General features: G+C 35.7%; 63 protein-coding genes, 3 tRNA genes and 2 pseudogenes (2 of these 68 only partly in view). 30 read left to right on the forward strand and 38 right to left on the reverse strand.

The features are described from left to right. On the forward strand, positions 1 to 506 hold the 3' portion of the coding sequence (locus FGL31_RS05760; protein WP_138090012.1) for a response regulator. Its footprint begins 106 nt before the window's first position; 506 of the gene's 612 nt are visible here — the last part of the coding sequence; its start codon lies beyond the left edge, outside the window; it ends in the stop codon at positions 504 to 506. A gap of 10 nt (positions 507 to 516) precedes the next feature. Here FGL31_RS05760 and FGL31_RS05765 read toward each other — a convergent pair whose 3' ends face one another. From FGL31_RS05765 to FGL31_RS05790, 6 genes are all read right to left on the reverse strand, one after another. Beyond that, positions 517 to 912, reverse strand: coding sequence for an LIC_13387 family protein (locus FGL31_RS05765; protein WP_138090013.1), 396 nt, complete (start codon positions 910 to 912; stop codon positions 517 to 519). 6 nt (positions 913 to 918) lie between these two features. Then, positions 919 to 1707: a class A beta-lactamase gene (gene bla / locus FGL31_RS05770; RefSeq protein ID WP_138090014.1), complete on the reverse strand. Its 789-nt coding sequence runs from the start codon at positions 1705 to 1707 to the stop codon at positions 919 to 921. 214 nt (positions 1708 to 1921) lie between these two features. After that, positions 1922 to 2500 carry a GDP-mannose pyrophosphatase NudK gene (gene nudK / locus FGL31_RS05775; protein ID WP_138090015.1) on the reverse strand — a complete coding sequence of 193 codons (579 nt, stop codon included), beginning with the start codon at positions 2498 to 2500 and terminating at the stop codon, positions 1922 to 1924. A 145-nt stretch (positions 2501 to 2645) separates the two neighbouring features. Beyond that, the gene (locus tag FGL31_RS05780) at positions 2646 to 3014 is read right to left on the reverse strand and encodes an iron chaperone (RefSeq protein WP_138090016.1); all 369 of its coding nucleotides are present in this window, start codon (positions 3012 to 3014) and stop codon (positions 2646 to 2648) included. After that, the gene (locus FGL31_RS05785) at positions 2995 to 3381 is read right to left on the reverse strand and encodes a DoxX family protein (protein WP_138090017.1); all 387 of its coding nucleotides are present in this window, start codon (positions 3379 to 3381) and stop codon (positions 2995 to 2997) included. The genes FGL31_RS05780 and FGL31_RS05785 overlap by 20 nt, the downstream gene beginning before the upstream one ends. A gap of 151 nt (positions 3382 to 3532) precedes the next feature. Further along, entirely contained in the window at positions 3533 to 3943 is a 411-nt protein-coding gene (locus tag FGL31_RS05790; protein ID WP_138090018.1) for a hypothetical protein, read from the reverse strand. A gap of 149 nt (positions 3944 to 4092) precedes the next feature. Between FGL31_RS05790 and FGL31_RS29650 the strand changes: the two genes are divergently transcribed. Further along, positions 4093 to 4203 carry a JAB domain-containing protein gene (locus tag FGL31_RS29650; RefSeq protein ID WP_394366182.1) on the forward strand — a complete coding sequence of 37 codons (111 nt, stop codon included), beginning with the start codon at positions 4093 to 4095 and terminating at the stop codon, positions 4201 to 4203. A gap of 256 nt (positions 4204 to 4459) precedes the next feature. Here the strand turns inward: FGL31_RS29650 and FGL31_RS05800 are convergent, their stop codons facing one another. From FGL31_RS05800 to FGL31_RS24655, 4 genes are all read right to left on the reverse strand, one after another. Further along, on the reverse strand, positions 4460 to 5530 hold the full coding sequence (locus tag FGL31_RS05800) for an acyltransferase family protein (protein ID WP_138090019.1): 1071 nt from the start codon (positions 5528 to 5530) through the stop codon (positions 4460 to 4462). A gap of 579 nt (positions 5531 to 6109) precedes the next feature. Further along, a tRNA-Ser gene (locus tag FGL31_RS05805) sits at positions 6110 to 6196 on the reverse strand. 114 nt (positions 6197 to 6310) lie between these two features. Next, positions 6311 to 7864 (reverse strand): HD family phosphohydrolase, encoded by a 1554-nt coding sequence (locus FGL31_RS05810; protein WP_232046304.1) that lies wholly within the window; start codon positions 7862 to 7864, stop codon positions 6311 to 6313. Further along, positions 7827 to 8444, reverse strand: a complete 618-nt coding sequence (locus FGL31_RS24655) for a hypothetical protein (protein WP_232046305.1) — start codon at positions 8442 to 8444, stop codon at positions 7827 to 7829. The genes FGL31_RS05810 and FGL31_RS24655 overlap by 38 nt, the downstream gene beginning before the upstream one ends. A 418-nt stretch (positions 8445 to 8862) precedes the next feature. Between FGL31_RS24655 and rpe the strand changes: the two genes are divergently transcribed. The 5 genes and pseudogenes from rpe (at position 8863) to FGL31_RS05835 (ending at position 18841) form a co-directional block, all read left to right on the forward strand. Continuing rightward, positions 8863 to 9543 carry a ribulose-phosphate 3-epimerase gene (gene rpe / locus FGL31_RS05815; protein WP_138090020.1) on the forward strand — a complete coding sequence of 227 codons (681 nt, stop codon included), beginning with the start codon at positions 8863 to 8865 and terminating at the stop codon, positions 9541 to 9543. Between the two features lie 303 nt (positions 9544 to 9846). Beyond that, a complete protein-coding gene (locus FGL31_RS05820) occupies positions 9847 to 12609 on the forward strand; it encodes a bifunctional aconitate hydratase 2/2-methylisocitrate dehydratase (protein WP_138090021.1) in 2763 nt (920 codons plus the stop codon). A 210-nt stretch (positions 12610 to 12819) separates the two neighbouring features. Further along, positions 12820 to 15089 (forward strand): annotated as a pseudogene (locus FGL31_RS05825) (aconitate hydratase). Positions 15090 to 16551: 1462 nt separating this feature from the next. After that, a complete protein-coding gene (locus FGL31_RS05830) occupies positions 16552 to 18285 on the forward strand; it encodes a M14 family zinc carboxypeptidase (protein WP_138090022.1) in 1734 nt (577 codons plus the stop codon). Between the two features lie 82 nt (positions 18286 to 18367). Continuing rightward, the gene (locus FGL31_RS05835) at positions 18368 to 18841 is read left to right on the forward strand and encodes a DinB family protein (protein WP_138090023.1); all 474 of its coding nucleotides are present in this window, start codon (positions 18368 to 18370) and stop codon (positions 18839 to 18841) included. Between the two features lie 200 nt (positions 18842 to 19041). On the opposite strand, the pseudogene FGL31_RS05840 reads toward FGL31_RS05835, so the two are convergent. From FGL31_RS05840 to FGL31_RS05905, 14 genes and pseudogenes are all read right to left on the reverse strand, one after another. Next, a pseudogene (locus FGL31_RS05840) lies at positions 19042 to 20562 on the reverse strand (IS1182 family transposase); the annotation flags it as partial. Between the two features lie 137 nt (positions 20563 to 20699). Next, positions 20700 to 21143 carry a nuclear transport factor 2 family protein gene (locus tag FGL31_RS05845; RefSeq protein ID WP_138090024.1) on the reverse strand — a complete coding sequence of 148 codons (444 nt, stop codon included), beginning with the start codon at positions 21141 to 21143 and terminating at the stop codon, positions 20700 to 20702. A gap of 213 nt (positions 21144 to 21356) precedes the next feature. After that, complete coding sequence (locus FGL31_RS05850) at positions 21357 to 21716, reverse strand: winged helix-turn-helix transcriptional regulator (protein WP_138090025.1); 360 nt, start codon at positions 21714 to 21716, stop codon at positions 21357 to 21359. 207 nt (positions 21717 to 21923) lie between these two features. Continuing rightward, entirely contained in the window at positions 21924 to 22265 is a 342-nt protein-coding gene (locus FGL31_RS05855; RefSeq protein ID WP_138090026.1) for a hypothetical protein, read from the reverse strand. Between the two features lie 78 nt (positions 22266 to 22343). After that, positions 22344 to 22709 carry a hypothetical protein gene (locus FGL31_RS05860; protein WP_138090027.1) on the reverse strand — a complete coding sequence of 122 codons (366 nt, stop codon included), beginning with the start codon at positions 22707 to 22709 and terminating at the stop codon, positions 22344 to 22346. A gap of 317 nt (positions 22710 to 23026) precedes the next feature. Continuing rightward, positions 23027 to 23437, reverse strand: a complete 411-nt coding sequence (locus tag FGL31_RS05865; protein WP_099371891.1) for a hypothetical protein — start codon at positions 23435 to 23437, stop codon at positions 23027 to 23029. A gap of 146 nt (positions 23438 to 23583) precedes the next feature. Then, positions 23584 to 23997, reverse strand: coding sequence for a DUF4180 domain-containing protein (locus FGL31_RS05870; protein WP_232046306.1), 414 nt, complete (start codon positions 23995 to 23997; stop codon positions 23584 to 23586). 106 nt (positions 23998 to 24103) lie between these two features. Then, positions 24104 to 24307 (reverse strand): YgaP family membrane protein, encoded by a 204-nt coding sequence (locus tag FGL31_RS05875; protein WP_232046307.1) that lies wholly within the window; start codon positions 24305 to 24307, stop codon positions 24104 to 24106. An 82-nt stretch (positions 24308 to 24389) separates the two neighbouring features. Next, on the reverse strand, positions 24390 to 25016 hold the full coding sequence (locus FGL31_RS05880; protein WP_138090029.1) for a Crp/Fnr family transcriptional regulator: 627 nt from the start codon (positions 25014 to 25016) through the stop codon (positions 24390 to 24392). Positions 25017 to 25258: 242 nt separating this feature from the next. Next, positions 25259 to 25792 (reverse strand): hypothetical protein, encoded by a 534-nt coding sequence (locus tag FGL31_RS05885; RefSeq protein WP_138090030.1) that lies wholly within the window; start codon positions 25790 to 25792, stop codon positions 25259 to 25261. Between the two features lie 60 nt (positions 25793 to 25852). Then, a complete protein-coding gene (locus FGL31_RS05890; protein WP_138090031.1) occupies positions 25853 to 26554 on the reverse strand; it encodes a VIT1/CCC1 transporter family protein in 702 nt (233 codons plus the stop codon). A 20-nt stretch (positions 26555 to 26574) separates the two neighbouring features. Continuing rightward, the gene (locus FGL31_RS05895; RefSeq protein ID WP_138090032.1) at positions 26575 to 27087 is read right to left on the reverse strand and encodes a GNAT family N-acetyltransferase; all 513 of its coding nucleotides are present in this window, start codon (positions 27085 to 27087) and stop codon (positions 26575 to 26577) included. A gap of 41 nt (positions 27088 to 27128) precedes the next feature. After that, complete coding sequence (locus tag FGL31_RS05900) at positions 27129 to 27959, reverse strand: nucleotidyltransferase domain-containing protein (protein WP_171017562.1); 831 nt, start codon at positions 27957 to 27959, stop codon at positions 27129 to 27131. 33 nt (positions 27960 to 27992) lie between these two features. Then, on the reverse strand, positions 27993 to 28670 hold the full coding sequence (locus tag FGL31_RS05905) for a hypothetical protein (RefSeq protein WP_138090034.1): 678 nt from the start codon (positions 28668 to 28670) through the stop codon (positions 27993 to 27995). A 1185-nt stretch (positions 28671 to 29855) separates the two neighbouring features. Between FGL31_RS05905 and FGL31_RS05910 the strand changes: the two genes are divergently transcribed. The 4 genes from FGL31_RS05910 (at position 29856) to FGL31_RS05925 (ending at position 31561) form a co-directional block, all read left to right on the forward strand. Beyond that, a complete protein-coding gene (locus FGL31_RS05910) occupies positions 29856 to 30332 on the forward strand; it encodes a hypothetical protein (protein ID WP_138090035.1) in 477 nt (158 codons plus the stop codon). 201 nt (positions 30333 to 30533) lie between these two features. Then, positions 30534 to 30758, forward strand: a complete 225-nt coding sequence (locus FGL31_RS29655; RefSeq protein ID WP_138090036.1) for a PLDc N-terminal domain-containing protein — start codon at positions 30534 to 30536, stop codon at positions 30756 to 30758. Between the two features lie 111 nt (positions 30759 to 30869). After that, positions 30870 to 31022: a PLDc N-terminal domain-containing protein gene (locus FGL31_RS29660; RefSeq protein ID WP_394366183.1), complete on the forward strand. Its 153-nt coding sequence runs from the start codon at positions 30870 to 30872 to the stop codon at positions 31020 to 31022. Positions 31023 to 31123: 101 nt separating this feature from the next. Further along, the gene (locus FGL31_RS05925) at positions 31124 to 31561 is read left to right on the forward strand and encodes a hypothetical protein (RefSeq protein ID WP_138090038.1); all 438 of its coding nucleotides are present in this window, start codon (positions 31124 to 31126) and stop codon (positions 31559 to 31561) included. 108 nt (positions 31562 to 31669) lie between these two features. On the opposite strand, the gene FGL31_RS05930 is transcribed toward FGL31_RS05925, so the two are convergent. Beyond that, a tRNA-Arg gene (locus tag FGL31_RS05930) sits at positions 31670 to 31743 on the reverse strand. 286 nt (positions 31744 to 32029) lie between these two features. On the opposite strand from FGL31_RS05930, the gene FGL31_RS05935 reads away from it, so the two are divergent. Together FGL31_RS05935 and FGL31_RS05940 are read left to right on the forward strand one after the other, a co-directional pair. Next, positions 32030 to 32117 (forward strand) — tRNA-Ser (locus FGL31_RS05935). 512 nt (positions 32118 to 32629) lie between these two features. After that, positions 32630 to 33259 carry a DNA alkylation repair protein gene (locus FGL31_RS05940; protein WP_138094684.1) on the forward strand — a complete coding sequence of 210 codons (630 nt, stop codon included), beginning with the start codon at positions 32630 to 32632 and terminating at the stop codon, positions 33257 to 33259. Positions 33260 to 33390: 131 nt separating this feature from the next. On the opposite strand, the gene FGL31_RS05945 is transcribed toward FGL31_RS05940, so the two are convergent. The 3 genes from FGL31_RS05945 to FGL31_RS05955 form a co-directional block, all read right to left on the reverse strand. Further along, the gene (locus FGL31_RS05945; protein WP_138090039.1) at positions 33391 to 34155 is read right to left on the reverse strand and encodes a hypothetical protein; all 765 of its coding nucleotides are present in this window, start codon (positions 34153 to 34155) and stop codon (positions 33391 to 33393) included. A gap of 63 nt (positions 34156 to 34218) precedes the next feature. Beyond that, positions 34219 to 34611 carry a VOC family protein gene (locus FGL31_RS05950; protein WP_138090040.1) on the reverse strand — a complete coding sequence of 131 codons (393 nt, stop codon included), beginning with the start codon at positions 34609 to 34611 and terminating at the stop codon, positions 34219 to 34221. 75 nt (positions 34612 to 34686) lie between these two features. After that, positions 34687 to 35088 carry a nuclear transport factor 2 family protein gene (locus tag FGL31_RS05955; protein ID WP_138090041.1) on the reverse strand — a complete coding sequence of 134 codons (402 nt, stop codon included), beginning with the start codon at positions 35086 to 35088 and terminating at the stop codon, positions 34687 to 34689. A gap of 126 nt (positions 35089 to 35214) precedes the next feature. Here FGL31_RS05955 and FGL31_RS05960 point away from each other — a divergent pair, with 126 nt between their 5' ends. From FGL31_RS05960 to FGL31_RS05970, 3 genes are all read left to right on the forward strand, one after another. Beyond that, positions 35215 to 35532, forward strand: a complete 318-nt coding sequence (locus FGL31_RS05960) for a winged helix-turn-helix transcriptional regulator (RefSeq protein WP_099371034.1) — start codon at positions 35215 to 35217, stop codon at positions 35530 to 35532. 3 nt (positions 35533 to 35535) lie between these two features. Beyond that, positions 35536 to 36480, forward strand: coding sequence for an alpha/beta fold hydrolase (locus FGL31_RS05965; protein ID WP_138090042.1), 945 nt, complete (start codon positions 35536 to 35538; stop codon positions 36478 to 36480). Positions 36481 to 36544: 64 nt separating this feature from the next. Further along, the gene (locus FGL31_RS05970; RefSeq protein ID WP_138090043.1) at positions 36545 to 37000 is read left to right on the forward strand and encodes a GyrI-like domain-containing protein; all 456 of its coding nucleotides are present in this window, start codon (positions 36545 to 36547) and stop codon (positions 36998 to 37000) included. Positions 37001 to 37054: 54 nt separating this feature from the next. On the opposite strand, the gene FGL31_RS05975 is transcribed toward FGL31_RS05970, so the two are convergent. Continuing rightward, positions 37055 to 37819 (reverse strand): hypothetical protein, encoded by a 765-nt coding sequence (locus FGL31_RS05975; protein ID WP_138090044.1) that lies wholly within the window; start codon positions 37817 to 37819, stop codon positions 37055 to 37057. A gap of 245 nt (positions 37820 to 38064) precedes the next feature. On the opposite strand from FGL31_RS05975, the gene FGL31_RS05980 reads away from it, so the two are divergent. The 6 genes from FGL31_RS05980 (at position 38065) to FGL31_RS06000 (ending at position 42985) form a co-directional block, all read left to right on the forward strand. Continuing rightward, entirely contained in the window at positions 38065 to 39060 is a 996-nt protein-coding gene (locus FGL31_RS05980; RefSeq protein ID WP_262709049.1) for an NAD(P)H-dependent glycerol-3-phosphate dehydrogenase, read from the forward strand. Further along, positions 39060 to 39956, forward strand: a complete 897-nt coding sequence (gene hemF, locus FGL31_RS05985; RefSeq protein WP_138090045.1) for an oxygen-dependent coproporphyrinogen oxidase — start codon at positions 39060 to 39062, stop codon at positions 39954 to 39956. Before FGL31_RS05980 ends, hemF begins: the two co-directional genes overlap by 1 nt. A 13-nt stretch (positions 39957 to 39969) precedes the next feature. Further along, positions 39970 to 41229, forward strand: coding sequence for a M16 family metallopeptidase (locus FGL31_RS05990; protein WP_138090046.1), 1260 nt, complete (start codon positions 39970 to 39972; stop codon positions 41227 to 41229). Beyond that, positions 41219 to 41509, forward strand: coding sequence for a hypothetical protein (locus FGL31_RS24660; RefSeq protein WP_232046308.1), 291 nt, complete (start codon positions 41219 to 41221; stop codon positions 41507 to 41509). Before FGL31_RS05990 ends, FGL31_RS24660 begins: the two co-directional genes overlap by 11 nt. Further along, complete coding sequence (locus FGL31_RS05995; protein ID WP_232046309.1) at positions 41472 to 42509, forward strand: M16 family metallopeptidase; 1038 nt, start codon at positions 41472 to 41474, stop codon at positions 42507 to 42509. Before FGL31_RS24660 ends, FGL31_RS05995 begins: the two co-directional genes overlap by 38 nt. 188 nt (positions 42510 to 42697) lie before the next feature. Next, positions 42698 to 42985 (forward strand): hypothetical protein, encoded by a 288-nt coding sequence (locus FGL31_RS06000; protein WP_138090047.1) that lies wholly within the window; start codon positions 42698 to 42700, stop codon positions 42983 to 42985. 29 nt (positions 42986 to 43014) lie between these two features. Here FGL31_RS06000 and FGL31_RS06005 read toward each other — a convergent pair whose 3' ends face one another. The 4 genes from FGL31_RS06005 to FGL31_RS22535 form a co-directional block, all read right to left on the reverse strand. Then, positions 43015 to 43734: a tRNA threonylcarbamoyladenosine dehydratase gene (locus FGL31_RS06005; protein WP_138090048.1), complete on the reverse strand. Its 720-nt coding sequence runs from the start codon at positions 43732 to 43734 to the stop codon at positions 43015 to 43017. A gap of 2 nt (positions 43735 to 43736) precedes the next feature. Continuing rightward, the gene (locus FGL31_RS06010; protein WP_138090049.1) at positions 43737 to 44384 is read right to left on the reverse strand and encodes a TatD family hydrolase; all 648 of its coding nucleotides are present in this window, start codon (positions 44382 to 44384) and stop codon (positions 43737 to 43739) included. A gap of 43 nt (positions 44385 to 44427) precedes the next feature. Beyond that, entirely contained in the window at positions 44428 to 44754 is a 327-nt protein-coding gene (locus tag FGL31_RS06015; RefSeq protein ID WP_138090050.1) for a hypothetical protein, read from the reverse strand. A 67-nt stretch (positions 44755 to 44821) separates the two neighbouring features. Next, the gene (locus FGL31_RS22535) at positions 44822 to 44992 is read right to left on the reverse strand and encodes a hypothetical protein (RefSeq protein WP_171017563.1); all 171 of its coding nucleotides are present in this window, start codon (positions 44990 to 44992) and stop codon (positions 44822 to 44824) included. Positions 44993 to 45170: 178 nt separating this feature from the next. On the opposite strand from FGL31_RS22535, the gene FGL31_RS06020 reads away from it, so the two are divergent. The 3 genes from FGL31_RS06020 to FGL31_RS06030 all read left to right on the forward strand — a co-directional run bounded on the left by FGL31_RS06020 (position 45171) and on the right by FGL31_RS06030 (position 48216). Further along, positions 45171 to 45968: a histone deacetylase family protein gene (locus FGL31_RS06020; protein WP_317130969.1), complete on the forward strand. Its 798-nt coding sequence runs from the start codon at positions 45171 to 45173 to the stop codon at positions 45966 to 45968. A 219-nt stretch (positions 45969 to 46187) separates the two neighbouring features. Beyond that, positions 46188 to 47141, forward strand: coding sequence for a nucleoid-associated protein (locus FGL31_RS06025; protein WP_317130970.1), 954 nt, complete (start codon positions 46188 to 46190; stop codon positions 47139 to 47141). A 1-nt stretch (position 47142) separates the two neighbouring features. After that, a complete protein-coding gene (locus tag FGL31_RS06030; protein ID WP_138090051.1) occupies positions 47143 to 48216 on the forward strand; it encodes a DUF3810 domain-containing protein in 1074 nt (357 codons plus the stop codon). Between the two features lie 28 nt (positions 48217 to 48244). Here FGL31_RS06030 and FGL31_RS06035 read toward each other — a convergent pair whose 3' ends face one another. Both FGL31_RS06035 and FGL31_RS06040 read right to left on the reverse strand, forming a co-directional pair. Continuing rightward, entirely contained in the window at positions 48245 to 48571 is a 327-nt protein-coding gene (locus FGL31_RS06035; protein WP_099371021.1) for a HesB/IscA family protein, read from the reverse strand. A 73-nt stretch (positions 48572 to 48644) separates the two neighbouring features. After that, a complete protein-coding gene (locus FGL31_RS06040) occupies positions 48645 to 49814 on the reverse strand; it encodes a cysteine desulfurase family protein (protein WP_138090052.1) in 1170 nt (389 codons plus the stop codon). Between the two features lie 86 nt (positions 49815 to 49900). Between FGL31_RS06040 and FGL31_RS06045 the strand changes: the two genes are divergently transcribed. Next, the gene (locus FGL31_RS06045; protein ID WP_232046310.1) at positions 49901 to 50572 is read left to right on the forward strand and encodes a mechanosensitive ion channel family protein; all 672 of its coding nucleotides are present in this window, start codon (positions 49901 to 49903) and stop codon (positions 50570 to 50572) included. Positions 50573 to 50903: 331 nt separating this feature from the next. Here the strand turns inward: FGL31_RS06045 and FGL31_RS06050 are convergent, their stop codons facing one another. From FGL31_RS06050 to FGL31_RS06060, 3 genes are read right to left on the reverse strand one after another with little or no spacing between them, the layout of a single operon-like run. Further along, positions 50904 to 51629: an MIP/aquaporin family protein gene (locus tag FGL31_RS06050; RefSeq protein ID WP_138090053.1), complete on the reverse strand. Its 726-nt coding sequence runs from the start codon at positions 51627 to 51629 to the stop codon at positions 50904 to 50906. Positions 51630 to 51655: 26 nt separating this feature from the next. After that, the gene (gene glpK / locus FGL31_RS06055) at positions 51656 to 53149 is read right to left on the reverse strand and encodes a glycerol kinase GlpK (RefSeq protein ID WP_138090054.1); all 1494 of its coding nucleotides are present in this window, start codon (positions 53147 to 53149) and stop codon (positions 51656 to 51658) included. Positions 53150 to 53175: 26 nt separating this feature from the next. Continuing rightward, positions 53176 to 54744: a glycerol-3-phosphate dehydrogenase/oxidase gene (locus FGL31_RS06060; protein ID WP_138090055.1), complete on the reverse strand. Its 1569-nt coding sequence runs from the start codon at positions 54742 to 54744 to the stop codon at positions 53176 to 53178. A gap of 509 nt (positions 54745 to 55253) precedes the next feature. On the opposite strand from FGL31_RS06060, the gene FGL31_RS06065 reads away from it, so the two are divergent. The 4 genes in view from FGL31_RS06065 to FGL31_RS24675 are tightly spaced (at most 31 nt apart) and all read left to right on the forward strand, a layout consistent with a single transcriptional unit that may run on beyond the window. Beyond that, positions 55254 to 56522, forward strand: a complete 1269-nt coding sequence (locus tag FGL31_RS06065) for a Gfo/Idh/MocA family oxidoreductase (RefSeq protein ID WP_138090056.1) — start codon at positions 55254 to 55256, stop codon at positions 56520 to 56522. Between the two features lie 11 nt (positions 56523 to 56533). Beyond that, a complete protein-coding gene (locus FGL31_RS24665) occupies positions 56534 to 56785 on the forward strand; it encodes a hypothetical protein (protein ID WP_138090057.1) in 252 nt (83 codons plus the stop codon). A gap of 31 nt (positions 56786 to 56816) precedes the next feature. Beyond that, positions 56817 to 57197 (forward strand): hypothetical protein, encoded by a 381-nt coding sequence (locus FGL31_RS24670; protein ID WP_138090058.1) that lies wholly within the window; start codon positions 56817 to 56819, stop codon positions 57195 to 57197. Between the two features lie 25 nt (positions 57198 to 57222). Beyond that, positions 57223 to 57671: the start of a HEAT repeat domain-containing protein gene (locus tag FGL31_RS24675; RefSeq protein WP_138090059.1), read on the forward strand. 781 nt of this gene lie beyond the right edge of the window; the window shows 449 of its 1230 coding nt (coding positions 1–449); it begins with the start codon at positions 57223 to 57225; the stop codon falls past the right edge of the window.

Below are 57671 nucleotides of genomic sequence, written 5' to 3' on the forward strand. Positions count from 1 at the left end.
CAGCAGACTGCAGAAATTCGATCCGTTTTTGGAATCCTGATGTTCTTCTTCTCGATGTTGGATTGCCGGATATAAGTGGTGTTGATTTCTGTAAAGAATTAAAGGAAAGTTTTCCAGAACTGAGGGTCTTGGCGCTGACTACTCATAATGAATATAGCGTAGTCAGACAAATGTTAGAGCACGGAGCCTCAGGTTATCTTCTAAAAAATGCAATGTGCGAGGAGGTCCTCGCAGGAATCAAGGCTGTGGCTGAAGGTGAAACTTTCCTCTGCCATGAAATTGACCTGCTGATGAAACGACCTAAAGAGACTCAGTTGTGGCTAAGCCAAAGGGAGCGAGAAATGCTGAAATTAGTAGCAGAAGGACTGACTAACACTGAAATCGCAGAACGCATATTCCTTAGCCCCGAAACCATAAAAAGTTACAGAAAGAATCTTCTCCTAAAATTGGATGCAAAAAATACAGCCGTATTGGTCAGAATCGCAATTGAGAAAAAATTGATTTAACCCTTACATATCATTCCACTTTAGGGAATTTCCAATAAGCTAACGAAAAAAACACTGCAGAGATTGTAGAAAATATCTGACCTGGCAATGCAAAGAAGTACCAAATTAATCCACAAATAATAATACTTCCAATGGCCAGCAGGAGGAGGGTTTGTTTCTGTATTTCTTGCAACGTGAGAAGTAGCAATCCTATAAATATGATCAATAACCCCATCATTACACTATAACCAAGATGAAATTGATATAAACTAAAGGTGGAGCCCAATAGTTTAAAATCATATTGGTCTAAATGTTTTTCGATAGAACCATCATTGCTCATCTGAGCCTCTCCAAAAAGATGTCCAATTCCAAGAATTATAAATGAAATAACACCTATTCTGAGGTAGGTTTTATAAGTCCATTTCATTTTCGGTTATTTCTTTAAATTGACGAAATAATCATAGGCTGCTTTGGCTATATCAGCAATCAGCTCTTCATTGGAATCGAAATTTTCCTTTGATTCAGTGATGAAAACACTGATGTAAAAATGCTGATCGTTTGGTAACACGACGATTCCAATATCATTTACTGCAGCCGTAATACCTGTTTCTTTGTTAGTTCCAGACCAACCCGTTTTATGAGCGACGTGAGTTCCTACAGGTAATTTGCCTTTTATGCGCTTTTCACCGGTGGTAGTTTCGAAATTTGTCCTCCAAAAAACAAAATAACTATTTTTCGATATTGGGTTATTCTCTTTTTCATAGAACAACATCATAGTTTTGCTGGCAGCTTTCGGGGTTGTCCAATTTTGAAACATATTCTCCCATTTGGCCTGCATATCGCGCTCATTATAAGTAATCTGGATGTCTTGAATGTTATTTTTCTTAAAATATTTCTCTACGTCTTTTGGTGATCCAACAAGTTTTATCAATACATCACAGGCTGTATTGTCACTATGTGAAACTGCATATTGAATTAATTTCTCAATCGTAAAGCTCCCACCATTTGGGTTTTCATCCCGCAAAGGACTCCAAAATCCCGAGGGCATCAAATCTTTCTTGCCAACCTTTACCGTTTGATCCAATGATAGTTTGCCTTTGTCAACCAAGTCTAAAAACTGCCAATGCAATATGAAACTTAAATACACTCTGCATCGGAAATTTCTTGTCCCCAAGGATTGATAAAGTATCCCGCCCATTGTTTCCAATAATTGAAACTCCAACTACCGAATTTTCTGCGAAATGATTTGTTCTATCTTCTTTTTAAAAGAACAAGGGAATCATTCTGTGCAAATGATAATTGGAAACTAAATAAGAAGATAAGGAAAGGGATAAAAACAAATTGGAATCTTTTCATAAGGTGTGAATGTATTGAGAATAAAGATAATGAAATTGGAGTAAGCAGCAATTAAAATTATAATAGCTTTAAGAAAGATCTCAGAGGATATTATTTAAACAAATATATTGAAGCAACATAATAGTCTTCGCATCTTTTATCTCTCCATTTTTTATCATTTTTACGGCATCTTCAATCGAAAGTTCCAAAACTTCTATATTCTCTTCCTCATGTTCAACACCGCCGCCTTCATTTATTTTCATTTCTTTGGTGTATTCTGCAATAAAAAAATATAAAATTTCAGTAACTGATCCGGGTGACATATAAGCCTCAAATATTTTCTGAACTTCCGAAATCTTAAATCCTGTTTCTTCTTCAGTTTCTCGCCTTATGCAATCCTCCGGATTATCATTGTCCAACAAACCAGCACAAGCTTCTATCAGCATTCCTGTTTCATTACCGTTGATATAGGTAGGAACGCGGAATTGTCTCGTAAGAATTACTGTCCTATTTTCTTTATTGTATAATAGTATTACTGCTCCATTTCCTCTATCATATGCCTCTCTGCTTTGAATTTGTTTTGTTCCATCCTTTTTTATGTATTCATACGTTACTTTCTTAAGGATATACCAATTATCAGAAAGAATTTCTGTCTTTAGGATCTTTATATTTTCTATCATGTGAGTATAATTGTCGTAATTTTAATTGGTCTATAGTGTTTTTATAAAAGTTTATTTGAATAATAAACTGAATTCATGACGATGATATTATACGTTTTGCGAAATAAATTTCCCAATTAAAAATTATAGCAAATATGAGCATGTTTTAAACTGTCTCTTTCATTTCTTCTCTTCGAAACCTAATAATCTTTTCGACAAATTCTTCTGGAAATTCAGTTTCATTTGGAATCTGAATAACGGATTTAGAAACTTTATAATCTTTTAGTTTATCCTTAAAATGCTCCAGGAAATCTTGGCTCCAAGGATGGGAAAGCGATAGATGATTTGGAAATCCTGCATAATAAAGAAGGAACTTTTTCCCAATCTTAAAAGCAGGGATTTGATAGCTGATAACCTCCTCAGCTTCCGGAACAATTTGATTGATCATTTTCCTGGTTACCTCCATTCTTTTTAAGATATCTCCCGAAAAGCTGGAGTGATATTCATCGATGTTTCTAAAATTCGTTTTTGCCATAATTTTTAAGTTTTTCGTTGTTTATATATGAAATAGCAAGAATGATCCCGACAACAATTGGCATTAGAATATATCCTATATTACCGTCAACAATAATATGGCTTAAGGCCGCAAAAAACAGGTTGAAAGCCAAGCCCGCATAAGCCCATTCTTTTATTTTTGGGTTTAGTCTTGGAATCATCAATGCCGTTGCCCCAATAACCTTACAAACAATCAAACTGATCGCAAAATAATCAGGATAACCCAATGGCTTGGTACCTGCATTATACTGGTCAGGAGCAAAAATAGTAGCCGTCAAAGGCATTATTGCTTCAAATAAGAAGATAAATGTGGTGGAAAGCCAAAAGTAAATTTTAATTCTTTTCATAATTTTTAAGTTTAAAATGAATAATCAAAATTACTAGAGGAGAAGGATTTGACACTTGCCATAAGGCAAGAAATGGAACTGCTAACTTAATATGAAGCCTGTTCGATATTGAACATAATGAAGACTTAAAATAATGAGGAATTAAATTGAATTATTCTGGGATAAAAATTCTTTTTGGGTTTTGAAAGGATAGGGTATTCTCAACATAATATGGAATCCCCATATATATAAGAACTTTTCCTTTTCCTTCAAGATAATTATTTCCATCAGCTAATACCGCAAATGGAACACGCTTTTTCTCCTTCCATTTATAAGGTGTATAGTGGTAATCGCCAATTAAAGTATCACCTTTTACATTTCCACTAATCTCACCTGTTACACGGTAACCACCTGGTTTCGTATTGACCATCTCACCATAAAAGCGATCCGGAAATCGAATTAACCTAATCCTAGTTGTATCTCTTCCGTCTATATGGACATAATACTTTTCGTTTTCATTAACTTTATTTTTATGACTACAACCTAATAGAATGGCAATAAATAATACTAGAATTATTCGCATATCGATTTCTTATAAGAAAGAATCTAATTTAAATAATCTTGAGGGAATCAGAATAATAATTTCAGGGTATAGTATCTTATAATTCAATTTTAAAAAATTTTGGTAACCCATGTTTTTAGTTATTCAGAAATAGTTGACATGATATTACGATTACGAAGAAAACTGTTAAATGTGGTAAACTATTGGATATTGAGGTCTGCGATCATTTGAAACTATCAATCCATAGATACATTAGTTTACGTGATGAAGAAATGTTTTGATCGACATTCAATATTTGTTTTATTTGCATCACTAAAAATATTTAAGAATTTAAGCGTTCTATTGAAGTTGTTGAATTGTCTAAATATGCTTCTTATCAAAAACTTTTTTATTTTACAGTTGGAGGGTGGATAATATTTTTAAAATGTCAATTCAATATTTTTAGTTTTTTATCATATGATTAAATATTTATATTTTTTATTTAACTAGAAAGTTATTAAAATATATTCTTTGATTTTGTTTAGTATAATACTTTTCTTACCTACCTCCAACAATATAATTTAAAAACTTTGGGATTAATTTTTTCATTAAATAGTAGATCAATAGGCAAGCAGCGACAACAACAAGAGGAAGCAAAAAGTAACCTATTATTTGCCCATAACCATTGTTGAAAAAGTTGATTTTAGCAAAAGTCCCTTTTGACCAATTAATTATATAAATAATATGAATGGCATAAATAAAGAAAACTGTATTTGACAAATCTATTAAGAGGTTTTTAATCTTTTCTCTATTTTGGAGTTTATTCCCTAGATATATTATCGAAAATGTGCCAAAAATTGTAAAACACCTGATAAAGAATTCATAAAGTGGTTTCCCATTATTATAAGTTGCAAGAGCAAGGAAAGTTAACATTCCGATGATCAGGAATAGGCAAAATTTGTTGATGAAATTTACAAATGCAGATGGATCAATGGTTATATAGCTACCTAAACCAAAGAAAAATATCGCTGTTGCACTAAAGCCAGGGATAGGGATTTCTATACATGAAAGATAGAAAATCAGCAGTAAGGCTAATCCAAACAACTTTAGGTACTTTTTGAGAACGAAGAAGAACGGCGAAAATAAAGCCATTATCAATAGATCTCTTAAATACCAGAGTGGATAATCGATTGGGGCTTTCCACAACATGTCATAGACAGATGAACCTTTTACAGAAAAATAAAAATCATCCGGATGCCCACCAATGGATAAGACTATTTTATTTTTTAATAGGATAATCAGTACCATAGCAATGTTCCAAAACAAATAGGGAATGAACAATGATTTCCACCTATTTTCTATTTGAACCATGTATATATTTAGTGAAAATGTGTCCTTGAATTTCATGAAAAAGAGAAATCCTGAAAAAACAAAGAAGGATGGAACAACAGTCCGTCCAAAATTTTGAGATATAGTGCTGTATATTAAATGGTAAAGATTATCTGCATCCATACTTAATCTGACAGGTGTAACATCTTCATTAATAATATGAATATAAATTACCATTAATATAAGAGGAAACCTAAGTATTGAGATTGAAATTAATAGCTGTTGAAAGTCTTTTTTCATATTTTTAGTTTAGAAAAAAGGTGTTCCGTTTTGGAATTACCGGCGTTAATATACGGCGAACCAAGTTATAAATAATACTGTTTCCCGTAATTTATTTATGTAGCTTCGATGTTTGTCATAATTATTGGCTTGGTAATTCCTTCACATCATAAAAGTTACTTAGTCTTTTTACTAGGGATGGACATGCATGGTTAAAATCCAACCACTTTTAGGTTTGGTTAGCCTACTGATCCCTTAGACTTCGACGTTGTCATTTTTTTTGATATAGCCACTAGTCATTTTTTATTTCAAAAATATCGCCAACAGTCTTCGTATACTTCCAAACTTAAGACTAGATGGGAAAACGAAGCACGAAAATCAAAAACAGGCTAGCTACTAACTAGATGATAATCGAAGCACAATCGGGCGGGATTGCCTACGGCGATCCCGTTAGGGGGGTGGCTAAAAGATAAAGAATCAAAAACCTTAACGTTCTCACGAGATTTCGTTGTTTACAGGGGGCTGCTCAAACAAGTTTGGCACCCCCTGTAAACAACGAAATCCATCAATTACATTGATGGATTTTGATTTTTATCTTTGCGGAGAGGGCGGGATTCGAACCCGCGGTACCGTTTCCAGTACGACAGTTTAGCAAACTGTTCCTTTCGGCCACTCAGGCACCTCTCCGGGTTTCGACAGTGCAAACATAACGCAAAATTTTCACTCTTCAAAGTCGATTTATCGAAAATTATGCAATTTGGCCGCACCATTAAGCAACCTTTTGAATATCAATTTGTTTTTTTAACTATCTTTTTTCTTGTTCAGATCGTAATCGATCCTAACATGATAAATACTCTTTAACATCGCCTTGAAAATCTTCGCCGATTCCGAGATTTCGCGCATTGTAATATCCGCATTTTGGAATTGACGCTGCATTAACTTATGGTCAATGATCTTGTCGACAAGGTTGTTGATAGATTCTTCAGTCGGCTCTTTTAATGCTCTGGAGGCTGCTTCAACCGAGTCTGCCATCATCAATACCGCAGTCTCCTTAGAAAAAGGAACCGGACCAGGATATTTAAAGATAGACTCGTCGATCACCTTATCAGGATTTGCCTTGATGGCCATATTATAGAAGTAATCTACCTTCGTCGTACCGTGGTGGGTACGGATAAAGTCGATTACCACCTCTGGCATCTGATTTTTGCGTGCCATTTCAATCCCTTTCAAAACGTGCGAAATAATAATCTGTGCACTTTGTTCCGGTGTCAATTCTTCGTGAGGGTTGTCGTTTGTTTTTTGGTTCTCGATAAAGTACAAAGGGTTGATCATTTTACCGATATCATGGTACAGAGCACCGGCACGGACCAATAGCGGGTTACCACCGATTTTATAGATTGCTGCTTCAGCTAGATTCGCTACCTGCAAGGAGTGCTGGAATGTTCCGGGAGCCTTCAGGGAAAGTTCGCGCAATAGCCTTGAATTGGAATTTGTCAATTCCATTAAAGTCAAGTCTGAAACAATACCAAATAGTTTCTCAAAAGCATAGATCAACGGGTAGGCTAGAAGCGTCAGGCCAACACTCACCGTAAACGGAAGGATATCTTGCCAATAGATGGTCGAAAAAGATCCATTTCTTGTCAATACCAAACCTACATAAGCGAGGATATATGTTCCAAGAATCAACACACTCGAAACCAAAAATTGCTCTCTTTTTACCAAAGTCCGGATACTATAGATCGCTACCATACCAGCCGTAAATTGCAAGAATACAAAGTCAAAGCTGTTAGGCACGAACAATCCCGCAACTAACACCATCAAGATATGAATGTTCAAAGCAATACGGGTATCAAAAAGTAACCTAAAGATAATCGGAACACTACAATAAGGAATGTAGTATAGACTAGGTATCTTGATCTTGATTGCCCAGCTCAGTACGCCCAGCATCACTAAAATAACGATGAAGATAATGAATAGGAGCCTGTTATTATTGAATATATCTCTTCTGAAAAAGTATAGGAATACCATTAACAGAGACATTGCCAAGGAAATCAGGATAAAGTGACCAAAAGTAACCATATTCTGCTCACCACTGATCCTCGATTCATCTTCAAATACCTTTCGTAGGGATTCTAGCTTTTGATAAGTATCGTTGTTGATGATCTTACCTTGCTCTGCAATCAATTCATCTTTTTGGACCATTCCTCTCGTGGTGGAAATATTGGCCAATGCATTTTGCTCAACCTTATTGGTTTGTGACTCATTGAAAACAAAATTGATCGTTATGTAATTCTTCAATACCTCTGCCAACCAACGCTTATGTTCGATGAGTTTTGTTTTTTTCCAATGCCCCAACTATATATTGGTTTGCTGATTCAATGGTGAAAACATCAACGGTATTCTTTTGTTGAGCTATATTGTCATGGATTAATACAAAATTATACTCCAATGAAGTTGGATCATTTTTGGTTGAGTCGCTACCTTTATTTTGGAATCTATTATTTAAGGAAACAACACCACGTTCATAGATATAGTTCAATAGGGCGGTTCCTACCTCACGGTAATCATTAATATCTCCGGTTTCGGCAGAGTCCAACTGACTAGCCTGCCATTTCTCGTTTAGATCTGTGTTGAATTGGTCGATCTGCTCCTTGCTGGCTACATCATTGAGGTTATAGATAGGCTGTACAGTACGCAGGATATATTGCCTGTCGCGTTCCATTTCCTCAGCAGTTTTCAAGATTGCAAAGTTGTATGGAGAGATCAGGTTTTCATGATTCCATGATTTTCCCTTCTGATATTCATACCTGAAACGAGGTTGCTTAGGCAAGAAAATACAGATTAAAACAATGGTAAGCACAACCATCCCATACTTCCATAGGGTTGAGTTCTGCTGTAATTTATCCTTTGGGTAGTTTATTTTTAATTTCGCCACGCTTTATTTTTAGTGATCCTAACAAACAAATGTAATTATTTTACCGCAAACAGTTTCCCTTAAACGCAATACAATCCCGAATCGTTTCCCGGAATAAATTATTATGGGCACTGACTAGGTCAGATAGGGGACTCAGTCCTCTCTCGTACGGACCTCAAACGGACTTTGTTCGGACCTTGTTCGGATGCGATCCGAACAAGGTCCGAACAAAGTCCGAGCAAGGTGCGAATGAAAGAGGACGGAGAGTGGGAGAAGAGTCATTGATTGCTGGTTGGTGGGGACAGCAACCAAGGCATTATGCTTGTAGGCGAGGAGGAGGAAACCAACCCAGGCATAAAAAATGTCTGATTCTTTTCAAAAAGTTTAGGATGTTTCTGATAGCAGATAATACTTGTTATCTTTGCAGAAATTTTAAGACATGTCTACACAACAACACTTAATTGCACCTTCGGTATTAGCGGCAGATTTTGCTAATCTTGAGCGCGATGTACAGATGGTTAATGAGAGCGAAGCAGATTGGTTTCACATAGATATTATGGATGGCGTATTCGTTCCGAATACCTCTTTTGGTTTTCCGGTGATGAATGCGATTGCTAAGCATGCTAAGAAACCATTGGATGTACATTTGATGATCGTAGATCCAGATCGTTATTTACAGGTTTGTAAGGATAATGGTGCTGAAATCATTACGGTTCATTATGAAGCTTGCACGCACTTACATCGCACATTAGCAGCGATTAAGGAGCTGGGATGTAAAGCAGGTGTTGCATTAAATCCTCATACGCCGGTATCTCTGTTGAAAGATGTTATCCAAGATATTGACTTGGTATGTTTGATGTCGGTTAACCCTGGGTTTGGTGGACAGAAATTTATTGAACGTACTTACAGCAAGATTAAAGAATTGCGCGCATTGGCAATCGAGAATAATACGGATGTATTGATTGAGATTGATGGTGGAGTAGGACTTTCAAATGCTGGCAAGTTATTAGAAGCTGGCGCTGATGTTTTGGTTGCAGGATCTTTTGTGTTCAATTCTCAGGATCAAAAGGAAACTATCAAAGCCTTAAAAGATATCGACATAAATATTCAATCTGCATAAAGATTTAAGAGCGGCCATTTTGCCGCTTTTTTTATTTTATTCATGGAATGGGATAGCTGTTTAAACAGTTTGTTTAGAATTGTTCCAAATTGGCTTGAACATATTGTTTGTTGTATTAAACCGTGGGTTTTTAGTACTTTTGCGGAAAATCTTGAAAATGGTTTTTAGCTGAGTTTCGGCAAAAAAGGGAAAGTCCTAAACTGATAGATAAAATCAATGGAGATATTGATTTTAAATTAACTTAATTTATTAAACACCTGGTAGTTCTTTTCAAAGACTGCCATTAAACTTTGGAAAATATATATGAGTATTTACAACGATTACGTACAAGAGGTTGTAGAACGAAAAGGTCAAGGATTACATCCAAAACCAATTGACGGTGCTGAACTTTTAAGTGAAGTTATAGCTCAAATTAAAGATAAGAACAATGAGCATAGAGAAGAATCTTTGCGATTGTTTATTTATAATACCTTGCCAGGAACTACTCCGGCGGCAGGTGTGAAAGCACAATTCCTCAAGGAAATCATCTTAGGAGAGGTTGCTGTTGAAGAAATTACACCAACTTATGCATTTGAGTTATTATCTCATATGAAAGGTGGTCCTTCTATAAAAGTATTATTGGATTTAGCTTTAGGTCATGATGAATCTATTGCTAAACAAGCTGCAGAAGTATTGAAAACACAAGTTTTCTTATATGACGCAGATACCCAACGCTTGAAAGATGCTTACGAGGCAGGAAATGCAATTGCCAAAGATATTTTGGAAAGCTATGCGAAAGCAGAATTCTTTACCAATTTACCAGAAGTAGCTGAAGAGATCAAGGTAGTTACCTTTATTGCTGGCGAAGGTGATATTTCTACGGATTTATTATCTCCAGGAAATCAAGCGCACTCTAGGTCTGACCGTGAGTTGCATGGTAAGTGTATGATTACTCCTGAGGCACAACAACAGATTGAAGATTTGAAAGTTCAATTCCCTGATGCGAGCGTGATGTTGATTGCGGAGAAAGGTACGATGGGTGTTGGTTCTTCACGTATGTCAGGAGTAAACAATGTGGCATTATGGACAGGTAAGCAAGCTTCACCTTATGTTCCTTTTGTGAATATTGCTCCGATTGTTGCAGGTACAAATGGTATTTCTCCAATTTTCTTGACTACCGTTGATGTAACTGGTGGTATCGGAATCGATTTGAAAAACTGGGTTAAGAAAACGGATGCTGAAGGAAATGTTGTTCGTAATGAAAAAGATGAGCCTATTTTGGAGGAAGTATATTCTGTGGCAACAGGTACTGTCTTAACGATCAATACTAAAACTAAGAAATTATATCAAGGTGATAAGGAGTTAATCGATATTTCTCGTTCATTAACACCTCAGAAAATGGAATTTATCAAAGCTGGTGGTTCTTATGCCATTGTTTTTGGTAAGAAAATCCAAACATTCGCAGCACAAACTTTGGGAATTACTGCACCTTCAGTATTTGCTCCTGCGAAAGAAGTTTCCATTGAAGGTCAAGGCTTGACTGCGGTTGAGAAGATTTTCAACAGAAATGCAGTTGGTTCTACTCCGGGTAAAACTCTACATGCAGGTTCTGATGTTCGTGTTAAAGTAAATATTGTAGGATCACAAGATACTACAGGATTAATGACAGCGCAAGAACTAGAAGCGATGGCTGCAACGGTTATTGCTCCTAGCGTAGATGGTGCTTATCAATCAGGATGTCATACAGCATCAGTATGGGACAAGAAAGCGCAAGCTAATATCCCTAAGTTGATGAAGTTTATGAACGACTTCGGACTGATTACTGCTCGTGACCCTAAAGGGGATTATCATTCCATGACTGACGTTATTCACAAGGTCTTGAATGATATTACGATTGACGAGTGGGCTATAATTATCGGGAGAGATTCTCATACACGTATGTCCAAGGGTGTTGCTTTCGGAGCTGACTCAGGTACAGTAGCATTGGCTTTGGCAACAGGAGAGGCGTCGATGCCAATCCCAGAATCAGTTAAGGTGACATTTAAAGGAAGCATGAAAGAGCACATGGATTTCCGGGATGTAGTTCATGCTACTCAACAACAAATGTTACAGCAATTCGCTGGAGAAAATGTTTTCCAAGGTCGTATTATCGAAGTTCATATCGGGACGTTGTTGGCTGACCAGGCTTTCACATTTACTGACTGGACTGCTGAAATGAAAGCTAAGGCCTCGATCTGTATTTCTCAAGATGAAACATTGATTCAATCGTTAGAAATTGCGAAATCTCGTATCAAGATTATGATCGAGAAGGGCATGGACAACAAGAACCAAGTATTACAAGGATTGATTGACAAAGCTAACAAGCGTATTGAAGAAATCAGATCTGGAGAAAAACCAGCTTTACAACCTGATGCAAATGCTAAATACTATGCTGAAGTTGTTATCGATCTAGATATTATTGATGAGCCAATGATTGCCGATCCGGATGTAAACAATGAGGACGTTTCTAAACGTTATACGCATGATACTATCCGTGATCTTTCATATTACGCAGGTAACAAGAAGGTTGATTTAGGATTTGTGGGATCTTGTATGGTTCACAAGGACGATTTAAAGATCGTTTCTAAAATGCTGAAGAATATTGAGGAGCAGAAGGGATTCGTAAGTTTCAATGCACCATTGGTTGTAGCTGCTCCAACTTACAATATTATCGACGAGTTGAAAGCAGAAGGTGACTGGGAATTCTTGCAAAAATATTCTGGATTTGAATTCAACGATGCAATGCCTAAGAGCGTTGCACGTACTGAATATGAAAACATAATGTATTTGGAGCGTCCGGGATGTAACCTATGTATGGGTAACCAAGAGAAAGCTGCTAAAGGAGATACTGTTATGGCAACTTCTACGCGTCTATTCCAAGGTCGTGTAGTAGAAGATAGAGATGGTAAGAAAGGTGAATCTTTGTTAGCATCGACTCCAGTAGTTGTTCTTTCAGCGATATTAGGTCGTATTCCTAATATTGAGGAGTACAAAGCTGCGGTAGTGGGTATTGATTTGACAAAATTCACACCTGTTTCTACGAAGTAATTATTTTACAATAAGATACAAGAAGGCTGTCTAAATTTTAGGCAGCCTTTTTTTGTAAACCAATTGTTTAGTTAGTTGTTTCTAAAATGTGTCCTTAGAATGATTTTAAATTAGATTTACTTGACACTAATATTAAGAAAGAAATTTAAAAAATGAGTACTTTGTAAATGCTTACAAAAGCAATCAAAAAAATATAAAAACACTAATGTTATGGCATTTGATATAGACATGATCAAGAAAGTTTATTCACAATATGATGAGCGTGTAAAGGCTGCTCGTCAAGTTGTTAATAAGCCTTTGACTTTATCTGAGAAAATTTTATATACTCACCTTTGGGACGGAAACGCTACAGAGGCCTATGAGCGTGGAAAATCATACGTTGATTTTGCACCAGACCGCGTTGCGATGCAAGATGCTACGGCTCAAATGGCGTTGTTGCAGTTTATGCAAGCAGGTCGTCCTAAGGTTGCGGTTCCTTCTACTGTACACTGTGATCACTTGATTCAAGCTCGTGATGGTGCTGCAGAGGATTTAAATCGTGCAAAAAATGAAAGTTCAGAAGTATTTAACTTCTTAAGCTCAGTTTCTAACAAATATGGTATTGGTTTCTGGAAACCAGGAGCTGGTATTATTCACCAGGTTGTATTAGAGAATTATGCATTTCCAGGTGGTATGATGATCGGTACCGACTCTCATACTGTAAATGCAGGTGGTTTAGGTATGGTTGCTATCGGTGTTGGTGGTGCTGATGCGTGTGATGTGATGGCAGGATTACCTTGGGAGCTTAAATTCCCTAAACTTATTGGTGTTAAATTGACTGGTAAATTATCGGGATGGGCTGCGCCAAAAGATGTGATCTTGAAGGTTGCTGGTATCTTAACTGTAAAAGGTGGTACTGGAGCTATCGTAGAATATTTCGGTGAGGGTGCTGAGTCATTATCATGTACTGGTAAGGGAACAATCTGTAATATGGGTGCTGAAATTGGTGCTACCACTTCAACATTCGGGTACGATGCGTCAATGGAACGTTATTTACGTGCTACTGACCGTGCAGAAGTTGCAGATGCGGCAAACGCAATCAAAGAACACTTGACAGCTGACCCTGAAGTTTATGCTAATCCTGAACAATACTTCGATCAATTGATTGAAATCAACTTGTCTGAATTGGAACCATCCTTGAATGGTCCATTTACTCCAGACTTGTATACGCCAATTTCTCGCATGCGTGAGGAAGCCGGTAAAAACGGATGGCCTACAAAAGTAGAGTGGGGATTAATTGGTTCATGTACAAACTCTTCTTACGAAGATTTGTCACGCGCTGCATCAATTGCTCGTCAGGCTGTTGAAAAAGGTTTAGTTACTAAAGCTGAATTCGGTATTAATCCAGGTTCAGAGCAAGTACGTTTTACTGCTGACCGTGATGGTTTATTAAAGACTTTTGAAGACCTTAATGCTACGATCTTTACCAATGCATGTGGACCATGTATCGGTATGTGGGGACCGTGCAGGTGCTGAGAAACAAGAGAAGAATACAATCGTTCACTCATTCAACCGTAACTTTGCGAAACGTGCTGACGGTAACCCTAATACTTTTTGCATTTGTTACCTCTCCAGAGATGGTTGCAGCAATTGCGATCTCCGGTGATTTAGGATTTAACCCATTGGTTGATACCTTGACAAACAAAGACGGCGAACAAATCAAGTTAGATCCTCCTACAGGTGATGAATTGCCAGAAAAAGGATTTGCAGTTGATGATCCAGGATACCAAGCTCCAGCGGAAGATGGATCAAAAGTTGAAGTTGATGTAGATCCTAATTCTGATCGTCTTCAATTATTGGAGCCTTTCGCAGCATGGGAAGGTACGGACCTTAAAGGTTTGAAATTATTGATCAAAGCTAAAGGTAAATGTACAACTGACCACATTTCTATGGCTGGTCCATGGTTGAAATACCGTGGTCACTTGGACAACATTTCCAACAATATGTTGATCGGTGCGGTGAACTACTTCAACGAAAAAACTGATAACGTGAAGAACCAATTGACTGGCGAGTATGGTCCAGTTCCAGCAACACAACGTGATTACAAAGCTGAGGGAATTGGTTCAATCGTTGTAGGTGACGAAAACTATGGTGAAGGTTCGTCTCGTGAGCACGCAGCTATGGAGCCTCGTCATTTAGGTGTTCGTGCTGTATTGGTTAAATCATTCGCTCGTATTCACGAAACAAACTTGAAGAAACAAGGTATGCTTGGTCTTACCTTCGATAATAAAGATGATTACGATAAAATCCAAGAAGACGATACCATCGATATCATCGGATTAACTGAATTCGCTCCTAACAAACCGCTAACGCTGGTATTGCACCATGCAGACGGTACGTCAGAAGAAATTCTTGCAAACCATACCTACAATGAACAACAGATCGGTTGGTTCAAAGCAGGTGGTGCATTGAATATTATTCGCGCGAATCAGAGTAAATAGAGTATTTAGTAGTTAGTATTTAGTAGTAAGACTGTATGCTTGCTGATAAAAGTGCTGTTCCGATGGGGCAGCACTTTTTTTTAGACAGTAGACATAAGTCATAAGACAAAAGACTTAGGCTTGTGTCCAATCCTAAATTGGCAATGTCATTAAGTTAAGAGAATCTAACAAACATGCCAAGGCTATGGCGTTGTGTTGGACGTGGTTCGCCGTGGTCGGTGAAGACTCCAACCACTATTGTTTCTAAGTCATAAAAATAATTTCCTAATCTTGAGATTAGGGATTTCAGGCATGTCGTGGGAAAGGGGTTATAGTGACACCCCTACAGGGTTGGATGGCATCGAATAATCATTTCTAGAATAGTTGCACCCCTAGCGGGGTTGTGTGGCGTGAAATGTGATTTTCGAAAAGAGCAAAACCCCATCGGGGTGACACTATTATAGCTGGAGTTTAACAAACATGCCAAGGCGATGGCGTTGTGTTGGACGTGGTTCACCGTGGTCGGTATCTTCACCGACCATTATTGTTTCTAAATCATAAAAATAGTTTCCTAATCTTGCGATTAGGGATTTCAGGCATGCCGTGGGAAAGGGGTTATAGTGACACCCCTAGCGGGGTTGTGTGGGGTGAAATGTGATTTTGAAAAGAGCAAAACTCCATCGGGGTGACACTATTATAGCTGGAGTTAAACAAACATGCCACACCTACGGCGTTGGTGTTTGATGCGATTTACATTTCTATAGACATTGCATGCCGATGGCATTTAAGAAATATTTCATGCCTCCGGCATTTAACCCCGATAGGGTTAGTTCGCCGTGGCAGGTGTCCCCACCTGCCACTGAATACTTTTCTATGGCATATTAATCCCAGGGGGTTAATCCTATTTATAGCCTTGTTTTTTTCTAATCTTATTGACATTGCCTAAATAGGGTTGATTTAAATTTTACTGGATCTATTTCGTGGTTGGTGGGGACACCAACCACGGCATTTCCACCGCCTTGCACTTTCTAATGTCTAAAGTCTATTGTCTATAAAATATTAATTCACTATTCTAGGTGGTTGGTGAGGACACCAACCACGGCATATTCGTTATTCTAGGTGGTTGGTGGGGAAACCAACCACGGCAAATTTGCCATTCTAGGTGGTTGGTGGGGACACCAACCACGGCATTTCTGTCGCCTTGCATTGTCTAATGTCTTATGTCTATTGTCTATAAAATATTAATTCACTATTCTAGGTGGTTGGTGGGGACACCAACCACGGCAAATTTGCCATTCTAGGTGGTTGGTAGAGACACACTATCACGGCATCTCTACCGCCTTGCACTTTCTAATGTCTTATGTCTTATGTCTATTGTCTATAAAATAATAATCCTCTATTCGAGGTTGCTATCTCAAATCTCATATCTCACATCTCAAATCTATTCCCTACCTTTAATTTCCCTTTTAATCCTAAAACGGTAATGAGTAAAAATCTATTGAAAACATTGGCTTTAACGGCTATTTTACTAAGCTCTGGAATTATGGTAAACGCTCAGAAAACTCCTTATGAATTGGATCCCAATAAGAATACTACGGTTACTTATGAGGAGATGACGGATTATTATGCTTCGCTACTTGAGGGTAGGAAGGATGTTAAATTAATTGATGTTGGGTCTACTGATGTTGGGAAACCGTTGCAATTGATTGTTCTTTCGAAGGATGGCGATTTTGATCCGGTTAGTATCAAATCTAAGGGGAAGGCTGTGATGTTGATCAATAATGGGATTCATCCTGGTGAGCCTGAAGGTATTGATGCTTCGATGATGTTTATCAGAGAATTGCTGAAGGAGAATAAATTGCCAGATAATTTGGTGCTGTGCGTTATTCCGGTTTACAATATTGCTGGGATGTTGAATCGAGGTGAATCTAGGGTGAATCAGAATGGTCCAAATGAGTATGGTTTTCGAGGATCAAGGCAGCATTATGATTTGAATAGAGATTTTATCAAGGGCGACACAAGGAATTCCAGGTTGTTTCAGAAGATCTTTAGCACATGGGATCCCGATGTTTTCTTTGATACTCATACTAGCAACGGTGCGGATTACCAATATGTAATGACCTTAATTGAAACGCATAAAGATAAGCTTCATCCCGAACTGGCTCCATTTATGAAATCTAGATTTACAGATGAGTTGTATCATCGGATGGAAAAGGCTGGGTTTCCAATGGTTCCTTATGTGAATCCAAAGGGAGAAACGCCGGAGTCAGGATTGGTTTCTTTTTTGGAAAGTCCTAGGTATTCAACAGGATATGCGGCCCTGCATAATACCATTGGATATATGCCTGAAACACATATGTGGAAGCCATACAAACATAGAGTAGAATCTACTTACACGCTCATGAAAAGTTTGTATGAGGTAGCTGTTCAGGAATCAAAAGAATTGGTGGCATTGCGTCAAAAAATAAAAGAATCTGTTTCCAAACAGATGGAATTTCCTGTTAGTTGGAAATTGGATACGGAGCATGTCGATACGATAGATTTTATGGGTTTTGAATCTGGTAAGAAGAAAAGTGATGTTTCTGGTCAGCAGAGGCTTTATTATGATAGGAGTAAACCATTCAAAAAACAGGTTCCCTATTATAGTCATTATAAACCATCAGTGATCATTACAAAACCTAAGGCATACATTATTCCTCAGGCTTATGATAAATTGGTAGAATTAATGAAGATCAATGGAGTTCAGATGAAGCAACTTGAGAAGGATGAGTTAATGGAGGTTGAGATGTATTACATTTCATCATATAAAACCCAGAGTCATCCTTATGAGGGACATTATCCACATCATTCTGTTGAAGTTAGTCCTAAGATGATGAAGGTTCAGTTTTATGCTGGAGATTGGGTAGTTGAGACTGATCAGCCTATGAACAGATATATTGTTGAAACATTGGAGCCACAAGGGATGGATTCGTTTTTTTCTTGGAATTTCTTTGATGCAATATTATCCCAAAAGGAATATTTTTCAGCCTATATTTTTGAAGATACTGCCGCTGATTTATTGAGGAAAGACCCAAAGCTGAAGCAAGAATTTGAAGATGCGAAAAAGAACGATCCAATCTTTGCTGCCGATGGTAGGGCTCAGTTAGAGTGGATTTATAAAAGAACGCATCATTATGAGTATGATTATGGACTTTATCCGATTGCTCGAGCTAGGTAATTTTTAAGTTGAAAGCTGTTGACAAAAGGCTGTCATAATCTGCTTGTAAATTTGAGTATTCAATAACAAAAAAGAAAACATTATGAGCACAGCAGCATTTTTGACAAAGGAGCAGTTTTTAAATAATTGGCAAGGCCATAGAACTTTAACAAGAAAAACAATTGAGAAATTTCCTGAGAAGGAACTATTTGAATTCAGCATTGGTGGAATGCGGACATTTAGTGATTTGATCAAGGAATTGTTGAGTATAGGACTTCCAGGATTAGAGGATATTGTGAACAATAATATCAGTAAATACAATCATGATTTACCTTTTAATACGAAAGAGGCATTGTTGGCGGAGTGGGATAGACAAACCCCTTTGATTTCAGAATATTTTAATAAAATATCTGAGGATCGTATGAAAGAAGATTTCAATCTTTTTGGGGAGTTCAACTTTCCGATTAATCAAAATATGGTTTATTTTTTGGACAATGAGATTCATCACCGCGCACAGGGGTATGTTTATTTGAGGTCATTGGGAATTGAACCTCCAATGTTCTGGGATCGATACTAAATCATTTTTAAAATAGAAAAGAAGGTGTCTAAAAAGGCACCTTCTTCTGCTTTATAGCTTTCTGGAGCTCCATTATAATTTCATGAGCAATATTAGGCTGCAAGTCGATGTTTTGTGCTTTTCAGCATGTTGATGGCTTGATTTATCGCAAATAGGGAGTTTTTGCCAACTGGTTTACCGATAAAAGCTTTGTCTTTCCACTTTTTTGCCCATTTTCTGAGGTTATGGGCAATGGCCATCAAACCGAATTCCACAGCGACCTTCTCCAGACCTTTCATTGTGAACCGGGTAAACCTGTTGTTGCTTTTCATCTGACCGAAAACGGCTTCCACTTCTATGGGTCGCTTGCTCCGATGGTACATTCCCTCTTCCGACAGCAGTCTTTCCCGGGCTTTAGCCTTGAGCTTATTGAGCCTGTGGTTCACTTCAATGAGCCGATCGCCTGTAGCTTTATGGCACCCACTCCGCATCGGGCAGCCTTCGCATCGCCGAGCCTGGTAACAGCTGACCCGGGCAGTGTATCCGTTGGCACTGACTCTGGTTGCATGACCGATAAAGCTGAGCTTCTGTCCGGCCGGACATACATAATAGTCATCCTGCTGGTTGTAATATAGGTTCTGTACCGAGAAAGGATCCTGTTTATGCTTGCGCTTCTGTTCCATATGGAAGTAATTGTACTTCACAAAAGCGGTTATACCCTGTCCTTCCATCAGCTCGTAGTTCTGCTCGCTACCATATCCGGCATCTGCGACGATGGATTCACTCTGTTTTCCGTAATGGGACTCAAAGCCTTCCAGGTGTTCGGGCAGGGTTGTGGTATCTGCGGCCGTTTGATGGATGCTATAATGGGTGATGAACTGGTCTTCGGTGCTGATCTGGGTATTGTAGGCCGGTTTAAGCTGGCCATTTTTCATGTGGTCCTCTTTCATCCGCATAAACACGGCATCGGTATCGGTCTTGCTATAACTGTTGCGATCTCCCAGTACTTCCAGTTGCTCCTCATATTTCTGCAATCGGGGCAGATAGTCGTCTTCAAGCTTCCTCAGCTGCCTATCGGTGGATCTATCCACTCCTTTGAGCTTGGCATTGATCGCTCTGATCTTTTCCTTCAGCTGGGCACTATCGATGGCCTTGCTGACTTGCTGATCCCCTAATGAAGATTGGTCCTGGCTGATCTGTGCATCGATATCCGAAAGGACCGAAGCGATGTTCGCCTCCAGCTTTACCTTGTTCTTCTCGATCGATCTCTTCCAAACGAAGGTATAGCGACCGGCGGCCGATTCGATCTTGGTACCATCTACATACTGGACTTTCAGGCTGACATACTCCATTTCATGCAGCATCCGAACGATACTGGCAAACAGCTCCTGTATCTGTCCCTTAAGACGCTTTCCCCTGAAATAATTGATCGTACGGTAATCCGGCGTACTGTTGCCCGAAAGCCACATGAAATGGATGTTCTCGTGCAGGGCGCGCTCGATCTTGCGGCAAGAATAGATATTGCTCAGATACGCGTAGAACAGTACCTTGATGAGCATCCTGGGATGGAAACTGGTCGTGCCTCCGCCTTTATACTGACGGATGATATGTTCCAGATCCAACTGGTCAACAACCTGACTCACCAAACGAACCGGATGGTTCAAGGGGATACGGTCTAAAATATTCTCAGGAAAAAGACTCGGACTATTGGATGGAAGAGCTTTGAATTGTATGTTTGCCATATTGTTTTTTGGGTGCACCTTAAGATACAAAATCTTGAGGACAAAAAACAGAAAAACCCCGCCATTTTTTAATGACGGGGTTATTTTTTTAAGAGACCTTTTTAGACAGCCCCTTAATTTATATATGTAGTATCCAATTATTTTTCGCTGTATACCGAGTTTACTTCTGTGATTTTCCAACCATTGTTGTCTTGGATCATGGTTAAGTAATCTGTGCGTTTGAAGTTAGCAAAGTTTAAAGTTACTTTTGCTAAACTGTATTTTCCTTCTTTTTCTACCAATTGATAGTCTGTATCACAGTTGAATGTAATTCCCTCTTGATCTTTGATCTGTTTGATGAATGATTCTCTAGAAAGAGGAGCTTGATTGTATTCTGTGTTGAATTTTTGAGTGAAATTTTTTCCAAAAAGATCATCTACATGTTCGACATCACCTTTTACGGTGCTGTTGATATAAGCATCAACTACATTTTCAACTACTGCTTTGTTTAATTTGTCTTTGTCATTATCTACTGCGAAAGCTGTAACTGTTGAAGCGAATAATAGACCTGCGATTGCGAATGTTTTTACTAGATTTTTCATGTCTTTATTTTTTAATGATTAATACCTGTTTAATTTTTTCTGTGTGTTATTTGTTATTTGATACTCCAAAGGTATGGTCAAAAAACACGCTGTAACAGGCGAAATAGGTCAATTCGAAATCTTTCTCGGTAAAAGAAGGGGATAATTCGGTGAAAATTCTTGCTGTTGGATGAGGAATTTTCACCGATGTATTCGCAGGGTCAATTCTTGTTTTTAAGATTGCAGCATTTTATATCTATGGTTTTTTCCCCAATACACTAATTGTTGAATAAGCTGTTTTGAAGATTTCCCATAATCAGTGATTCTGTATTCTACCATTTTTGGTTTGGTATCCAGCTCTTCTCTTTCTACCAATTTATTTTCTTCCAGGTCTTTGAGTTCTTTGGTGAGGACTTTGGCAGAGATCCCTAAAACTTCACGTTGGATTTTCTTAAATGTATTGGTTTGACTTTCACGGGTAATTAAGTAATGAAGGATCAATAGTTTCCATTTGCCACCTAGTATATCTAATGTATCGCGCATTGCAAGGAGGTTTTCTGTACAAGTAGGTGGATCGTTCTTAAGTGCTTTCATGTGAAATATTTTTTCGAAATTATTAATCGGTTTTCATGTATACAATTTATTTAAAACTTGTTAGGTTTCCAAACGTAAGTTCATTTCATTCCGAAAGATTAACATCGAAATTTAGGAAGGAATTTTTAATAATTTTCAGTGGTTAATAAAACCTTCTCCGCTGCTAATGTGATCACACGGCCACTCAAAAATACTATTTTTAAGTCGTCAGTTGGTTTTTGGGTCTTCTTGATCAATAAGGCTGAATAGATTATCACGATCATCTGAAGGAAAGAATGTAATTTCTGAGATTCCTTCATACTCATCCAATTCCTCTAATTCGTTAACATTGTTCTCAAAGAAACTATAATTGAATGCTTTAAATATCAATTTATCATAAGGTGAGTTTGGGGTGACATGAATATCTTTATACCTAAAAATTGGAATAACAATATTCTTTTCATCAATTTTAAACTCATTATTAGAAAAGTAATAACAGTTGTGGAGGTCAATTTCATTCCCGTTATAGATTACTTTTATTAAATTTTTAATCTTAAAATTTACTTCCATAATTAAATTTAGGTTTTAAGTTCAAAAAAAAGCAGTCTAAGAATATTCTTAGACTGCTGGACTAATATTTAATTGAGATTAGAAGCTAATTAAATAGCTTGCATAAGTGTTTTCTGAGTTTTGATGAATATGTTTTAATTCTACTAAAATAGAATTTTCGTCGCCAGTTCTTACAGGTCTTTTAACATTAAATTCTTGGCCAACATTGGTAGATCCTTGTAATTGGCCATTTACGTAAATATTCAAATGATCCTTAATTGGATCTCCAGTAACTTTAAAAGTATAAGTCATCCCGTTATTTGACACTAAGGAAATTTTGCCAATGGGATTTTCTTGTGATAATTCTGTTTGAGTTATATTGAATTCTGAAGGAATTTCTTTGGTTTCAGGGTTTCCAAAAAGTAAACTTCCAATAAACATTGCTGAAAAAAATAGTTCATTCATATTAATAGTGTTTTTATTTTATGTTTAAATCTATTTGATATTACTATTGTAATAACGATGTTACAATTGTTTTATTGCATTTACTGTGCCAAAGAAGGTTTTGTGTGTGATTAAAAAAAATCCTGAGCTGGGGAAGCTCAGGATTTTACCAAACCAATTATTAACCTAAATTATGAAATTACTCTTTATTACTCTTTTGCTTTTCTTTAATACTATAACGCAACGGGTAGAGTTTTCGTGTCAGACAAGATATCGATTAACATCTTTTAACAAAGAGTTGTTGTAATTCAATAATAATGGGTATTAAATACTTTGTTTTATTTTTTAGTGACTATTGATTTTGCTAGATATGCCATAGGGAAATAAGCGAAAACCAAGTCAACGAACGTAAACCAAATAGGAGATGGCAACATAATTATTGATGCCAAACCGCCGATGAAGAAAAATACAGCTATAATCATTGCAAACGTCAGTTTGCTAGATGGAGCTATCTTAGCTGCTACCAAAGCACCGACGAAAGTTCCAAGAGCATGTGCTAGAAATGGAAAAATAAAATGTTTTGGTTGAAATAAGTGCATTCCCGCCTGTAGTCCTTCGGAAGTAGTTACATCAACTCCATCTGGTGGAGGGATGATAGATCCACTGATAGAAACTAATGCCATATTGACCACACTACCGATTACTATCCCTAATATGACAGCTAGGATTTTTTTAAAGATGGGATTCATTTTTGGAATTAAATATTATTAGATTTTGATGCAAATGTAGCTCAAAAACTGATTAAAAATAGTTGTATTGAGATATTTATTTAAAGTAATTATTTACGATAAGAAGTCTCGTATTTAATGAACCATTTAAATCGCGAATCGTGGGTTTATTGTGAAAGTTTAGCTAAAGCCTCCTCTAATGAGGATAAAAAATTAACCGCTTTTCCTTTATTGCTTTCGAAAAAAAAATCTTTGAGGCTCCTACTTTCATAGGTTGAAAAATTACCCACTATCACCAGCCTTACTCTATAGGTCGAGAATTTCTGAAGGATTTCTCCTGCTATTTTAGTCTTGAGATCAAAGAAGTCTGGATGGATATTTTTTTCATGAACGATTAATTTATCATATCCTTGGTAATAAATATCTCCCATTATATCCTTTCCATCTTCAATTGTAGTCCATATGTAATCATCTGCAATTATTTCTGCAACTGGTTGATTATTAGTAGTGTGCTTAATTATTTCCATTGATTTAGCTGTGTAATTTTTTACTAAACTTAATAAATCTCTTTGAGTTATCATTTATTTCTCAGCAATTGATAATTCCTAATAAGTAGTAAAAGAAACCCCGCCCAAGGGATCTGGGCGGGGTAAGGTATAAAGATAATAGTTATTGTGATTTACATTTTTATGGTTGTGCAGCTTTCTTTTTGCAAGTAGAAATACCGAAAATACTGTAGATAGGGCAGTACCCAATTAAACTAGTGAGGATGAATATTCCAGTTACAACTAAAAGGACTATTGCCAAAGTACCTGTTATTACTTTTGTGAAGAATAACACGGCAATAATTAGAGCGATAATTATTCTAATAGTCTTGTCTTGTGGTCCCATGTTTGTTTTCATTTTGTAAATGGTTTTAGGTGAACACTAAGACAAATATGGCAACTATATTGTTGTTTGTCAGTGACTTTTATCACACTAGCGATAAAATTTCAACTTTATTTCGAAAAAGTTTCAAAACACCTTTTTGTTCAAGCTGTTTTAACAACCTAGATATAACTTCTCGTGAAGTTGAGAGCTCATTTGCAATCTCCTGATGGGTTATGTTCAAGATATTGCTTTGGAGTGCTTCTGATTTTGATTTTAGATAATCAACTAGTCTTTCATCAATTTTCTTGAATGCGACGCTATCCAACGCATTTATGATTTCATCATAGCGATTGTCCATTGTTTTTAACACAAACATTCTCCAACTGGAGTATATTTCATACCATTTTGAAGATACCGAAGAGGGTATTGCGATCAATTCGACATTTTCTTCAGCCACCGCCTTGATATTACTAAGTTTGTTCATTAATGAGGTTGATAATGAGACAGCGCAACTTTCCCCCGACCTAATGTAATAGAGGATTAATTCGTTTCCTCCATTGGTTTCCCTAATAACCTTAATGGTGCCTTTTAATACTAGAGGAATTACTTTTATATATTTATTTGGTTCAACAATAATATCTCCAGCATTGAATTCAAGGCTACTTCCCACCTCATCAAATTCTTCTCTAATTCCTTTTTCAAGAAGAAAATCAAATTTCCTGTTACTCATTTCAATAAATAGTTGTGTGATAATTACGCTTTAAACAAAATTAATGTTTAAACAATAAATATAGATAACGGGTAAATAAGTGTAGGCAAATTTTTCCAAAAAATAAAAATTATTAGTCTTTTCGCTACATTTTTTGGCGAAATCGGATTATTGGTCTTGTGGAATATTAGGATTAGCCAAAATTTTATCCTGATAATAAAATATTTGTTGAATGTGTGAGTAACAACTGAAACTTAGTTTATTTAAAATTCGATAAGCAGATAGACAAGTGTTGCGATGGTATTGAGCACTACCACTACTAAATAAAGTTGAACTGAGGGGTTAAAAACAGATTTTTTAATTTTCTTAAATGGAGAAGAGTCGTTGGATATGCTGAATTGATCTACACTAGTTTCTGACAAAATAGGCACGTCGGCATTACGGTTTCTTATTCTTGTAAAGTGTCGATCCATTTTTAGCCTTAATTTTTCCTGATAGAAATAGGTAAAGCTGTCCAGAGACCAGAACGTTATGGATAGGAGGTAGAGTGTGATAAATAGAGACAATTCAACTCTGTCTCCGGAAATTTTGAATAATGAGGGTACTGCAATACTGATCAACAGGAAAAACAGTTTTTTGAGCTCTAGACTTGTTTTGGAAAAATTCATGGTTTCAGCATGAAGCTGATCGATTATTTTCCAATCAATTTGATCTTCAATAGATCCAGAATTTCTCATTCTCAGTTCTGGATTTATTGAGGTTGGATTTTCCTTTTCAAAGTTTGGTTGATTTAGCATAGTAGTATAACAACCAAACCTATGGCAATTGTTTTAATATAGGAATTGATTTATTTTCAGCTATACATTTACACCAAAAATATAGCCTACAAATGCTGAAAGTCCCATTGCGATGGTTCCCCAGATTACAATTCTTACGATGGCTTTAGAAATGCTAGAACCTCCAGTTTTCGCGGAGACAGCACCTAATATTATCAGTGAGATTATGGTGAAGCCGTACAAGTAGTACTCCATATTTTCAATTGGGGCAAACAGAACGACCAAAAGTGGAAGGATTCCACCAACGGTAAATGCTCCTCCGGAAGCTAACGCTGCTTGTATGGGATTGGCTTGATTGGTATCTGTTATTTCCAGTTCATCTCTAACATGTGCTGCCAATGGGTCATGCTCGGTCAGCTCTTTGGCTACTAACATTGCAGTTTCCTTTTTCAATCCCCTTTGTTCATAGATCTGTGCTAGCATCTGCATTTCCATTTCTGGCATTTCTTTGAGTTCTTTAGCTTCCCTTTTGATATCTGCTTTTTCAATATCAGTTTGGGAACTGACAGAAACATATTCACCTGCAGCCATTGACAATGCACCTGCTACTAAACTTGCAATGGTAGCGAGCAGAATAGGGTCACGGGTAGTACTTGCCGTGGCAATACCGATAGCTAAACTCGATACAGAAATAATTCCGTCATTGGCACCTAAAACAGCGGCTCGGAGCCAATTGCTGCGATGGATATAATGATTTTCTAAATAAGTGTCTATAGTCGGCATAAAAAATAGGGCTTATGGATTTAATTGTTACTAATTTTATATATCAAGGTATGCTCAAGTCCTGGGAAATCGTCGAGATAACCGATATGATTCATATTGCATTTTTCAAGTACTTTAATGGAAGGTTTGTTTTTTGGTCGTACTATAGCATATATTTCATCTTTTCCTAAATCGTTGAATCCATATTGAATAGCATCTTTTGCTAATTCAGTTGCATATCCTTTTCCCCAGGCATTTGTATCGAACCTATAACCTAAATTTAATCTAACATCGGACACGTAAGTTTTGATTGATAAACCACCGAAACCTATAATTTTGTGTGGATTTGAGTTTTCCATGATTTTCCATATTCCAAACTCATGTTCTTCCCAATGGTCTAGAATTTCATGAAAAAGTACCTTGGCTCTATCAAATTTCATTGGTCCGTAAGGGTTGTATAAATTTGTTTCAGGATCTGAATGGATTTCATAATATCTTTCAAAATCTCTAAGAGTGGGTTTTTCAAAAATTAATCTTTCGGATTTTCTTAACATAAGGATTTATAAGTGTAGTGAATAGTTCAAACGGATTATGATTATTTGTAATTGTACAAAGGTTTATATTTTCCATCCGAAAGTATTACAATTTCTTGGAATAGAGATTTAAGTAGGTTAAAGTTTTGAGCCAATGTATGTTTTGTTTTAAGGATTTCATTTACTTTTTCTTTTAATTTTTTAGGAGACAGTTTTGCTTTTTCCAAGATTTCCAGTGCATTTTTATCTCCAATGGGATATGTTTCATTGAGTGCGAATAAGGCTTGGACCATCGCTTTTATAGCTCTAGTTATACATCCATACGCATTATAAAAGTCATTTTTTTCGATATATTCTGAGGTATTTAAAATGGTGAATTCTGCCGACCATAGAGAATCCTGAGTAATGGTGTTTTTTAATGGTTCAGGATAAATCTTGATTAAAGATTTAAGATATGACATCATATTTTGAGGGTCATAAATCGGGATGCAGGCTTCGATTTCTGCTAAATAGAATATTGATGAAAAACCATAAGGAGGTTGTTGTTCAAAATGGTTTTCCCATTTGCCTTCGACAGATTCTTGAATGGTTCTCCTGACTTGATTAATATTTCGATATAAGAAATCTACCTTGCCGGATTCGGTGTGTATCCAGGCGCCACCATTCACCCAAGGTCCCCATTGATAGAAATCTGTTACTGTTGGGTTTTGTTGGATGTCGTATTTTTGAGCTATTTTCTGCATGTCTTCAATCGCGAATGGATGGCTTTCATGATAATAGATACCTAAGTCTATGTCAGATTCTGCATTTGCCCTTCCGGTTGCATAGGATCCTCCCAAAACAATAGCGGATACATTTGAAACTTGTTGCAAATCTGCAATGATTAAATCCAAAGTTTTTTGTTTTTGGGGTGGAATTAGCATAGATTATTTTTTCTCAAGATTAGTTTTTATACCTTTTAATAGTCTTTTTTCAAAGTCTAGAATGATATTTTCTGCCCATAAATTGGCATATAAATTCATTTTCGAACTAATAATATAATCACAACTTAGTTCAACATTTGTTTGATTATTAGATAAAGGCGTAAGCGTATAATTGATGTTTTGAAACTTAAAATAATCACCTTTTAAGATGTGGTTATCAGTGGGTTTATTTCTCAATTTTGATTTTGAGAGATCAATTTTAAAATTCACAAATTCATTTTTCTTATTATGAGTTATGATTTCATATAATTCAAGTCCATCCGTAAAACTACCAATCCTGTAAGAATTATATCCATCATTATAAAGCTTGGATTCAATAGGTCTTGGGATTCCTATAAGTTGAAAGAAACCTTCTTGGTAATCAGTGTTTGATAATCGAGGTACCTCTATAAGATTTGGGAAGATCTCTTGTGGTGTTTTATCAATAATAATGTTGAATGAAACTTTGTAATTTTCAGATTTATCGGGTACAGAATTTTCTATTGGCAAAGTGATCAATGGGAGCAGGAGGAGAGAAAAAAGCTTATTGTTTTTATCTTGTTTTTTCAGGAAATAATTTACTAATAATGCAACTGTTCCAGTGATTAATAAATATGGAATGCCTAGGATTAGTAGACACAATGTATCTTCAAGTTTTGTGACGAAAGCTAGTATATAGAAGAGAAATATCGATAAAAATGGAAAGAAAAATGATTTTTATTGTAGACTGTCGGATTTCTTTGGAAAATATAATCGGAATTATGGAAATAATAATTGGTGTAATTAAAAAGAAGGTGATTGTAAAGACATCATTATCTTCTTTAAAATGAGAATTATCAACAAATATTCTTACTGCTAGTCCGTAGATTGCGGCAAATAAAATCCCAAAATACGAAGAAGTATATATTTGTTTAATCTTCATAATTTATCTGTACTGGCTTATAACTAAAAATAGCATAATTTCAGATAGCAATCAAGAATTTTAAGGAGGAAGGGGAATAAGTTAGACTTTTAGTTAATATCTTATTTTGGAAATTCTTCAGACACTTCAGCTACAGAAGAAAATAAGAATTGCCAAATAAAATAGACTATGACTAATGACAGGATCAATACTATTATCCATATCCATGTATTTCTGAATTTTTTATCTTCTAACATATAATATTAACATTTGGGATGATATATTGGTTCAATAAAATTTATAATAATTCTGAAATGAAAAAAACCTGAGTCGGGGAGACTCAGGTTTTTCTAACTAAACCAATTATTAACCTAAATTATGAAATTATTTACTCTTTACTTTTTTTTACTCTGTTTGTACTATATTAAACGCAAACCTTATGCCCAAGGTATATTAGAAATGTCGTATTAACATCTTTTAACGGTTGTTTCATTTTCATGACAAATAGTTTTTTCTATTCGATTAGAAATCAATTAGTTTGTGATTTTATTGAAAACCAACAATTATTAATGTTATTTCAATTTTTTTAGTGTTGTATGTGACAGAATGTATAATTTAGATAACAGTTATTGATTTTCTGTATATCTAAAGATGAAAAATAATTCCTTTATTACGATTGAAAGACCAAAAAATTCAATTCTGTCCCCAATCGTGGATTATTATTTTTATATCGATACTACAGTTCTTGAATTGCGCGAAAAATCAGAAATCATTTTCCTTTTCCGCGGATTACCTTTGCTTATTTCTTTGACCATCCATTTGTACTTAATAATCACTCGATCAATAAATCAATCCAGGTTAATATCATATTATCAAAAATTTCGACACAGAAAATCTGCTTACGGCCTTATACTGATAAAATCAAAGTGTTTGCTGCCGTATTGAAGCCATATGCCTTGGCTTTTTTCAATAGTAAACCAATAAGTTCATTTAATTGGTTGATAGATGTAGAAAAGATGGTAGGCAATGGGATGGATCCATTTTTAAAGCAAATTCAGGGTAGTAATGAGCTTGAAAAGAGGGTCAATGCCATTGAAAATCTATTGATGTTGAATTTCAGGGATCGAGACCTAAGCTTGATCGCAAGAGCCATTGAACTGACAGAGGAGAATTTTGGGAAAATTGAATTGGCAGATTTGGCCAGTTATCTAGGTGTGAAGGATCGAACACTTCGGGACCATTTTTATGAATATATAGGCTGCTCGCCAAATGAATATTACCGGATTTTAAAAATGAAACAGCTAAGCTATCAGATCAAGAATTCTGAAAATCTGTTGTTAGATTCTTCTTTAGGGAATAGGGAAGTGGCAAAAAGTCAATGGGAGTCCTTCAAAGCATATTAGAAAAGAAGTTCCGAATTTTAGGTTAATGGAGTTGTAAAGCAAATACATCAAAATTTAAGTTTGTTATTTAATACGGGTTTTTACCAGTTTTTAGAGTAAATAAACTGGACATTTCTTCTCTAAATATTATATCTGTTAATTTCATATAATGTTAAGGATTGTTTAATGTTATTTTATTATTTTAGATAAAATCTAAGGATTATGAACCTATTATTTATAAATATCGGAGGACTTGAATTTATTGTATTATTAATTCCGTCAATTTTTTATCTATACTCTTTCTACAAAGTTATTGTTGATAAATACCTATCACCAAATGAGCGCCTTATGTGGATTATAGTTATTCTGATATTTAACTTAATTGGAGCTATTGCGTATTGGATTTGGGGAAATAATAAAAAACGTGTTGGCTCTTCTCGTTTTTAGATTTAGTGTAGGACAATATTATATGAAAACTTCAATTTGAAAGCCTAACTATGGAGCAATTTTTTCGTGATCATAATCTATTTAAAATATTATTAATATTAATACCAATCTATATATTATGTTTTTTCTTTATATCATTTAATGACAAACAATAAGATAGAGAGGAATCAAAAAATTGTTTGGGTTTTAGTAATCTTTTTATTTAACATAATTGGCAGTATCATTTATTTGTTAATTCACAACAGAAAGATAAAAACAAATTAATGTGCTAATATGATAACCTAAATCTATAAAATAACGTAATTTATTTACTTAGGAAATTGAGTGTTATTAATTAATGGCTTAAACAATAAATAATAACAGTTATGAAAAATCTAACATTACTTCTATTTATTTTTCTAAGTTCAAAATTATGCGCTCAAATTGATACCAATCTAATTTACCATAAAGCTGAGAATATAATAAAGTTGATAGAGGGTGAAAAAATTGATTCTTTGTTGATCAATAGTACAGATTCAATTAGATGTATACCATGTAATGAATTTGGTAAAAATAAGTATATTCCTAAAAAAGTATTTTTCTCCGAAAGGATGAAGGGAATATTTACCTCAGAATTGATATCTAGACTTAAGCGTTCTAAAAAGATGGTTGTTTTACAAAGCTCACCTTATCCAGCTTATGTAGTATTTTATGAGATTTTTGAGAAAGGCGAAATTGCACCTCAACACGAAGGTGTATCTTTTGGGATATGGCTAAGATCAGATGAAAATTTAAAATTTACAGCTATTGAAACCATTCCTTAAAAGCTGCTGATCTTCTCCTACTTTACCTTAAAATAGATCCTTTTTTGTTTAGGTTTGCCGATACGGAAATAAAAAAACCCGCCTTAAATAATTAGTGCGGGTTTTATGTACGCCAATTAGGGTTCGAACCTAAGACCTACGGTTTAGAAAACCGTTGCTCTATCCAGCTGAGCTATTGGCGCTTATTTTGTGAAGCAAAAGTAGGTATTTGGTTGATAAATGCAAAATAAAATATGTTTTTTTGGTACAATAATCATTAACTGATTGCCTTTCAAACACATATTTTTCAGGGTGGTGCGGTTTGCAGCTTATTAACAGCTTGTGGAATTCTAAAAGATCTTTTGGATAAAATTTTTTTGAGGTTTAATGTGTTAAAAATCAGCTTCATTGGGCATAGGAGGGGTTTTTCAATTGGTTTTATTTTCACTTTTTATTTGGAGATCAAGTCAGAATTTGTACTTTTGTCGCGGAGAGTTGGCAGAGTGGTCGAATGCGGCGGTCTTGAAAACCGTTAACTGTCACAGGTTCGGGGGTTCGAATCCCTCACTCTCCGCCAAATAATTCAAAGCCCGACGTCAGTCGGGTTTTGTTGTTTCTGGGGTTTTTCTCAATTAGTTTTAGTAAAAGCAATAGCGCTACGAACGTCTGAATTTCTACTCAATAGTAAACTTCAAAAAGCTTTTATTTTTAGTGTATTTAGTATTTGGATTTATGTAGTCAAATAATTCTTGTTTGATTTTTTTTATCATCTCATCCTAGAAATTCTTATCCTAAACAACCTGAAACAACGCAACCGAAAGCGCCACAAACTGAGTTTATTTATTTAAAGCTGTCCTCAGAAAGGGATGGTTCATGGTTTGGGTACGGAGGCTCTACGACCGAAAGAAATTTATTCGTATTTAAATTGTAATTTAACTCTGAAAAATTAGTTTTGGCTAGTTCGGGAGCAACAATGAGTTATTTTGCCCCGATTTATCATCTTCGGGAAAATATCAATAATGTATTTTATGAGTATAATTCAATTCATGGCTATATAGAACTAATTATAATTTAGAAATTTGAATATTGATGACATTACAAAATATTTTATCACAAATAAGCGACAAGAATACAAAACTTGGCGACATTCGGGAAATTGCAAAACAGATTAATAAAGATCATCTATTGGCAATGGAACTTTGGTCAACCAAGCAGTTTTTTGCTCGACAATTGGCAATCCTAATATTTGACAAAAAACATCTTACAGAAGACTTGATTGATAAATTGGTAGCAGACATTAATCAACATAACGAAAAAGAAAAGCTTCAACTTATTGATTGGTTAATGGCAAATCAACTCACCAAAGACAAAAAAACAATTTCATTGTTAGATAGTTGGGAAAATAGTACTTTTTCACTTCAAAGAAGGGTTTTTTGGTATCATAAAGCTAGGTTACGCTGGATGGGACAAATTCAGCCAGATAGCGAAAAACTACTTTCTACCATTGAAAAACAAATCGAGCATGAAGAACCGGAAGTGCAGTGGGCAATGAATTTTACAGCAGCTTGGATAGGTGTATTTGAAGGATTATTACGCAATCGATGTATTGCTCTTGGTGAGAGAACGGAGCTTTATAAAGGGCAAATGGTTTCAAAAGGTTGTACCCCTGATTATTTGCCAGAATTTATTGCCATTGAAAGCAAAAAAAGAAATTTATAAATCAATTATTTGATTATGAATGATTTATTTACAGATTCTTGTTGAATTGGAAGGTTTTTAAAATTTAGTCTTGAACATTCAATAAAATATTCTAAATCTTATTAGCTCATAGGAATTAAAGATTTTTAAGTTTATAATTTTGCATTATTAAAGATGTTAAATTTTAATATTCTGATAAGTGATATTGTTTGAAGATCAAAATCGTTATTCGCATAAATGTGTTTAAATTTATTAGAATCACTATTAAATAACAAAAATATCTTTGTTTTAAATGAGGTACTCCAATCAAGAGATATACTTTCATATATTTCTAAAAATTTTTTTAAAGTATCGAATCCGTGTAACCCGATAGTTAAAATGTCTTTAAAATTTATTATCCAAGTATAAACCCTAGTTAGATTTTTTTCTGGAATATTCAAAGGGATACCTAGTTCTATGTACCTATTAATAAGATTAAAAAACTCTTCGTCAAAAAAATGCTCGTGAACAGGAAGATTTAAATAGGGAATGTTCAAAAATTTGGCAATATGAATTCTATTATTTCCTCCTCCTATAATATATTTGTTTCCAAATTTGTATAAATATATTCCGAGACCTTGATTAATATTTGAATTAAAATAATCTAAAAACGACTTTTTAGTATACCATTTTTTAAATTTTTTAAGATTTCCTAAATTTTCTAACCAGGTATAACCCTTTCCATAGGAAATATGGTCAGTTCCAATTACGTTTTTTAAAGGGACTTCAACAATCCCTAAATCTTTAGTTGGCAAAATATTCCAATACATTAAATCAGGAAAATTATCTATATATATTGGAAATTCATCATACCAATTCTCATAATTATTAATCCCTAATTGTCTTAAATTCAATAATCCCAGTTCTTTTAAATCCATATTTACTTATAATCTTATTAAGGTGTTTTTATGAAATTTATTTTTTATAAGATACTCAAAACACTACATATTATCCATCAAAAGCACATTAAATCTATGTCCATCAGGGTCTGAGAACACAAATCCAAAATAACCTTCTTTGTCTCTAATAAGTTCTTTAATAATTATTCCTCCAGCATCAACGACTTTTTTATACCATTCCTCAACCTCATTTTGTGTCTCTGCTGACAGGGTAAATATTATCTCATTATTGGAATTTTCCCAAGGAGGGAGATATTCTTTAATTGATTCTTCTTGGAAAAAGTGGATTACAAAATTGTCCTTTCCAAATTTGAAACTAGCTAAGTTAGGGTTGTTATTTGGTCCATTTGGCGTAAGACCTAGTTTATAGTAAAATTCCCTCGAGCGGTCGGCGTTTTTAACGCTGAAGTTTGCCCATATCACTGAAGATTTCATGATGTTTGTTTTTCAAAGCAACAAACAGAACTGGCATATTGTTCAATCTAATACAATATGCCAGTTTAACTTTAATTATTTGGAGGCAAAGTTCCAGAATTCATCTTCTTCATCAATTCTTTCAGAAAACAACCAAACTTCTTTGATTTTATCATCTACAATCCTAAGTAGGTCTATTCCATTCATGGATAATGACTTTCCGTCTTTTTCAGCTTTGAAATGTATGGATACAGCAACCAAATCCTGATTTTCTGAAATGAATTTTATTTCATCCATAGCAAAGGTTCCGTCGCTCCATTTTCCGAAATTTCCCAGATGACCAAATAATTCCATCTTTCCGTTATAGGTGCCAGATTGGACTCCTTTACCTGGTTGATGCCAGACCGCATCATCTGCAAATAGATTTCCTACGGTTTCAAAATCTCCAATAGCTACTGCATTAAAATAATCCTGAACAATCTTTAAGTTTTTTGACATATCTTATTTTTTTAATTATCAATTGTTTAATACAAATGTCTATCTTTACTATACTATTGTCAAGTACCTACCTAAAAGTATGGTACTTACATAAAGTAAATAAATATTGATATTCAGGTTATTAAAATGGAAATAAATATTTCGGATGAAAACTGCCCATTAAGAAAATCTCTGGAAGTGATTGGAGGGAAGTGGACCATGCTTATCATATATCAAATAAATGAGCGTACCATAAGATACGGAGAACTTAAAAGGAGTGTTGTTGGAATCAGCGAGAAAATGTTGATCAGCCAGTTGAAGTTTTTAACGGAAAAAGGAATTGTTAACAAAAAATCTTACCCTGAAATACCTCCACGTGTGGAGTATACATTAACAGAAATGGGGAAGAAATTACTTCCGATAATTAATAAAATTATTGAATTTGGACTTAACAACAATATTTAGTTTATGGCAATCAAGAATTCAAGCTTTCATCAAGTAAAATTTGATAATACATCGTTAGATATTTTCTACAATTTATATCTACCAGATTCTGATTACCTAAGGGGTACTATTATTATTCTTCATGGAATGCAGGAGCATAGTGGTAGATATCATAAGTTTGCGGATTTTCTTTCTAATTCTGGCTTTGCGGTTCTGACCTATGATCATCCTGGGCATGGAAAAACTGCAAAGGAAAAGGACGATCTAGGTTTTTTCCATGCGAATCAACCAGGCGAATTAATGATTCACACAGGTATTGTGATGTCAGAATTTTTGAATGGAAAGCATCCTGAATTACCACATTTTATTATTGGTCATTCTTTGGGATCCTTTGTTACAAGGAATGTTGTTCAGCGGATAGGGGAACAATTCCATGGTGTAGTATTGATCGGTACGGGACATGCTATGAAAGGGAGTGCTTTGGGAACAATGTTTTTGGGATTGCTGAATAAGGTTGTTCCTAAAACAAGATCTAGGTTTATGAATGATAAATTTGGTGAGATTAATAATAGAAAATTCAAAGATGAGGCAAATCACGAAAACCTGAATTGGTTAAGTTTGAGCAAGGAGAATCGCGACTCTTACCTTTCTGATGAATTGAGTGGGATTGATTTCACGGATAATGCATTTTATGGAGCGGCACAATTGATGCTGTGGGGTAGTGGGAGTGGGTGGTATAAGAAAGTTCCTAATAAGTTGCCTTTTTTATTGATAAGTGGCGAAGATGATCCAATTGGAGATTTTGGAAAAGGAGTAATAACATCGGCAGAAGAGTTGATAAAACATGGGAACAAGGATATAAAATATCACTTATACCCAAAACTTAGGCATGAAATATTGAATGAGGACATTAAAGAAGAAGTTTACAAAGAAATATTAAAGTGGATTGAAGATCGGATGGGTCGATAAATTCTTGTTGACAATAGGCTGTCAAAAAACTTTTTTTCTTTGCTTAAAATAATAATTCAACCAGATGAAAGAATTCATTGAATCATTTAATGTAATTGGTATTTCAGTAAAAACTTGTAATACCGATGGCAGTGCCGCGAAGGATATTCCAGCATTATGGGAAAAATTTGCTGGAGAAAGATTAGATGAAAAGATCCCAAATAGGATGGATGATGCCGTGTATTGCATTTATACTGATTATGAAGGAGATTTTCAGCATCCCTATGTTACTATTTTAGGTTGTAAGGTGAGTTCTTTTGATGAAGTTCCAGAAGGGATGATTTCTAAATTTATTCCAACATCAAAATATGAGAAGATTAAATTGGAAGGTAATATCTCTGGCGATGTTATTTATGACGCTTGGACAAAAATATGGGCATCTGATTTGAATAGAAGTTATTTGGCGGATTTTGAAGTGTATTCTGCAGAACAATGCCAATCTGAAAATCCTTCTGTTGATATTTATGTGTCTGTAAAATAATACTTGATATAGCACTGATAATAAACCTAAATATTATTCCAAAAACTGTGGTTTTTAATAATCTTTTGTAATTATGTTTTTGGAATAATCGCCCGGAAATTGAATTTTAAATCCGACTTCTTTTTGCTGGTCAAATAGGTTAATCGATAATCGAGTTATGTGATTTTCTTTAAAATTCACATTGCTAACGACTTTAGATGCGATTAATTTATGGTTGAAATCATAGGCTCGAATTTCAAAATCTTGACTTATATTGTTGTCCGCATAGATTACAGATTTCAAAATATTGCCAGATTTCTTTGTGAAGCTTAGCGCTTTGAACATAAGAAATTTTGGGCTGCTGTAATCAAGAGAATAAGTAGTTTTAAATGGATATATTTTTGAAGGGAGATTGCCTCCAAAAAGAATATAACCAATATTATTTGGTATTTTATCTTTGATTAAAATCTCTATTGAAGAGTTTAGTCTGGTTAGTTTCAATGGTAATATACCATCATCTTCCTCAAAATCTATAAAGCTCAATCTATGAATAAATGATTCTTGATTATTAATGATTTCCAAGCCGTTGAAATAGTAATTGTTGGAGTTTAAATCTAAATATTGGTTCTCGATATGAAATGAATCTGAAACTAAACCTCCCCAATGAGATATAATGCCGATTTTTATTTTTCCCTGAGGTGCATTGTGGTTGAAAATTCGAGATTTAAGAATTGGATTACCATATCCATCTTTTATCTTTTCAGATTTTATCTCCAGTTTATTAGATTCTAGATAATATATAAAATAATCTAATGAGGTTTGTTTAAGTAAATTACGCATTTATTTATGATATGTCAGCTTGCAGCTACACAAAATTATCAATTTTAGTAAAGATTTTATAATTACAGATTAAAAAAATAAACCAATAGTGTCTTTTAATAATTGTTGGATATATTGATTTTTAGAAAAATTCGTCACTTTTTTATTTCTGTTTAATCAAAAGGAGTAATTTTCACCTATAAATACCGTTCTAACAGCCTTTTTATTGGTATCTTTGAAGATTAATTAAACAAAGGAGGAGAGCATTGGCAAATATTGGAGTGATAGGTAGCGGAAGTTGGGCAACTGCAATGATCAAAATGTTGACTGACAATCAGCAAAGTAAACATGTAAATTGGTGGGTTCGCAGGCAAGAAGATATTGACTACATTGAACAGTATCACCACAACCCATCGTATCTAAGTGCTGTGGAAGTCAAATTGGACCATATTAGTTTGTACCATGATCCAAAGGAAGTTATAAAAAATTCAGATATTATTATTTTAAATACTCCGGCTGCATATCTAGAAGACGCGTTAAAGGATCTACAACAATCTGATTTTAAAAACAAACTCTTAGTATCGGCTATCAAAGGTATTGTTCCATCGATTAAATTAATCGTTGGTGAATTCTTAAACACTAAGTTTGACGTTCCTTTTGAGGATATTGTTGTTGTAGGCGGTCCATGTCATGCTGAAGAGGTTTCTTTGGAGAAACTTTCTTATTTGACATTTGCTTCCAAGAATACTGCTAATGCGGCGATCGTAGCTCAATATTTCCAAACTCATTATATAAAAACAGTAGTTTCCAATGATATTCTTGGAGTAGAGTATGGAGCAGTATTGAAAAATATCTACGCCTTAGCTTGTGGCATCTGCCATGGACTAGGGTATGGTGATAATTTTCAGGCAGTATTAATTTCGAATGCAATTCGCGAAATGGAATATTTTGTGAATGCCATAGATCCTCAACCTAGAGAAATCAATCAATCTGCATATTTAGGTGATTTATTGGTAACTGCTTATTCTCAGTTTAGTAGGAACCGTACATTTGGAAACATGATAGGCAAAGGCTACAGCGTGAAATCTGCACAATTGGAAATGAATATGGTTGCCGAAGGTTACTTTGCATCAGATTGTATTCAGGATATAATTCTTGATCATCAATTAGAAATGCCAATCTGTAATACTGTTTACAATATTTTATATAAAAATCAAATAGCTACTGTGGCTGTCAAAAACTTAGCAGATAAATTAACATAATGATTAGTAAAGAAGAGATTGCCGAAAAATATAAAGAAATTCAGGACGAGATCACCCAAGCCTTGGAGGCATTAGATGGTAAGGCTCGTTTTGAGGAAGAATTGTGGGAACGAGATGGTGGCGGTGGCGGCCGTACTCGAGTTATCCAACATGGTGATATTCTTGAAAAGGGTGGAGTTAATTTTTCTGCAGTCCATGGCAAACTTCCAGAGCAGATAAAAAAGGCTTTTGGTGTTGATGAGGATGAGTTCTTCGCAACAGGAGTTTCAATTGTAATCCATCCGAACAATCCGTGGGTTCCTATTATCCACATGAATATCAGATATTTTGAATTAAATGAGAAAATTCGTTGGTTCGGTGGAGGAATAGATCTAACTCCGCACTATGTAGATGAAGATGATGCTCAATATTTCCATGGTGAATTAAAAAAAGTTTGCGATCAATATTCTGAAGCATTTTATCCAAAATTCAAGGAATGGGCAGACAATTATTTCTTCATTAAGCATAGAGATGAAACACGAGGTATCGGAGGTATTTTCTATGATAAGTTAACTCCTGAAAAAGCAGGTGTTTCGGATCAGGAAATCTTTGATTTTTCGTGCGATTTAGGGCATTTATTTCCGAAGGTATATAGTGAGTTGGTGAATAGGAGCAGGCATAAACAATTTACTGAAGCTGAAAAGAACTGGCAATTACTGCGTCGTGGACGTTATGTAGAGTTTAATTTGGTATATGATGCAGGAACGAAATTCGGATTGGAAACCAATGGAAGAATTGAGTCTATCCTGATGAGCCTACCAGAGCAGGCTAATTGGTTTTATAATTTTCAGACAGAAGCTGATTCTAAGGAAGAGAGAACTTTGTCATTATTGAAAAAAGGTATAAACTGGGTATAAAGTAATATAATCAATGATAAAATTCGAGAGATTCACTCTTAAAAACGGGTTGAAAGTACTTGTTCATGAGGATCCACATAGTCCGATGGCATGTATGAATATCCTATATAATGTTGGTGCTAGAGATGAGCAGGAGGACAAAACGGGCTTTGCGCATCTTTTTGAGCATTTGATGTTCAGTGGTTCGGTCAATATTCCGAACTATGATCAGCCTTTGCAAAGGGTTGGGGGCGAAAACAATGCTTTTACATCCAACGATATCACTAATTATTATATCACATTACCAGCAAATAATATTGAAACTGCATTCTGGTTAGAGTCTGACCGAATGATGGGTCTTGCTTTTAATGAGCAGGGATTAGAAGTTCAACGAAATGTGGTGATAGAAGAGTTTAAACAAAGGTATCTTAATCAACCTTATGGAGATGTTTGGTTGAAGTTGAGAGATCTTGCTTACAAAGTTCATCCTTATAAATGGGCAACTATTGGAAAAGAGATCAAACATATTGAAGATGCTAAAATGGAGGATGTAAAAGCTTTCTTTAAAAAATTCTATACTCCCAATAATGCTATTGTTGCTATAACTGGAAATGTAAAACTTGATGAAATAAAAAGACTTTCTGAGAAATGGTTTGCGGACATTCCAGTTGGAGAACCAAATCTTCGCAATCTTCCTGAAGAACCTGCTCAATTTGAAGCTAGGGTTGAGGAAGTAACTGCTGATGTTCCTGTAAGTAGTATTTATATTGCATTTCATTCCGTAGACCGCTTAGATCCAAATTATCAAGTTATAGATCTTATCACTGATATCCTAGCCAGAGGTACGTCTTCAAGACTATATAGAAGATTGGTGAAAGACAGGAAACTATTCAGTGAAATCAATGCTTATGTCTTGGGAAGTTTAGACAGCAATTTAGTGGTTGTTGAAGGTAAGCCTATTGAGGAAATAAGTCTGCAGGATGCTGAAAAAGCAATATGGGAAGAATTGAATAAACTGAAAAATGAACCCGTATCGATAGAAGAGCTCACAAAGGTAAAGAATAAGATAGAATCTACATTGGTATTTGCAGAGTTGTCTATATTGGACAAAGCAATGAATTTATCTTATTATGAATTGTTGGGAAATGCAGAATTATATAATCAGGAAGTAGATAAATATTTGAGAATTACTGCAGAGGATATCATCAGAGTTTCTCAAGAGACTTTTAGAAAAGAAAATTCATCTACGTTGTTGTATAATGCAAGAAAAAAGGAGGTTGCTCATGCTGAATAGATTAGACGCCCCATCGATTAATGGGATTGGTAACATCAGTCTTGAAAAGCCTGAAGAAATCAATTTTTCCAATGGATTGAAAGTTTTTGTTTTCAATGCCCCTGAACAAGAATTGATTAAAGCAGAATTTGTTTTTAACAATATATTTGAGGGTGCTGAAAACCCTGTACGCAATACTGCTTTGAGTTCAATGTTGAAGGAAGGTACCTCGACTCTCAATAGTGCGCAGATAGCTGAGAACATTGATTTTTTATGGTGCATATCTGGTACCGGAATTTAGTTTTGATCAAAATGCACTTACCTTATACACTTTAGGAAAGCATATAGACGCGGTATTACCTATTGTCAACGACATACTAAACAATTCCATATTTCCTCAACAGGAACTTGATACTTATATCAGGAATAATAAGCAGAGTTTACAGATCTCTATGGAGAAGACAGATTTTGTAGCTCGCAGAAGATTCTATAAACAATTATTCGGTGATACTCGGTATGGTAACGCGGTTACTGAACAGCTCTTGCAGGATTTGGATAGAGCAGATTTAATTCGTTTATACAAACAGCAAATCCAGCCTAAGAATGCAACTTTGTTTCTGTCAGGTAACATCACCACTGAGGTTTTGAAGAGTTTTAGGAACTATTTTGAAGAGCAATGGACAGGAGATGTGCAAATAGAGAAACTACCATTTGTTCAAAAGTTAGACCATTCGCCAGAAATCCTACAGATTGAAAAGAAGGGAGCATTGCAGTCCTCAATCAGACTAGGGAAAATCGGAATCCAGAGAGCACATGCTGATTATCCAGCACTTCAATTTGTGAATACTTTGTTTGGTGGATTCTTTGGATCGAGGTTAATGAGTAATATCCGTGAGGATAAAGGCTATACCTATAGCATCGGTTCTATGGTTGCAAACCTGAATCATGCTGGTTTTATTTCTATTGCCACGGATGTAGGCTCAGAATATACTGAAGATACCCTTAAACAAATAGGACTGGAGTCAAAAAGATTGCAAGATGAAAAGGTTAACGAAGAAGAATTGGAATTAGTTAGAAACTATATGTTAGGCTCTATGCTTGGCAGTTTAGAGTCCATTTTTTCTCACGTTGATAAATTCAAATCGGTATACTATTCGGGGTTGAATTTAGATTACTATACATATTACAGCAATGTGGTGAGGGGCATAACTGCTGACCAGGTGCAGGATATTGCACAGAAATATTTAGGAATGGATGAAATGGTGAAGGTAGTCGTGGGGAATTCTTTTAATAAAATTTAAATTTAAATAAGAGCTTAACTTTAAAAAGTTCCATTTGTTAATTAGATGGAACTTTTTTTATGCTTTGAATTTGAGGTTTTATTTAAATAAATTTTATTTGTATTTTTATTTAAGTGAAAGTTTGTTAACAGCACCGCCAATTAATTAAATTAGGATATTTTATTGAACTAATTTTAAACACCTAAAGGATGAAAAAGCTCGCAGTTTTAGTTACTATGTTCGTGCTCTCGATCTCTTGTTCAAAAGATGAATTAGATCTCTCTGATCCAACGGTTTATAAGTGGAAAATAGAAACCTTTAGTAGAGAAGCTCCTCCTAATTTTGAGGGTCAAAATATTAATGGAAAGTGGCTGGTAAGTGTTGAATTTGTTGAACTTACCAACGCACAAATTGCTGAACTAAAAAGAAAAACCAGTGAGGTTCAATCAGTCATTGTTTATGAGACTGTTTATACGAATTTGGGACCTGTAGATTAAGGCGTTGGTTAATGCTGCTTCAGACCTAATTATTCCATCAAATCTCTGATTACCACTGAAGCCAATGTTCCACCAAATGCTGCTGGAAGATATGACATGGTCCCATAAGCCGATTTCTTAAAGTTACTACCATCAGTATATAGCAAAGAATCTTTGTCAGGTAGTTCAGTTGAGAATACGACTTTTACACCTTTTTTGATTCCATGTTTTTTAAGTTTCTTACGGATATGTTGAGCCAGTTTACAGTTAAATGTTTTTCCGATGTCAGCTACCTTGATTTTAGTAGGGTCAACTTTACCTCCAGCTCCCATTGAACTTACAAATGGAATTTTAGCATCAAGTGCTAATCGAATAAAAAACAATTTAGGGGTGATACTATCAATAGCTTCCACACAATAGTCAGGTTTCAATTCAAGTAAACCAGGAATAGTTTGAGGAAGAATAAATTCTTGGATAACATTTAGCTCAAGTTCAGGGTTTATTGCCAATAGACGTTCTTTCATAATCTGTGCCTTTGGTTCGCCATGGTTGGTGGCTAATGCTGGTAACTGTCTGTTCCTATTGCTTGGATCAACGGTGTCACCATCAATAATTGTCATTTTACCAACTCCTGACCTTGCAATAAACTCAGCTGCGAAGGATCCAACACCTCCTAAACCCAGAACCATCACGTGCGAGTTTGCTAATTTTTCCAGTGCTTCTCTACCGACAAGAGCTTCGGTGCGTGAGAGCCATGATATATCCATCATTCCTATATTGTATAATTAAAAACCTTCTTGAAATTCAGCATGATCTGCTGCTCCAGTTGCTCCAAAGGCAATTTTCTGGCGCGGCAAAAATAAGCATAAATTTCAGAGATTTTTGTATCCTTATCGTCAGTTTCTAAGAAAAGACGGTCTAGTGGAATGTTTTGAATAACTTCAGTCATAGCACCTTTTAAAATATTAGGTCCTAAGGAAAAGTAGTAACCATGTTTTAGAAGTGTTTTGGCTAACTCCCAGTTTTTGGCAAAACCATGGATTAGTACAGGAACTTTATTTTGTTTGGCTGTTAAGGAAGTGAAAACCTCAGAATATGCTCTTACACAATGTATTATCAATGGCTTGTTGACCTGGTTAGCTAATTCAATTTGCTTTTCAAATGCATATACTTGTTTTTCCCAAGGAGTAGAAGTCATCTTGTCTAATCCACATTCTCCAACGGCAATAACTCCATCCTTTGATTGGTATTGTCTGAGTGTTTCAAACTGTAGATCAAAATCCGAATCGATATACCAAGGATGAATTCCGGCGCTACAAGGAGTTCTGTAAACGGAGTCTTTAGAAACTATTACATTCGGGATTGCCAAAGAGCCTTGGTCCGATTCTGCATGTTTGTGGGTATGAATATCAATTAGCATTTCGTAGATATTTTTACTAAACTAATGATATTTTTTACAAAAATTAATTTACGAATTCACAGCTTTCGAATTCAAGAATAATAATTCCTGAGGTGGTGTCGATTTTAAATCTTTTTCGAGAGTGGTCATTGTCAAATGTCTTTTCAATTTCTGGCACAGTTTCAGAAATTTCAAGGATGACAGGATACCCTTCATGAGCGATTTCTGAGCGCGAATAATGGGTTACCTGATCAAACCGCATAACCTTTTCAAATTCATGCTGATCAGATTCTCCATCCAACAATAGAGTTACCAGAAGAGTTTGGGTTTTGGAATCTTCCTCTGTTTTTACAATTTCTGCGCCTAAAAGGGAATCAATGTCAATTACCATAATGCTAAAATATCTAGGTATAACTACCTTAATAACAGCAATAAGGATATTTCGTTTTTAAAATATTTTAATTGTTGCTGAAAACATAGTTTTTGGATTTCAAATCCTCCATGATAAGTTTCATATAATTCTTAGAATTGTCAGCAATTAATTTGTCTTTGATTTTTCTAATAAATGGGTGCTGTTTCCCTGGATTCTGTGAATCTTCCTTAGAGGTGTTGTTTTTTTTGTTGAACATTTTGCCTCCTTTATTTCGTTTATATTGGTTACATCCGTCTAATCTTGTAGGTACTAGATCATTAGGACTTATACTAAAGTTAACTCAATGCAATGAGATTGTCAAGAGCTGAGAAGATTTTTAGACAAGGATTCCGATTTGATTTTGGATTCCATATCTTCGTTACAAATTTTAAGAATTGCTGAAAATCGCCCATCATACTGCTTATATCCATCCTTTGCCCGAGGGGCATCGTTTTCCAATGATGAAATATGAGCTGATTCCAGAACAATTATTATATGAGGGATTGGTGAAGATTGACAATTTTTTCGAGCCTGAATTGGTCGATAGACAAATTGTCTATTTGGCTCATGATAAACAGTATACGGATGATCTCTTAAACCTTCGTTTAGACCCTAAAATGATCAGGAGGATAGGATTTCCTATGTCAGAATCTCTGGTAAACCGTGAGCTGTATTTGATTGATGGTAGCATCAAATCATCCTTAGAAGCAATAAAGACCGGAGTTTCATTTAATACCGCCGGTGGCACACATCATGCTGGTAAAGACTTTGGAGAAGGTTTTTGTTTGCTTAATGACCAAGCAGTTGCTTCTGCATATTTATTTCATGAAAAATTAGCAAAAAAAATATTGATAATTGACCTTGATGTGCACCAAGGAAACGGAACTGCCCATATCTTTGAGGATCATGACCAGATCATCACCTTTTCTATTCATGGCGAGAAGAATTTCCCTTTTAAAAAGGAGAAATCTCATTTCGATATTGCCCTGCATGATGGTATTGAAGATGAAGAGTATTTGAATATCTTGAATGATACCCTTCCAAAGTTATTGGATAGAGTTGAGCCTGAATTTGTGTATTTTCAATCCGGCGTTGATGTCCTAGGGACCGATAAACTTGGAAAATTCAATATGACCCTTGAGGGTTGTCGGTTAAGAGACTCAATAGTTTTCCAAAATTGCAAAAAAATATAAAGTACCTGTAGAAGTAAGTATGGGTGGCGGATATTCTTACCATATAAAGGATATAGTTAATGCGCATGTGAACACTTACAGAACAGCAATAGACATTTACGATTTATAAAAAATATATGTTTTTTCACCAAGATGCTAGTTTTCTGAATTTGATTATCCATCATGTAGGAAACAAAAAGCCAAGACGAGTATTTTACATTATCTGAAGAAGAAGTTGACGTGAGATCTGATGAAACCTTGGCAGATTTACTGATGCAATACTTTATGAAGCCTTTTGCAAAGGCAAATGAAGTATATAGATTTTATCATCCCAATTATACTCTTGAATTAAATGAAGTATTTTACTTCTCTAGGCAATATTTTAAAGGGGAATTACCGTTCTTGGAATTCTCTAAATCCATTGCCAAGTTTTTATATGAGGTTACCGAACATCCGAAAATCAAATCTGGTGAACTTTATGTAGTGGCTTTGGATAATGTGCAATTGGAAGGGGAAGAACATAAAGCCATTGGGATTTTTAAATCTGAAAACAAAGAAGCTTACTTAAAAGTATATACTGAAGCATCAGGATTAGGCGTAAACTACGAGGAGAAAGCGATCAATATCAATAAGCTGGATAAAGGCGTCGTGATTGTGAACGTCGAAGAGGAGCAAGGCTACAAAGTACTATGTGTAGACCAAACAAATGGTTCAGAAGCAGTTTATTGGAAGGATGATTTCTTGAAGCTTAAAACTCGAAACGACAATTTCCAACAAACTGGAAACCTGATGAAGGTATACAAAAACTTTGTTGCTGAAAAGATCGATGAAGTTTTTGAAATGGATAAAGCCGACAAAATTGACCTGATGAATAGGTCAATGAATTATTTCAAAACTAAAGAGACCTTTGATGAAAATGAATTTAATGAAGAGGTAATTGGTAACCCTGATGCTATTTCATTGTTCAAAGATTATAAAAGTAATTTTGAAGATGAGTTTGAAACTCCATTCCAGTCTAATTTTGATATCGCTGCTCCGGCAGTAAAAAAAATGGCTAGTAGCTATAAGTCAGTGTTAAAGCTTGATAAAAATTTCCATATCTATGTACATGGGAAACGTGAGCTTTTGGAGAAAGGATATGATGAGGATAAAGGAATGAACTATTATAAGTTATATTTCGAGAACGAAGAATAATATGGCCAAGAAGTCTAAAAATTGGTATTTCAAATGGATTGGCATATGTATATTGCTAATTATTGGGCTTCAGGTTTTCCAATCGAACCCTCAATGGGTAGAGCACTTTTATAGTAGGGGATTCTACCCAATCTACGCTTACCTACCGAAACTACTTTTTGGATGGTTACCATTTAGCATAGGTGACATATTGTATGCTGTTATTTTTGTTGTACTGGGGTATATCCTGATAAAGTCATTCATTTTACTTTTTAAAAAGCAGTTTAGAAAATCTGGAATTCAAGTATTACGTTTCATAGGTTTTTTGTTGACTGTGTATATTTTCTTCTATGCAGCTTGGGCAATGAATTATTTTCGTATTCCTATCAGCAAGCAGATGGAACTTAAAGTAGATACTATCTTGCTGGAGGACCATCTGGCTGTTTTAGATGAACATATACAAAAAGCAAATACGCTTAGGGAAGGTTTGATTTTTACAGACAAAAATAGGAGTGAGGCAGACCACAGGATTGAGAAATTGATGAAATCCGACAGCCTCTTTCAGATGCTTTCAAAAACCCAAGTAAAGATTAAGACACCAATAATAGGGTCCATGGCATCTTATTTTGGAGTATCGGGTTATTTTAATCCCTTCAGCAATGAAGCCCATGTCAATGGACAGATGCCATTAACAAGCTATCCTTTTACAGTAGCACATGAGTTGTCCCACCAAATGGGAATAGGCTTTGAGGATGAATGTAATTTTATTGCTTTCGTGAAATTAAAGGAAAATGAGGATCCCTGGTTTCAATATTCAGCATATTATGAAAGCACCACCTATCTTTTAAGGACTTTGTATTTGGTGGATAGCACAGCATTTGAAACCTATAAATCGAAGCTTTCTCCTAAAGTAATAATGGATATAAAAACTGACCAAGAATACTGGAAGAGATATACTGGTTGGTTAGCAGATGCGTCCGGATTGTTCTACAACCAATATTTGAAGCATAATAATCAAGCCGAAGGAATGGCAAGATATGGCATGGTAAGCCGATTGATTATCGCTTGGGAACAAAAAAATAGGCAACCTAAATAGATTGCCTATTGTATGTATTCAATTATCTTTAAACGGAGAAACTTTCTCCACAAGCACAAGTTCTTGAAGCATTCGGATTATGGAATTCAAAACCTTTACCATTTAATCCGTCAGAATAATCTAATTCAGTACCTGCCAAATAAAGGTATGACTTGATATCTAAACAGATTTTAACGCCTTTATCTTCAAAAAACTGATCGCCTTTTTTCTCTTCGTTGTCAAAATTCAATTTATAAGAAAGACCTGAACAACCTCCACTTTCAACAGCTACGCGCACGAAATAAGTGTCATCGTAATTCTCATCCTTCATTATCGAATCTATACGTTGTTTTGCTTTATCTGTTATGGTAACCATGATTTCCTTCTTTAATTATTTACAAAATTACATAAAACTAAATTCATAAATGAACTTAATCATCTGACTTCTGTCATATTAATCCTTCCTTATACATCTCCCAGATTGGAGAGTTCTTTCTGATTTGATCTACTGCAGATTTAATTTGGCCGATAGCATAATCTATTTCTTCTTTGCTATTGTATTTGCTGAAGCTGAACCTCAAGCTACAGAAAGCCTCATCATCTGAATATCCCATGGCTTTTAATACATGGGAGGGGTCCCTATCACCTGATACACATGCAGATCCAGAGGAAACCGCAATATTAGGCAATTTGGTCATTAATTCGGAACCTTTTACATGTTTGAAATGAATGTTACTTGTGTTTGGTAACCTGTCTGCAGATTGAGTTTTGATTTCTACTTCTTCAATAGTTTCCAAAAGTATTTTTTCAAAATAATTTCTTAAATCTTCTAGGGCTTGGTCATATTCAATTTGGGCAGCAGCTTCACCTAAACCTGCAATTTGATGAACAGCATACGTTCCACCTCTGAATCCGCCTTCTTGTTTACCACCAACTATAAATGCTGGTATCTGAATAGGTTTGGATTTACGGCGAATGTACAAGGCTCCAACACCCTTTGGGCCATGGATTTTATGTGCACTCACACATAATATATCAATAGGGATTTTTTGAACGTCCAATGGAAGTTTTCCATACCATTGGGTAGCATCGCAGAAGAATAAAACGTCTTTCTCCTGGCAGATTCTAGCTATCTCTTCGATTGGCTGGAGCACACCAGTTTCATTGTTAGCAGCCATAATGCTTACCAGGACAGTTTTGTCATTGATTTCATTCTTCAACTTTTCCAAATCAATTAAACCAAACTTATTGACAGGTAAGTATGTTGTAGTCATGCCTTCCTTTTCAACAGATTCACAAGCATTGATCACAGCTTTATGCTCTGAAGATGAGGTTATGATATGGTTACCTTTTGATTTATAAGTTTTGCTAACTCCTTTGATAACTGTATTTATAGCCTCAGTGGAGCCTGATGTGAAATAAATCTCCTTTGGATTTGCATTTAATGATTCTGCAACCTGGATTCGCGCCTTTTCGATGGCATGGCTAGATTGCCTACCAAGTTTATGTTGGATACTGGAAGCATTGCCATAATGTTCTTTTAGATATGGCAGCATGATTTCTAAGACCTTTTCGTCTATTTTTGTCGTGGCATTGTTGTCGAAATAGCAGTAATCCATTTGTTAAAGTTATTTAAAATAATAGTCCTTTCGTTGTTTAGATAAGTATTTTTTTAAATTTGCGCTAATTTTAATCACATCGACTAATGAGCTTTGCAAACATTGAAACCAGTTTAGAAAAGTTATTTGATCTTGTTTTATTAAAGATCCCAAGTATTGCAGTAGGATTTGCAATATTGTTTATTGGCAGATTTGTAATCAAATATGTCCTGAAATTTGTTGACAAAAGGTTTATTAAAAGGGATGTGGATGTTTCCATTCGTTCATTTGTCAAGAGCCTTTTGAAATTTGCAATGTACGCATTGTTGATTTTGACAGTGGCAAATACAATGGGTATCGAAACCACTTCATTTATTGCTGCATTATCAGCATTTGGTTTGGCTGTAGGTATGGCTTTGCAAGGAAGTTTGTCAAACTTTGCGGGAGGTGTACTGATTTTAGTTTTCAGACCTTTTGATGTTGGCGACTATATCTCAAGTGCAAATGGTTCCTCTGGTTCTGTAGAAAGAATAGACTTACTATATACTACAATCATTGATGATGATGGAATCCGTGTATTTAGTCCTAACGGCACGTTGGCAAACTCTGTAATCAAGAACTTTTCCAAAATCACCGCAAGACGAATGCAATTTTCTTTTACTATTTCTTATGATACCAATATAAAACAGGCTAGGGAAGCAATATTAGCCATTTTGAATGCTGATCAAAGAATTTTGGATACACCGAAAAAAGAAGTCATTGTGAGCGATTTAAAATAAGCTGGAATTACATTGGTTGTTCGTGCCTGGGCTAACAGAGAAGTGTTTTGGGCAACAAAAAATGAAATAGGTGAGGAAATGAAAAATGTATTGTCTGGAAATAATGTTGTTTTCCCTTCAAACATTGTTAAGATCATTGATGAAACTCCAGAATCAGGCGAGCCTGAAAAGACTCAAGCCTAATCCAGAGAATTCTTTAAAACGAAATATCGGTAAGCTACAACGGCCTGTTGTAGCTTACTTAGTTTTGAAGGGTCTTCCTTACTGTATTTAGGTAGTATTTTCTGATTAATCTTATTGAGTAATTTAAAAAATCCCTTTTTCATATTGTTTAATGTATTAACAAATTCAGTCCTACGGCTAATAAAGCCCCAATAATTGGACCAAGAACAGGTACCCAAGCATAGCCAGCATCAAATCCTGCTTTATTTTTAATTGGAAGAATTGAATGCATGATTCGCGGTCCCAAATCTCTGGCAGGGTTGATAGCATAGCCAGTAGTTCCACCAAGAGATAGACCAATTGCCCAAACTAGAAATGCAACAGGTATAGCACCAATCGATCCCAATCCTACGATGCCTTCATCAGGAAGCTTTGCATCTGTAAAATGTAGGATTGTAAAAATCAATACAAATGTTCCTACGACTTCAGAAATCAAGTTTATAGGAAGATCTCTAATGGCAGGTTCAGTACAAAAAACTGCGCGCTTTGCATTTGGATCTTCTGTCGCATCAAAATGGTTCTTGTAAACCAACCAAACTACCGTGGCCCCAATCATCGCACCCAAGAATTGAGCTGAGATATAAGATAGGGAAGTGGCCAGGTCCATTTTTCCTAAAGCGAGGTTTGCAATAGTAACCGCACAGTTCAAGTGAGCACCACTGTAAGGTGCCGCAATATTAACTCCAACAAATACGGCTAAAGCCCAAGCTGTTGATATTACAATCCATCCTGAATCATTTCCTTTAGTTTTATTAAGTACAACATTGGCAACTACTCCTCCTCCCAGAAGGATCATAACTGCAGTGCCGACAAGTTCTGCTATAAATGGCGTCATATTAGGTTTATGTTTTTATAAATAGGTTATTTGTTATTTGCCCAGTAGATAACAGCTTTTACTGCTCGATTCCACTCCTCAAGGTTTTTACTCAGTTTTAATGTTTTGCTAGGTGCTATTTGTTTATCTTCTTGCCAAATGGCTTGTAGTTCATTTAAGTCTTTCCAAAATCCAACTGCCAATCCTGCGAGAAATGCTGCACCCATTGCTGTTGTTTCAGTAACTTTAGGCTTTACAACTGTAGATTTCAACATATCTGCCTGAAATTGCAACAGGAATTGATTTTCTGTCGCTCCTCCATCAACACGTAATTCCTTGATTTTTGTCTTCGAATCAGCTTCCATTGCCTTTAAAATATCATGGGTCTGATAAGCAATGCTCTCCAGAGCTGCTCTTGCAATATGTGCGTCTGTAGTTCCTCTTGAAATACCAAACAGCGTACCTCTAGCATTTGGATCCCAATGCGGCGCTCCCAAGCCAGCAAAAGCAGGAACTAAATAAACGCCATCAGTAGTGTCTACGCTAGTTGCCAAAGCCTCTACTTCGCTAGATTTCTTAATGATTTTCAATTCATCGCGTAACCATTGCACAACTGCACCACCTATGAAAATACTGCCTTCAAGGGCATAAACCACTTCTTTACCAATCTGCCATCCGATTGTAGTAACTAATTTGTTTTCAGATTTAACAGGTTTATTTCCAATGTTCATCAGTAAGAAACATCCAGTACCATACGTGTTTTTAGCCATACCCTTTTTGGTACACATCTGTCCAAAAAGTGCTGCTTGCTGATCGCCAGCAATTCCCGCAATTGGGATTCTTCGGCTACCCAATTCTGTAGAGGTTTCCCCATAAACCTCCGAGCTACTCTTAACCTCTGGCAACATAGATTCTGGAATATCAAATAATTCCAACAGATCTTTGTCCCATTTCAGATCATTGATATTGTAAAGCATGGTTCTTGATGCATTGGTTACATCGGTAACATGCTTTTCGCCGTTCGTTAAGTTCCAGATTAACCACGAGTCAATGGTACCAAAAGCTAATTCCCCTCGTTCAGCCAATTTTCTTGAACCTTTTACATTATCCAAGATCCACTTGATCTTTGTCGCAGAAAAGTAAGAATCTATCAACAAGCCTGTTTTTTGCTGCACTTTTTCCAAATGACCATCCTTGATTAGTTTTGCACAATAATCAGCAGTTCGACGATCTTGCCATACAATTGCATTATAAATTGGTTCACCAGTTCTTCGGTTCCATACTACTGTAGTTTCCCTTTGGTTGGTAATTCCGATACCTTTAATGGATTCAAGCTTTGTTTTTGACTTCGCTAATACCTCAGTGAAAACTGCTAATTGGCTAGACCAAATCTCCTGGGGATCATGTTCAACCCAGCCAGATTTAGGATAGATTTGTTGAAATTCCTTCTGCGCAATATTAACGATGTCACCTTTTTTATTGAACAAGATTGCTCTTGAACTTGTCGTACCCTGATCTAATGCAATAATATATTCCTTCATTCTAAATAGTTTTATAATTTATTGAATTACAAAGTGTAGCGTTTTGCTAATTCAATGTATTGGTTAACTTCATTTTGAGCCCATTCATCTGTTTTACCGAGCTCTTTTGCCATTATTTGTGCAACTTTAGGAGCTGCAGCCATCGATGCTTTAGCATCTAGAAGCAAAATTCGACAACGCCTAGCCAGAAAGTCCTCTACCTTTCTAACCATTTCGTAACGACATGCCCATACAACTTCTGCAGCATTATATTCATATCCTTCAACAAGCAATTCTCTTAAAGACTCATCCTCTTGAATCAATTGCTGAATTGCTTGGTAATCTTTTCCATATAAATTCCAATGTGCATGGTATACATCTGGAGTAGATCCGTGAATAGCCAATGTTTTTGTCTTACAAGGGACATCCTTCAACCCACCGATTCTTATGGCCATATTAACGGTATCCTCAGCCATTTTGCGATAGGTAGTCCACTTGCCACCGGTAATTGTGATTAAATCGGATTCACTATGAATAAGCTTATGGTCCCTGGAAATTTCTTTGGTGCTCTCATCGTTGTCCTTTGGAGCAGCTAATGGCCTCAATCCAGCATAAATAGCCAAGATGTCCTCACGCTTAGGAGCAGGATTTAAATAACTGTCAGCAGTCTTTAGAATAAATTCGATTTCATCCTCCATTGGACGAGGCTCAATCATATGCTCATTGATAGGAATATCAGTCGTTCCCAATAAAACTTTCCCATGCCAAGGAACACCAAACAACACACGTCCATCGCTTGTTTCAGGAATCATCAATGCATCTATTCCATCCAAGAATTTCTGATCAATCACTATATGAGAACCCTGGCTAGGTCTAACTAGATTTTTATGAGTAGGAGAGTCTAATTTCAAAATATCATCAACAAAGACTCCTGTTGCATTGATAACAGTCTTAGCTTTAATTTTATAGGTCTCTTGAGTTTCAGTATCTCTTATGCTAATGCCGTTGACTTTCCCTGCTTCATTTTTATGAAAACCTATAGCTTCCATGTAATTCAATACGGTTGCTCCATATTCGACCGCCGTCTGTCCAAGGTTAACAGCTAGCCTTGCATCGTCGAATTGACCGTCATAATATAATATCCCACCTTTTAATCCTTTAGGATTGATGTGCGGGAGTTTTTCGATTACTTCAGCTTTTGATAAAGATTGAGAATTACCTATCCGTAGGCTTCCTGCTAGCCAATCGTACATTTTAAGCCCGACCAAATATTTTATCTTATCAAATAGAGTATAAACCGGAATGATAAAGGATTGGACTGAAGAAACGTGTGGAGCATTTTTAAATATCAATCCTCTTTCACGCAAGGCACCCATCACTAGTTTGATGTCGCCATTGGCTAAATACCGGACCCCACCATGCACTAATTTGGTACTCTTGCTGGAGGTTCCTTTGGCAAAATCATATTTTTCTATTAATAGGACTTTAAAGCCCCGGCTTGCAGCATCAACTGCAGTTCCTAGACCCGTAGCGCCACCTCCGATGACAACCATGTCCCAAATAATAGATTCACGAAGTTTATTGAGTTGATCTGATCTGTTGATTTCAGTGAGCATGTAAATGTGTTTTATGCTAAATGTAAGCATAATTAAGTAGAAAATAAATTGATTTGGTATAATTCATCTTAATTTAAAACCTCGTTATTGATACCTAGGAGAACATAATCAACTCATTTTTACCCAATAATTCATAATCTTTTACATACATTAATAATTATATTATTGGAGTAATTTGACATTAAACTTTATTTTCCTTAAATTTTCTTTAATATTGTTTTCCAAAGAATATGTATTAAATCATACATATTCATTAGGTAATAATTCATTTACGCAAACGATTGATTTGGTTCTATTTGGTAAAAATGGCTTTAGATGGCTTAAAATAATAAAGATATGACCGAATGTAATAACCTAAAAATGAAAAGATTTCCTACACTTGTGAAACTAAATCTATTTATACAATTTTTATGATACAATAATCTAATGCTTGCTATAATACCCCACCTTTCAGAAGGTGAATATTCGCAATCAATTAGTTTGTTATATCCTGTTGAATCATAAATTTTATGAAAGAAAATAATAATAATTCTAGGCGCGATTTCATCAAGAAATCGTTGATTGGGGCAGCCGCTTTCACGATTGTTCCTCGTTTTGTACTTGGAAAGGGCTATCTAGCACCTAGTGACCATTTGACCAAAGGTGTCATTGGTGTTGGGTCTATGGGTAGAGGTCACTTCGGATATGCAGGTACGAAAACTGTTGCCATCTGTGATGTCGATACCAGACATTTGGCATTGGCTCAAAAAGCATTGGGTGGTGGTGTTAAAGAGCACCATGACTTCCGTGATTTGATCAACAATCCTGAAGTGGATATAGTACATATTGCCACGCCTCCACATTGGCATGGTCTTATGGCTGTAGAAGCTGCTCGCTCTGGAAAAGATATCTGGTGTGAAAAACCAATGACTAGAACTATTGGTGAAGGTAAAAAAGTAAAAGAAGCTGTAAAACAGCATGGTAATATTTTTAGATTGAATACCTGGTTCCGCTTTGATGCCAATTTTTACGGCATGAATGTACCGGTTAAAAAAATCAAAAAATTAGTCGATACGGGTATGTTAGGATGGCCTTTGAAAGTGACTATCAGTAAACATACAGGATTCGACTGGAAGTTCTATTGGGTAGGAAAAACTAATCTACCTGTTCAAGAAGTTCCAAAAGAACTTGATTATGAAATGTGGTTAGGTCCAGCTCCCCACAAACCTTATAGTGCTCACCGTACTCATTTAACCTTTAGAGGATACTGGGATTATGATGGTGGTGGATTAGGAGATATGGGACAGCATTACATGGATCCAGTTCAATATTTCTTAGGCAAAGACAACGAGAGCCCAATCAAGATTGAAGTGGATGCTCCGCAACAACATTCTGATGCGGTAGGTACCTGGAGAAAAATCACATATACCTATGCTGATGGTTGCCAAATCATCTTAGATGGTGAAGGAACGGAAGAAGGTAAGGCTTATATCGAAGGTCCTAACGGAAAATTATACAAAGGTTTTGTTTCTGATATTCCAGACTTGGAGCGCAAATTAGCGCAATATCCAGAACCTGCACCTCAGGTAACTGATTTCGTAGATGCAGTTCGTACGCGTCAGAAATTCGCCTTGAATGAGGAAAATGGTTATTACTCTTGTACTTTGGTTAACCTAGGGTTAGCGGCGCTTCGCCTAAACAGAACCCTTCATTACGATTCCGCAAAACAAGAGTTCGTCAATGATGAAGCAGCTAACAGATTAATTAACCAGCCGATGAGAGGCCCTTGGTCTTTCTAAAACCCCGAGAAATGAAAAAAGTATTTAACACCATAGCCGCATTATTATTTTTACAAGTTGCTGCTTATGCTCAACAACCTACTGGCCGTACAACGGCGACTAAGATTGCTGATGTGTTAGCTCAACAACCTGCTGAAGAGCAAGCCAAATTCCTAATGGCAATGAAAGAATTGGAAGGATTCACTTCCGAAGATGTTTCTGCTCTTTTACTAGGATTAAAACCTCAAGGTGGAAATAATGCACCGGGTAGAGTATGCAACTAATTCTTATGCATTTTTTGTTATGCAACCCAATATGGAAGCTCAAAGAGCTACATATGTAAAAGGCCTATTAGATGCATTGGATAAATTGACAGATAAAAACAACAAAGGATATGTTTTTGAAGTGTTGAAATTCTGTGCTAAGAATGATGCCATCGAGAAAGTTGCTCCTTACTTAGCAGATGAAGAACTTGCTGAAAAAGCAGCTCGCGTATTGAACGCTATTCATACTCCAGAAGCAGCAACAGCTCTTAACAATGCTTTGAACAGTTCATCAACTGAAAAAACTGCAACAGCTATCGTTACTGCGTTAGGAGAAATTGAATCTGCGGAAGCCGAAGCAAAAATTATTGAACTGATCGGAAAATATACTTCCGATAACTTCCAGTTAGCAGGTCTTACAGCATTGGAGTAAAATTGCCGGACCTAATTCAGCTGAATTGTTCTTGACTAAAGCTGAGGAGAAAAGCTACCAATATGATAGAACAAATGCAGCTAGTTTAGCCGTAGATTATGCTGAAGGATTAGCTAAGAAAGATAAAGATGCCGAAGCAACAAGATTTGCTACAACTCTTTACAAAAACGCTGCTGCCTTCAAAGCACCAACTATCCAAGCAGGGGCCATTTCGGTCTTAACCTCAATAAACCCTGCCAAACAAAAGAAACAATTAATCAAATTGGCTTCTAATGAAGATAAATTACTTCGTAATGTAGCTTTAGGATTATTGGCTGAAGATGCTAAGGCGGGAGATCTTGTGAAATTGGCTGGTTCTATTAGGAAATTAGACGGTGATGCTCAGGAAAGCATTTTGAACTTTTTAGCAACTGAAGATGCTACAGGTTCAGTAAAGGCTATCGAGAAAAGTTTCCCGGCATTGAAAGATGAAGA

The organism is Sphingobacterium daejeonense (assembly GCF_901472535.1).
In the GTDB taxonomy this organism is placed as follows: Bacteria; Bacteroidota; Bacteroidia; order Sphingobacteriales; family Sphingobacteriaceae; genus Sphingobacterium; species Sphingobacterium daejeonense.

Coding starts and splice junctions, on each gene's coding strand:
- FGL31_RS05765 (WP_138090013.1), bottom strand. CDS start 912: ATGAAATGGACTTATAAAACCTACCTCAGAATAGGTGTTATTTCATTT.
- nudK (WP_138090015.1), bottom strand. CDS start 2,500: ATGATAGAAAATATAAAGATCCTAAAGACAGAAATTCTTTCTGATAAT.
- FGL31_RS05780 (WP_138090016.1), bottom strand. CDS start 3,014: ATGGCAAAAACGAATTTTAGAAACATCGATGAATATCACTCCAGCTTT.
- FGL31_RS05785 (WP_138090017.1), bottom strand. CDS start 3,381: ATGAAAAGAATTAAAATTTACTTTTGGCTTTCCACCACATTTATCTTC.
- FGL31_RS05790 (WP_138090018.1), bottom strand. CDS start 3,943: ATGCGAATAATTCTAGTATTATTTATTGCCATTCTATTAGGTTGTAGT.
- FGL31_RS05800 (WP_138090019.1), bottom strand. CDS start 5,530: ATGAAAAAAGACTTTCAACAGCTATTAATTTCAATCTCAATACTTAGG.
- rpe (WP_138090020.1), top strand. CDS start 8,863: ATGTCTACACAACAACACTTAATTGCACCTTCGGTATTAGCGGCAGAT.
- FGL31_RS05820 (WP_138090021.1), top strand. CDS start 9,847: ATGAGTATTTACAACGATTACGTACAAGAGGTTGTAGAACGAAAAGGT.
- FGL31_RS05830 (WP_138090022.1), top strand. CDS start 16,552: ATGAGTAAAAATCTATTGAAAACATTGGCTTTAACGGCTATTTTACTA.
- FGL31_RS05835 (WP_138090023.1), top strand. CDS start 18,368: ATGAGCACAGCAGCATTTTTGACAAAGGAGCAGTTTTTAAATAATTGG.
- FGL31_RS05845 (WP_138090024.1), bottom strand. CDS start 21,143: ATGAAAAATCTAGTAAAAACATTCGCAATCGCAGGTCTATTATTCGCT.
- FGL31_RS05850 (WP_138090025.1), bottom strand. CDS start 21,716: ATGAAAGCACTTAAGAACGATCCACCTACTTGTACAGAAAACCTCCTT.
- FGL31_RS05855 (WP_138090026.1), bottom strand. CDS start 22,265: ATGGAAGTAAATTTTAAGATTAAAAATTTAATAAAAGTAATCTATAAC.
- FGL31_RS05860 (WP_138090027.1), bottom strand. CDS start 22,709: ATGAATGAACTATTTTTTTCAGCAATGTTTATTGGAAGTTTACTTTTT.
- FGL31_RS05865 (WP_099371891.1), bottom strand. CDS start 23,437: ATGAATCCCATCTTTAAAAAAATCCTAGCTGTCATATTAGGGATAGTA.
- FGL31_RS05870 (WP_232046306.1), bottom strand. CDS start 23,997: ATGATAACTCAAAGAGATTTATTAAGTTTAGTAAAAAATTACACAGCT.
- FGL31_RS05875 (WP_232046307.1), bottom strand. CDS start 24,307: ATGGGACCACAAGACAAGACTATTAGAATAATTATCGCTCTAATTATT.
- FGL31_RS05880 (WP_138090029.1), bottom strand. CDS start 25,016: ATGAGTAACAGGAAATTTGATTTTCTTCTTGAAAAAGGAATTAGAGAA.
- FGL31_RS05885 (WP_138090030.1), bottom strand. CDS start 25,792: ATGCTAAATCAACCAAACTTTGAAAAGGAAAATCCAACCTCAATAAAT.
- FGL31_RS05890 (WP_138090031.1), bottom strand. CDS start 26,554: ATGCCGACTATAGACACTTATTTAGAAAATCATTATATCCATCGCAGC.
- FGL31_RS05895 (WP_138090032.1), bottom strand. CDS start 27,087: ATGTTAAGAAAATCCGAAAGATTAATTTTTGAAAAACCCACTCTTAGA.
- FGL31_RS29655 (WP_138090036.1), top strand. CDS start 30,534: ATGAACCTATTATTTATAAATATCGGAGGACTTGAATTTATTGTATTA.
- FGL31_RS05925 (WP_138090038.1), top strand. CDS start 31,124: ATGAAAAATCTAACATTACTTCTATTTATTTTTCTAAGTTCAAAATTA.
- FGL31_RS05940 (WP_138094684.1), top strand. CDS start 32,630: ATGACATTACAAAATATTTTATCACAAATAAGCGACAAGAATACAAAA.
- FGL31_RS05945 (WP_138090039.1), bottom strand. CDS start 34,155: ATGGATTTAAAAGAACTGGGATTATTGAATTTAAGACAATTAGGGATT.
- FGL31_RS05950 (WP_138090040.1), bottom strand. CDS start 34,611: ATGAAATCTTCAGTGATATGGGCAAACTTCAGCGTTAAAAACGCCGAC.
- FGL31_RS05955 (WP_138090041.1), bottom strand. CDS start 35,088: ATGTCAAAAAACTTAAAGATTGTTCAGGATTATTTTAATGCAGTAGCT.
- FGL31_RS05960 (WP_099371034.1), top strand. CDS start 35,215: ATGGAAATAAATATTTCGGATGAAAACTGCCCATTAAGAAAATCTCTG.
- FGL31_RS05965 (WP_138090042.1), top strand. CDS start 35,536: ATGGCAATCAAGAATTCAAGCTTTCATCAAGTAAAATTTGATAATACA.
- FGL31_RS05970 (WP_138090043.1), top strand. CDS start 36,545: ATGAAAGAATTCATTGAATCATTTAATGTAATTGGTATTTCAGTAAAA.
- FGL31_RS05975 (WP_138090044.1), bottom strand. CDS start 37,819: ATGCGTAATTTACTTAAACAAACCTCATTAGATTATTTTATATATTAT.
- hemF (WP_138090045.1), top strand. CDS start 39,060: ATGATTAGTAAAGAAGAGATTGCCGAAAAATATAAAGAAATTCAGGAC.
- FGL31_RS05990 (WP_138090046.1), top strand. CDS start 39,970: ATGATAAAATTCGAGAGATTCACTCTTAAAAACGGGTTGAAAGTACTT.
- FGL31_RS24660 (WP_232046308.1), top strand. CDS start 41,219: ATGCTGAATAGATTAGACGCCCCATCGATTAATGGGATTGGTAACATC.
- FGL31_RS06000 (WP_138090047.1), top strand. CDS start 42,698: ATGAAAAAGCTCGCAGTTTTAGTTACTATGTTCGTGCTCTCGATCTCT.
- FGL31_RS06005 (WP_138090048.1), bottom strand. CDS start 43,734: ATGATGGATATATCATGGCTCTCACGCACCGAAGCTCTTGTCGGTAGA.
- FGL31_RS06010 (WP_138090049.1), bottom strand. CDS start 44,384: ATGCTAATTGATATTCATACCCACAAACATGCAGAATCGGACCAAGGC.
- FGL31_RS06015 (WP_138090050.1), bottom strand. CDS start 44,754: ATGGTAATTGACATTGATTCCCTTTTAGGCGCAGAAATTGTAAAAACA.
- FGL31_RS22535 (WP_171017563.1), bottom strand. CDS start 44,992: ATGTTCAACAAAAAAAACAACACCTCTAAGGAAGATTCACAGAATCCA.
- FGL31_RS06030 (WP_138090051.1), top strand. CDS start 47,143: ATGGCCAAGAAGTCTAAAAATTGGTATTTCAAATGGATTGGCATATGT.
- FGL31_RS06035 (WP_099371021.1), bottom strand. CDS start 48,571: ATGGTTACCATAACAGATAAAGCAAAACAACGTATAGATTCGATAATG.
- FGL31_RS06040 (WP_138090052.1), bottom strand. CDS start 49,814: ATGGATTACTGCTATTTCGACAACAATGCCACGACAAAAATAGACGAA.
- FGL31_RS06045 (WP_232046310.1), top strand. CDS start 49,901: ATGAGCTTTGCAAACATTGAAACCAGTTTAGAAAAGTTATTTGATCTT.
- FGL31_RS06050 (WP_138090053.1), bottom strand. CDS start 51,629: ATGACGCCATTTATAGCAGAACTTGTCGGCACTGCAGTTATGATCCTT.
- glpK (WP_138090054.1), bottom strand. CDS start 53,149: ATGAAGGAATATATTATTGCATTAGATCAGGGTACGACAAGTTCAAGA.
- FGL31_RS06060 (WP_138090055.1), bottom strand. CDS start 54,744: ATGCTCACTGAAATCAACAGATCAGATCAACTCAATAAACTTCGTGAA.
- FGL31_RS06065 (WP_138090056.1), top strand. CDS start 55,254: ATGAAAGAAAATAATAATAATTCTAGGCGCGATTTCATCAAGAAATCG.
- FGL31_RS24665 (WP_138090057.1), top strand. CDS start 56,534: ATGAAAAAAGTATTTAACACCATAGCCGCATTATTATTTTTACAAGTT.
- FGL31_RS24670 (WP_138090058.1), top strand. CDS start 56,817: ATGGAAGCTCAAAGAGCTACATATGTAAAAGGCCTATTAGATGCATTG.